This window comes from Yoonia sp. (assembly GCF_965660735.1).
Lineage (GTDB): Bacteria > Pseudomonadota > Alphaproteobacteria > Rhodobacterales > Rhodobacteraceae > Yoonia.
Map to the genome: position 1 here is coordinate 1 of NZ_CBFIBD010000023.1, position 48,503 is coordinate 48,503.

Sequence of the window (48,503 nt, forward strand, 5' to 3'; positions counted from 1 at the left end):
GCCGGAGGCACCCTAGGCATCCTGATCCCGCCCTCGATCATCATGGTTGTCTATGGAATTCTCACACAGACCAATATCGGAGACCTGTTCATCGCGGGCGTGATCCCCGGCTTGCTCGGGCTCGGGTTCTACATGCTGGTCATCCGGTTCGTCGCTGCGCGAAACCCCAGCCATGCGCCGCAGGGCGAAAGAACGCCCTGGCCCGAAAAACTGCAGGCCCTCTCGGGGATATGGCCTTTCCTGCTGCTATTTGGTCTGATTATCGGCGGACTTTATGCCAAACTGTTCACCCCGACCGAAGCCGCAGGCATGGGTGCGGGCCTTGCGATCCTGATCGCAACCTTTCACGGACGCCTGACGTGGAAAGTCCTGCGCAGGGTAATCATCGACACGGCCTATACGTCAGTCTCACTCTATACAGTTCTGTTCGGCGCGCTGATGCTGTCCAAGCTTCTGACCCTGTCAGGGCTGGCGGCGGGGGTCCTCGCTTTGGTGCAATCTACCGGACTTGAAGGCTACGCCTTGATATTCGTCATCTTGCTCGTGTTCCTCGTGCTGGGATGCGTGATGGATTCAATGGCAATTATCCTGATCTTCGTTCCGCTCTTTGCACCCATCGTGGTCGCGCAGGGGTTCGATCTGGTCTGGTTCGGTATCATTGTGATCGTCGTCACTGAAATTGCCTTGATTACACCGCCTGTCGGGATGAACGTCTTTGTTTTGAAAGCAGTGCTGCCGGATGTTCCGGTTGTACGGATATTCAAAGGGCTCATTCCCTTCATCACGGTAGATATCGTTCGCTTGGCGCTTTTGGTTGCTTTCCCGGCGATCACGCTTTGGCTTGGAACAACAGTTGGCTAGCGAAAACTGAATGTTCCGCGGTACGGATTCAATCAACGGGCGCAGGTGAATAGCGCCCGTCGATTTCATTTGTTGCACGCTTGGTCGAGCAGCCGGTCCGCGACGCGGTCAAGCACTTCCGGCACGATCACACTGGATTGAGAGCATACCTTGAATAGCAGCACTGTAGAATGTGGTTCACATCGACGGCCTCGCTTATATCGAGCACCTGCAAAAGCCTCGACACTGGGCGGGACGAGTGCTGATGCGAACTGATCGATCATCGGTTGGTGTTTAAAAGATCGTGTTCGATCGCATGGAATCTTAATATTTTGACAGACCGCCAGTTCTCCGTTTCAGGAGGACGGTGGTCCCAGACGAAATCGCCTGTGGTTAGATTCTCCAATTTATGAAACGGCGTAAAGATTCCGTTGAGCACTGCCACTGATTTTGCAAAATTTTCTCCTCTGATCTTGAGGCGAAGCGGTCGACAGGGCGACAAGAAACCTGAGAAATCAAGCGCCACGCAGTGAAACATATCACGGTGCGCAGCTATCGTGTTCACAAGTTGTCAAGGCATCTTTGTGCCTGCGTGACAGCATCAGACCAAACCTCAAAACAAGATGGTCGTGACAAGCAAGTTATCAGTGCTCTTTGATGGAGGCATCATTCCGACCATGTCTGCACGAGCGATAAACAGCCGCCGCATGTATAGGATTGCAGGAAAGAAAGCGCCCAGATAACTTGATTGACCCAGAATCGCGAGGCCATAGGATGGTTTACCTGCGCCGCGTCCCACGAGTTGCCAAACTGGGCGGCATCGCGTGCTGAAACGACCTGTGACTTTTGCCCCACGATATGTGCAGTCGAGAAGCGCTGATCCACAAGCTGATCAATGATGCGGATGCGCCGCCTGCCGGACGGCGCTGTCAAAGTCTACAAGCGCTGCAACCTAAATGCCGTTTTGCTTTGGTTGTGAGAAAACAAGTCGGGAAGTGGCGGGAAAATGGGACGTGGACGGATTGTGCCAACTTCACCAATCGTCTAAACGTCGGTGCGCGCCGCAGGCCCCTTAGCTCAACTGGATAGAGCAGTCGACTTCTAATCGACAGGTTGAGGGTTCGAGTCCTTCAGGGGTCGCGCCGTGAGCAAGAGACCAACGCTAAGGCGAAATCACGTGTTTCGTTTGCCTTGGTGTTCTGATTCTCTGGGTGGCGGAACCGGACAAATTTGTGACGGGCGTCTTGTTCCGCGCCTTCAGTAATCTGCATCTTGATCCGCATTCTGCGCTGCTACGGGTATCTATCGAAACGGATACATCCACAGCCGGTAATCATCGATCAGCACCTGCGCCTGCGCGCGTTCCTGGGCGGTGAGCTTGGGTGTGAGATCGGCCAGGCTTTGCGGTGCGTCCACATCGCCGCCTATTGCCGATAGGGCATACCACAGATAGGCTCTGACCAGATCGGGCGCTGGTAGGCCGCGACCGGTTTCATAATACCACCCGATACCGGACTGTGCCCCCGCATGCCCTTTCATCGACGCTCGCAGATACCACTCAAAGGCCCGTGCGTCATCACGCGGCACACCAAGTCCCATGGCATACATGACCCCGATCAGTTCTTCGGCATCGGCGTTGCCGGACCGCGCGTAGATCTCGAACGCGGCACGGGCCTGTTCGAATTTTCCCGCCTCCATCAGGTTGCGGGCCTGTTCCAAATCTGCGCGCGCCGGCGTGGCAAGCAGCAGGCACAGCCCACAAGCGGCGCAGATTGCCTGACGAAAGTCCGACATTTTGCTGCCCAGTGTCATACGGCGGTTTTCCTTGTTCTTGCGGGCGCAATCCCGGCCGCAGCACAGGCGATTTCACCTGATGATTACATCCCCGTTGACGCGGATCAAGCACGTATCGGGCAGCTTTTATTTTATGACAAGATACTGTCAGGCAACAGGAATATTTCCTGCGGGACCTGCCACCACCATGATTTCGCAGGTGGCGACGGCCTGTCACTGGGGATCGGCGAAGGCGGCACTGGCGTTGGCCCCGAACGCATCGCCGGCACCGGGCCTGACAGAATTCGCAAACGGATCCCCCGCAACGCGCCAGGTCTTTGGAATTTGGGCCATCAATCTATCCGGCTCTTGTTTCACGACGGGCGACTGTCACGGTCTGATCTTTACGGAAACGGCTTTGACAGCCCGGCCGAGGAATGGTTGCCGAAAGGGCTTGATAATCTGTTGGCCGCACAGGCGCTTTTCCCGATGGTCGCCCAGTTTGAAATGGCCGGAAACCCCCGTGAAAACGAAATAGCGGGGGCAATTCACGACCGGGTAGATGCTGCATGGCCGATTATCGCCAAACGGGTGCGCACGATCCCGGAATATGGCAATATGTTCGTGCAGGCCTTTGATCATATCGACGATCCCAGCGATGTGACCATTGTCGAGATCGGCAATGCGCTGGGGGCCTTCATCGCATCTGAATGGCAATCGTTTGACAGCCCTTATGACAGGTGGCTGACCGGCACGCCCCTTCCTGCGGATGCCGAACGGGGGCGTCAGCTTTTCCTGAACACGCGCTGCGCCTCTTGCCATGCAGGACCATTGTTTACCGATCAGGCATTTCACGCGCTTGGGCTGCCCGCCTTTGGCCCCGGGCGCACCCGGCGGTTTGATCCGATGCCGCGTGATGTGGGGCGAATGGGGGAAACCGACGTGGTGTCAGATGCTTACAGGTTCCGGACGCCGTCACTGCGCAATGTGGCCCTGACGGCGCCCTACGGGCATAACGGCGCCTTTCCCACACTGACGGCGATTATCCGCCACCACAGCGACCCTGCAGCATCACGCGCTGCATGGACCCCGGACCTGGCAGACCTGCCGGATGCCCCATGGCTTGCCGCAACGGATTTCGCCATTCAGGCAGACACCCGCGAAATGGCCCGCCAGCAACTGGTCATTGACCTGCGGCCACTGACGCTAAGCGATACTGATATCGGCGATCTGGTCGCGTTTCTGCATGCGCTGACGGGCGATACCGCGCTGACGCGTCCCTTGGGCCGCCCAGCGACAGTTCCCAGCGGCCTTCCCGTGGATTAGCCGTTGCGGATCAGCACACCCAGATCCGCCACATTGGTGCCCGTGGCGCCAGTGATCAACAAATCACCCGCCAGCGCCAGCGCCGCATAGCTGTCATTATTGGCCAACAGCGCGCCCAGATTTCCGCCCGCCGCCGCGATCCGGTCCAGAGTGCCCTGATCGACAAGACCGCCTGCCGCCTCTGTTGGCCCGTCACGCCCGTCAGTGCCGCCTTGCAGGCAGGTCCAGTTGGTCCAGCCGCGCGATGCGGCCTCTTGCGCGATCCACAGCGCCAATTCCTGATTGCGCCCGCCGCGCCCGGCACCGCGCAGTTGCACGGTCGTTTCCCCGCCCCAAAGGGTGATACCCGGACCCGCCGCGTCGCAGATCAGACGGGCCGCATCGCGCACGTCACCTTCGACCGGGGCACCGATCACATGGGCGCCAGATACCGCCGCCGCCATCGCCGCCACGCTCTGGCTGTTCGAGCCGATCAAGATATTGGTGGCCTTAGGCAAATCAACCGCCGGCCGGTGCGCCATCAAATGGTCGCGCACCGCCTGCGGCACCTGTTCCCACAGACCCCGCGCCTGCAATAGCGCCATCGCATCCTGTGCCGTGCCGATCGGGGCGACCGTTGGTCCGCTGGCAATCACCGAAAGATCATCGCCCACCACATCCGACAGGATCAGCGCCGTCACCGGATGTGGCGCGGCCTGCCGCAGAAAACCGCCGCCCTTGAGGTCGGACAACTGTTGCCGGATCAGGTTCATGCAGGTGATATCAAGGCCGGATGCCAGCAGCAGCGCATTGACCCGTTGTTTATCCGCCAGTGTCAGCGGCGCGGCGGGTGCAGGCAACAAGGCCGAACCGCCCCCCGATATCAGCGCCAGCACCGGGCCACCTGCGGCGCGCAAACCGGCAATCACCGCCTTTGCGGCCTGCGCGCCATTTTCATCGGGCACAGGGTGGCCAGCGGCAAATACCGTGGCCCCATCAATAGGTTCTGCATTTTCGTAGTTCGTCACGACGATACAGGGTGCGTCGGGAAACCGGGCCAACGCCGCCTGTGCCATCAGCCCTGCCGCCTTGCCTACTGCAACGATCAGCGCAGGTCGCGCGATTCCATCATCCAGTGCGGCGGACACCGCCGCAACCGGGTCTGCCGCCGCGACACCGGCTTGAAAAATTCGCAACGCCTGCCCACGGCTGTCGTTCATGATGTATTCCTGTCTTTTCGGTTCTTGGTTTTGCCGCGCAAGTCCCACTAGCGAAGTTGCGCTACGGGCAGACCGCTCGGCAGCGCGTCCGGCACACCCAGCCTGCCGGTCATGGCCGCAGGATCGGTCAGCGCATCGAGAAAGGCGACCAATGCGGTGATATCCTCCGCGCTCAGGTCTACGCGATATTGGGCCGCTGCGGCAATCGCATCGCTACCTTCCAACTCGCGTGCATCATCGACCGGCAGGTCTGGCAGGACAGCCGCCGCCAGATCATATCTTTTCAATGCAGGAACAGGGTCAGCGTGGGCTTGCACAAAGGCACGCAGATCGCGGTGCGCCCCCGCATGACCATAGGGCGCGGTCAGCGCAACATTGCGCAGCGACGGTGTGCGAAAAGCATAAAGATCATCCGCGTTGCCGGTGACGCGAAACCGGCCTTCGTCGCGGGTGTGGGTTTCAAACCGCGCGGCCTTGCCCGGACCGATCTGGGGGGCACCCATGGCGTGAAAATCATGGTCCGTCAAAAACGGGCCGCTGTGGCAAGACGCGCAGCCCGCATCGCCGTAAAACAGCATCATGCCTGTCGCGGCAGGTTCCGGCAGCCGCGCCTGTCCGCGCAAGACGGCATCGAACGGCGTCGTATCCGATCGCCATTCATACGCGACAAAAGCCGCAATCGCGTTGGAAATATCTGCGAAATCAATCTGATCGGGAATATCCAGATGATCGTAGACGGCGGTAAAAGCATCCGCATATGCGGGAATATCCGCAACGCGGCGCGCAATGATATCCCATGCGCCGCCCGGCCCGGTGATCACGCCGCGCCGCACGGCAGCGGCGACATCGTTTTCACTGTAATGTCCGGCCATTTCATCCGGGCTTAGCACGGGAAACATCGTCTGCGCCGATAAAAGCGAGGCGAATCCGCTGACCATATCGTCATCCAACGGGGTGCGCAGGCCGCCGGGGCGAGCGGGGTCCACTTCAATCCGGCCATCGTGGAACATCACAGTGAATTCATGCGCACCCAGATTAAACAAGGCTGGCGCGTTCCGCGGGATACGCTGTTCCGGCATGTTGGCGGGGTCGGCAATGCGATCAGGGCCAAGCCCAATACCCCCGTCACCGATGCCTAGCGACAGGCCATCGCCCGTGCCCAAATCGGGATGATGGCAGGTCGCGCAGGATACCTCGCGATTGCCCGACAGGATGGGATCGTAAAACAGTTTCTGGCCCAGCAATGCCTCTTCCAACCGGACAGGCGCGAAATCCGCATCGCTCAGCGGCGCGGGCAAATCCTCTGCGGCCGCAGCCCCGCCCCAGATTACCAGCACTGTCGTTTTGGTCCAGCCCGTCATCGTCTGCCTTGCATCCTGTTTGTTCGCCAAAGCCGTATCACAGCAGCAAGACATGACAAACTGCCAAAGGCTGGATGCACTATTTTTCAACCTTCTTGCGGATCCGCTCGACCATCAGCCAGACAAGCGCCAGCACGACGGGCGTGGCAATGGCAGCCATCCCCGTTTTGGAAATGTCGAAAGTCTTTTCCAGCGGACCGGTCATGTAAAGCACCAGGTTGACGGCATAGTAACTGATCGCCACAACAGATAGCCCTTCGACCGTGCGTTGCAGGCGCAATTGCAGGTCGGCGCGGCGGTCCATGCTGGTCAGTAGTTCCTGGTTCTGGGCGGATCGTTCAACATCGACCCTGGTGCGCAACAGATCACCCGCACGGATGGCACGGTCTGACATGGCTTGCAGGCGCGCCTCGGTCGATTTGACGGTGCGCATGGCGGGGTCAAAGCGGCGCATCATGAATTCGGCAAATGTCTGCCGCCCGCCGAAACGGGTTTCGCGCAGTACGCTGATACGCTGGTGTACGATTGTTTCATAGGCCCCTGTCGCACCGAACCGAAACGCCGACTGTGCCACGATGTTTTCCAGCTCTGCCGACACTTCCAGCAAGGATTGCAGGACAACGGCGGGTTCCGCGATGGGTCCGCACATGTCGCCCAAAAGCCGTGTCAGCGTAGTGTCGATCGCGGCCATCTGCGGGCCCAGCGCGCGGGCGCGTGACAGGCCCAGCATCGACATTGCCTTGTAGGTCTCGATCTCGCACAGGCGCTGGACCACGCGCCCCACCCTGCGGCGTCCCGTGCCCGGGCGGGCGAAAAGCGCAAAGCGCATGTGCCCCGTCGGATCGATACGAAAATCGCCCGCAATGACCAGGTCGTCTTCCAGCACGCGACTGATGGCCAGGCTTTCGGGCACGAACCAGTCGTTGACCTTGTCGTTGATGCCTTCGTCACCGTCTGCCACCTCGATCCGGATCAGGGCGGATGTTACGCGCGTGCCCGGGGCCGCAGCCAGCCAATCTTCGGGAAAAACGGCAAAGGTGGCAGCGTCAAAGGGCCGTTCTGCCAGCCCCTGGCCAAAGATCGTATAGGTCACGAATTCAGTGTGGCTTTCCCATTTCAGGGTGTGTTTGCCGATCTGACCGAAATAATGTGTCGCGTCGGGCTGCGGGTGCTGCGCACCGAACCTGTCCAGCAGGTCAATCAAATGGGCACGATCAGCGGCACGGTCACGGCCTGCGGCATTCTTGGCTGGCTTAATCGCGAGATAGGCCGCCCGGCTGGGTATTTCTACGATCGGAAAAGGCCGCGCGTGCAACTCGTTGGCCATCGCGTAACGCAGGGGATGATCGGCAATCGGGGGCATCTGGCCAGCCTTTGCAAAAGGGTCTGACGCATAAACTAGCGGTCTTTTTCAAAGTGTAAATAAAAAACTGCTAATTTACAAAAGGTTAGCAGCACACAGCTGTATACCATGTGCCGCTGACAAGTTCAGATTACCACCACGTCCAGTGGAGGGAAGCCATTGAAACATACCGACGAATAGGTCGAAGTATAGGCACCGGTGTTGCGGATCAGCACCCGGTCGCCGGATTTCAGGCTGTGCGGCAACTGCACCGGGCGCTTTTCATAAAGCACATCGGCGCTGTCGCAGCTTGGACCGGCGAGGATGCAAGGGCCCATGTCGTCGCCATCGCGGTCGGTTTCGAACTGATAGCGGATCGCCTCGCCCTCGGTTTCGGCCAGACCGGAAAAGCGCCCGATATCCAGATAGACCCAGCGGTGCATGTCTCGGTCGGATTTGCGGCTGACCAGCATCACCTCGGATACGATCACGCCAGCCTCGGCCACCATGCCGCGGCCGGGTTCGGCCATGATTTTTGCCACGCCGCAAAAACGGGCCTCGACCATGTCGATCACCTTGGCTGCATAGGCGGTGGGCGCATCGATCTCTTCACCGTAGAAGGCGGGAAAGCCACCGCCGATGTTGATCAGCGACAAGGCGTGACCGGCGGCAATCGCATCGTTCCAGATGATCGACATTGCGTCCAGCGTGGGTGCCCACATGGCCGCCTGACGGGTCTGGCTGCCAACGTGGAAAGAAAAGCCGACAGGGTTCAGGCCAAGTGATTTGGCATAGTCCAACAGGCGCAACGCCGTGTCGCGGTCGCACCCGAACTTGCGCGACAACGGCCAGTCGGCCTCGCTGACTTCGACGATCAGGCGGATGTAGACGGACACGCCGGGGGCGTTCGCCGCAATCTTTTCCAACTCTTCCTCGGCGTCGGCGGCGAAGAGAGTAATCCCTTCGGCGTAGGCCCACGCGATATCGGATGCGCGCTTGATGGTATTGCCAAAAGATACTTCGGAGGGGTCCGCACCTTCGTTCAGGCACAGAGCGATTTCGGCGCGCGACGCAGCGTCGAAATGCGATCCAAGATCCACCAGCCGCGCAATGATTTCGCGGGCCGGGTTCGCCTTGACGGCATAGTGGATGTCGGCACGACCCAACCCGGCGCGCAGCGCGCCGAACTGTTCGGACACGCGATCAAGGTCCATGACCAGCGTCGGCTTATCAAAGCTGCGCGACGCGACATAGCTGTCGAGGCGGGATTGTGTGGCAAAAGAAAAAGGTGCCGCGTGCGGCGCAAAGTGTACAGTCATGGGTCATCTCCTGTAGACCCGGCCATAACGGATTCATACCGCCTCAGACCGCTCAGTTCCAAAAGAGACGTTACCGTCGCTACGTAAACACGTGTGATGACTGTCACCGGCCAGAGGCGCGTGCGTTGGCGTCTATAAATGCGCATTTGGGGCAAGTCGGGATTCGATGCAAGGGGTTTTTTTCCACAAAATTCCACTGGCGGAAATCATGGCTGAGCGCGACCAAATATTAAGGGAAATACCGTTTATTTTCAACGCCCTGCATATACGTCATGTCTTGTATGAAATCGTTGCATATTCGCACGTATCCTAAGGGGCCAAAACCGCATCAGCGTGCCTGTTCGCGGTGGACCTTGGCGGCATGTATCGGATACTGCACTTCATATGGCCCGCACGATCCTGTTCAACAAACCTTTCGGCGTCCTGTCGCAATTCACCGATGCGCGCAGCCCGTCACCGCGCCCGACCTTGTCGGCCTATATTGACGTGCCCGGGGTTTACCCCGCAGGGCGGCTGGACCGCGACAGCGAAGGCCTTTTGGTGCTGACCGATGACGGGCGCCTGCAGGCACAGATCGCCGATCCGCGCCAAAAGATGGCCAAGACCTATCTGGTGCAGGTCGAGGGCACGCCGGCTGATGCCGATCTGCAACCGCTGCGTGACGGTGTGATGCTAAAGGACGGGTCGACCCGGCCTGCGCAAGTTCGCCTGATTGCCCCCCCAGACCTGTGGGAACGCGACCCACCGGTGCGGTTTCGCAAATCCGTCCCCGATACATGGCTGGAGATCACGATCCGCGAAGGCCGTAACAGGCAGGTTCGACGGATGACCGCGTACATCGGCTTTCCTACCCTGCGGCTGGTACGCTCGCAGGTCGGAGAGTGGTCGGTGAACAGTATCGCGCCCGGCCAATGGCGCGACGCCTGATTGCTGCTTTGTGATTTGCCAATACTCTTTGCCGCCATACCTTCGCTATAATGGGCCAGGAAAGTTGCCCGAACCAGCAGGAGAACGCGCTATGAACCGGATGACGGCCAAAGATTTCAATCAGGAACTTCTCGATCTTTACGACTACTACGCGCATGGCAATATCAGCAAACGCGAGTTTCTTGACAAGGCGGGCAAGTTCGCCGTTGGCGGGGTGACGGCGGCGGCGCTGCTGACCATGCTGAGCCCGAATTATGCGCTGGCCGAACAGGTGTCATTCAACGACCCCGATATCGTGCCCGAATATATCACTTATCCTTCCCCCAATGGGCATGGCGACGTGCGCGGTTATCTGGTCAAACCTGCGAATGCAACGGGCCCCCTGCCCGCCGTGTTGGTGGTGCATGAAAACCGCGGCCTGAATCCTTATATCGAGGATGTCGCGCGACGCGTGGCCAAGGCAGGGTTCATGGCGCTGGCGCCTGATGGTCTGACCTCGGTCGGGGGCTATCCGGGCAACGACGCTGAAGGGCGCGAACTGCAAAGCACCGTGGATGGTGAAAAGCTGATGAATGACTTTTTCGCGGGCTTTGAGCACCTGATGGGTCGCGCCGACAGCACCGGGCGCGTGGGCGCTGTGGGTTTTTGTTATGGCGGCGGTGTGTGCAACGCGCTGGCTGTGGCCTATCCTGAAATGGCAGCGTCGGTCCCATTCTATGGCCGTCAGGCCGCAGCCGAGGATGTTCCGAAAATTCAGGCACCGCTGCTGCTGCAATATGCCGAACTGGACGAACGGATCAACGCAGGCTGGCCCGCATACGAGGCCGCCTTGCGGGAACACGGCAAGACCTATGAGGCGCATATCTATGCGGGCGTGAACCACGGCTTCCATAACGACAGCACCCCGCGCTATGACGAAGCGGCGGCGGAACTGGCGTGGGATCGCACGATCGACTGGTTCAACCGCTATCTGACATAGGGCAAAGTAAGGTGGGTCTCGACCCACCTTACCCCTGAACAGCGTATTATTTTTCGATTTGCACTTTTCAAAGCGCTTTCAATCCCCCTTAGTCGTCACATGACATTACGACCAAGGACCGCCTGTTGATGCCGAAAGACACGTTACACCTGCCCAGCGCCGATGAATTTGGTGCGGCCATCCAGCACCACCTCAAATCTTCGCTGGGCAAAGACCCCGCCCACGCGTCCGCATATGACTGGCGCATCGCGCTGTCGCTGGCTGTCCGCGACCATGTGGTTGATCCGTGGTTCGAAAGCACCCGCGCCACCTATGCCGCCAAGGGCAAACGGGTTTATTATCTGTCGATGGAATTCCTGATCGGGCGACTGATCGAGGATGTAACCACCAATCTTGGGCTGGAAGGTATCGCCGCCGATGCCATGGCTGCACTTGGTCAGGATTACCACGCGCTGGTCGTCACTGAACCGGATGCGGCACTTGGCAACGGCGGTCTGGGTCGGTTGGCGGCCTGTTTTCTGGACAGCCTGTCCACCCTGGGCATTCCCGCTTATGGCTATGGCATCCGCTATGAACACGGCCTGTTCGAGCAGCATTTTCATGACGGGCGCCAGATTGAAACCGCCGAAGGCTGGCTAAAAGAACGGCATGTCTGGGAATTTGAACGCCCTGAAGTGCGCTATCACATCGGTTTTGGCGGCCATGTGGACGACCACGACGGCACGGCGATATGGCACCCCCATGAAACCGTGATCGCGCAAGCCTACGACACACCGGTTGTCGGCTGGCAGGCCAAATGGGTGAATACCCTGCGGCTGTGGGCCGCGCTGCCAACCGTGCATTTCGACCTCGCCGCCTTCAACAGGGGCGACTACATCGGAGCATCCGCCCCAGAGGCGCTGGCGCGGACGCTGTCACGGGTTCTGTACCCTGACGATACGACGGGTGAAGGCAAGGCGTTGCGGCTCAAACAGGAATATTTTTTTACCGCCGCGTCATTGCAAGACCTCCTGCGTCGCTTCAAGTCTGAAGGGTATACTATTGAAACCCTTGCAGATCACGTCGCGATCCAGTTGAACGACACGCACCCCGCGCTGGCCGGGCCGGAACTGATCCGCCTGCTGGTGGACGACCATGGGCTGGACATTGACGCGGCCATCCCCCTTGCCCGCGACTGCCTGGGCTACACCAACCACACCCTGCTGCCCGAGGCACTGGAACGCTGGCACGAGGATATGTTTCGCGACATCCTGCCGCGGCATCATCAGATCATCTGCCATATCCACGACCAGACCGTCGCGGCGAATGGCACGCATATCCTTGACCATGGCACAGTGAAAATGGGCGAACTGGCCTTTGTCATGGCGCATAAGGTCAACGGGGTGTCGGCGCTGCACAGTGAACTGGTCAAACAGACGGTCTTTGCCGACCTGCACCGCGCCTATCCCGACCGGATCATCAACCAGACCAACGGGATCACCCCGCGCCGCTGGCTGCATGGCGCCAATCCGGCGCTGTCGGGGCTAGTAAGTGACACCATCGGCACCGCCTGGATCAGCGATCTGGAACAACTGAAAGAGCTGGGGCCGCATATCAGCGACCCTGCGTTTCAGGCGGCCTTTGGTCAAGCCAAGCGTAACAACAAGGCGCGCCTGTCCGACTGGCTGCAAGACCGTGACGGCGCAATCCTGAACCCTGACGCGATGTTCGACATTCAGATCAAGCGCATCCATGAATACAAGCGCCAGCTTCTGAACATCCTCGAAACCATCGCGCTTTGGAACGACATGCATGATGCGCCCAACGCCGACTGGACCCCGCGGGTCAAGATATTCGGCGGCAAGGCGGCGCCGGGCTATGCGATGGCAAAATCCATCATCTACCTGATCAACTGCGTGGCGCGGACAGTGAACAACGATCCCGTCACCCGCGACTGGTTGCAGGTCGTCTATCCTGAAAACTACAACGTCTCGATGGCGGAAATGCTGATCCCGGCCTGCGATCTGTCGGAACAGATCTCGACGGCGGGCAAAGAGGCGTCAGGCACCGGCAACATGAAACTGTCACTGAACGGCGCGCTGACAATTGGCACGCTGGACGGGGCCAATGTGGAAATCCGCGACCATGTTGGGGCTGACAATTTCTATCTTTTCGGCCTGACCGCCGCTCAGGTCCGCGCCCGCCGCGAAGAACACGACCACGCCCGCCGCGCGATTGACGCCAGTCCCCGCCTGACCCGCGTGCTGGGGCAGATCGCCAACGGTGTCTTTTCAAACGGGGATGCGCCCTTTGGCGATATTCTGGGCATGCTTTATGATCACGATTATTTCCTCGTGACCGCTGATTTCGATGAATATTTTGACACGCAGCGGCAGATTGACCAAGATTACAAGGACCAGACGACATGGGTCCGCAAGGCCGCGCTGAACACCGCCCGCATGGGTTGGTTCAGTTCCGACCGTACGATTGCGGGCTATGCCAGCGATATCTGGCGCGCAAAGTCCTTGCTTTGAGCGAACGGGGGGAACAATGACCACGCTGACCAATGCAGAGATTGCGGCGATCACATCCGGCACATGCGATGACCCGTTTGCACGGCTGGGGTTGCATCAGGTCGCGGGTAAATGGGTGCTGCGCGCCCATATCCCCGGCGCTGACCGGATCGACGTGCTGGACGCAGGTACCGGTCGCAAGATCATGGTGCTTTCGCAAATTGCGGACGGGCTGTTCGAAGGCGTCGCTGCACGACGCAAGAACCGCTTTGCCTATCTTTTGCGGATCACCCGCGAGGGTCACACCTGGGATACCGAAGACCCCTATGCCTTTGGCCCCGTCATGGGTGATTTGGATGAATACCTGATCGGCGAAGGGTCGCACCACCAGTTATGGCGCGTGCTGGGTGCCCATGTGATGACCCACGAAGGCGTGGCGGGTGTGCATTTCGCTGTCTGGGCCCCAAATGCGGCCCGCGTGTCCGTCGTAGGCGGGTTCAACACATGGGACGGGCGGCGGCATGTCATGCGCAAGCGGGGCACAACCGGCGTCTGGGAAATCTTTGTCCCGCGCATCGGTGAAGGCGAACACTATAAATACGAATTGCTTGGCCCGGACGGTTCGCTGCTGCCGCAAAAGGCCGACCCGTTTGGGTTCGGGTCCGAACATCCGCCAGCGCAAGCATCTATCGTGCGCCGCCTTGACGGGTTTGATTGGGCCGATGCCGATTGGCAGGCACAGCGTGGGCGGGCGATTGCGGTCGATGCGCCCGTGTCAATCTACGAGGTACATCTGGGATCGTGGCGGCGTGTGCCCGAAGATGGCAACCGCCCCCTGTCTTATCTGGAACTTGCGCGCGACTTGGTGGGCTATGTCAAAGACCTTGGCTTTACCCATATCGAACTGATGCCGATCAGCGAATTTCCCTTTGACGGATCATGGGGCTATCAGCCCGTGGGCCTTTTCGCACCCACGATCCGGCACGGCCCCTTGCAGGAATTTCGCGCTCTGGTCGAAGCGTGTCATGCCGCCGGCATCGGTCTGATCCTGGACTGGGTGCCGGGGCATTTCCCCGAAGACGCACACGGGCTGGGCCAGTTCGATGGCACAGCACTTTATGAACATGCCGACCGACGCGAAGGCTTCCACCCCGACTGGAACACGCTGGTGTTCAACTATGGCCGGCGCGAGGTGGCGAATTACCTGACGGCCAATGCATTGTATTGGCTGGAAGAACACCACGTGGACGGGCTGCGCGTCGATGCGGTGGCGTCGATGCTTTATCGCGATTATTCCCGCAAGGATGGCGAATGGATCCCCAATCAACACGGCGGGCGCGAAAACCTTGAGGCGATCGCCTTTCTGCAATCCACAAACAGCACCGTCTATGATGAAGTGGACGGCGTGGTGATGATCGCTGAGGAATCCACCGCCTTTCCCGGTGTAAGTGGCATGGTCGATCAGGGGGGGCTGGGGTTCGGGTATAAATGGAACATGGGCTGGATGAACGACACCCTGCGCTACATGTCCGAAGACCCGATCAACCGCAAATACCACCATGACAAGATGACGTTCGGGCTGCATTACGCGTTCAGCGAAAACTTCGTGCTGCCGATCAGCCATGACGAGGTCGTGCACGGCAAAGGGTCACTACTGGACAAGATGCCGGGCAACGGGGCGGATAAGTTTGCCAACCTGCGCGCCTATCTGGGGTTCATGTGGGGGCATCCGGGCAAGAAACTGTTGTTCATGGGCTGCGAATTTGCCCAAGGGCGTGAATGGAACCACAACAGCAGCCTTGACTGGCATCTGCTGGACAATGACCTGCACCGTGGCGTGCAAACGCTGGTGCGCGACCTGAACGCCACCTACAAGGCGATCCCTGCGCTGCATGAACTGGACACAAAAGCACGGGGTTTCGACTGGGTCGAAGGCGGGGCAAACGAGGAATCGCTGTTCATCTGGCTGCGCCTTGGCAAGGAAGGCAGCAAGCCCGCGCTGGTGATCAGCAACATGACCCCCGTCACCCGCCACGGCCGCCGTGTGGGCGTCCCGGCGCCGGGGTTCTGGGCCGAGCGACTGAACACCGATGCGGCACAATACGGCGGCAGCGGCAGCGGCAATCTGGGTGGCGTGCAAAGCGAGGCGGTCGCCGCATCTGGCAGGCCCCATTCCATCGTTGTCACGGTGCCGCCGCTTTCCACGCTGATATTCACACTCGACTGAAACCGTTTGGGAGGAACGACCGACATGGACACAGAATCACAGCGCCTTGCCCAGCAATCCATGGCCTTTATTTTGGCGGGTGGACGCGGCAGCCGCCTGTATGAACTGACGGATATGCGCGCCAAACCGGCGATGTATTTTGGCGGCAAGACGCGGATCATTGACTTTCCACTGTCAAACGCCGTCAATTCCGGCATCCGGCGCATCGGCGTGGCCACACAATACAAGGCCCATTCCCTGATCCGGCACCTGCAACGCGGCTGGTCGTTCTTTCGGGCCGAACGCAACGAAAGCCTTGATATCCTGCCCGCCAGTCAGCAACTGGGCGAAGACAACTGGTATCGCGGCACCGCCGACGCGGTCACGCAAAACATTGATATCATTGCCGGATACGCGCCAAAATACATCGTCATTCTGGCGGGCGATCATATCTACAAGCAAGATTATTCGCTGATGATCAAGCACCACGTCGAAAGCGGTGCGGATGTCACCGTCGGTTGCATCGAAGTCCCCCGCATGGAAGCGCGCGCCTTTGGCGTGATGCATGTGGATGAAAACGACAACATTCTGGAATTCGTCGAAAAGCCCGCCGATCCGCCCGCCATGCCCGGCGATCCCGATCATGCGCTGGCCAGTATGGGCATTTATGTGTTCGAGACCGAATACCTGTTCGAGCGACTGCGCGAAGACGCCGAAAACCCCGGCAGCGAGAATGATTTCGGTAAGGATATCATCCCCAAGATCGTCGCCACGGGCAAGGCCATTGCACATCCCTTTAGCCGGTCCTGTGTGCGGACGGGGCTTGAGGAGAAAGCATACTGGCGCGATGTCGGCACAGTTGATGCCTTTTGGCAGGCCAATATCGACCTGACCGATTTCAAACCGGAACTGGATCTGTTCGACAATGAATGGCCGATCTGGACGTATTCGGAACTGACCCCACCCGCCAAATTCATCCACAACGAGGAAGGGCGCAAAGGCCACGCCGTGTCGTCGATGGTGTCGGGGGGCTGTATCATCTCAGGTTCTACGCTGGATCAATGCCTGTTGTTCACCGGCGTTCGAACCCATTCCTATGCAGAACTGAATGGCGTCGTGGCGATGCCTTATGTGGAAATCGGGCGCAAGGCGCGGTTGACCAATGTCGTGATCGACCGCGGGGTAAAGATCCCACCCGGCCTGATCGTGGGAGAGGATGCCGCCGTCGATGCAAAACGGTTCCGCCGCACCGAAAACGGGATCTGCCTGATTACGAAAAAGATGATCGATGCTTTGGAAACCTAGATGAATATCCTCTTTGTGGCGTCCGAATGTGCGCCCTTCATCAAGACCGGCGGTCTGGCCGATGTGATCGGCGCGGTGCCCAAGGCGCTGAAAACGCTGGGGACAAAGGTGCGTATATTGCTGCCCGCCTACCCTGCCCTGTCGGGTGAATTGGCCAGAGGCACAGAATTGATGGCCCTGCCCGATCTGCACGGCGGTCCGGCACGGGTCGTGGCGGTCACCGCGCGTGGGCTGGACCTGTTGTTGCTGGACGCGCCGCACCTGTTTGACCGTGCGGGCAACATATACCTTGGTCCTGATGGAACGGACTGGCCGGACAACGCCCTGCGCTTTGGTGCGCTGTCATACGTGGGCGCACAGATCGCCATGGGCGCGCTGGACGGATGGACACCCGATCTGGTCAACGCGCACGACTGGCAGGCCGCCCTTGTGCCTGCCTATCTGGCAGCGGCAGGCAGCACCGTGCCGACGGTGATGACGATCCATAACATCGCCTTTCAGGGGGTATTTGATGCCGGCGTGCTGGGCCCGTTGGGCCTGCCCGCGGATATGTTCAGCGTGGATAAGGGCGAATATTATGGGCGATTCAGTTTCCTGAAATGCGGGCTGATGCTGGCTGCCAAGATCACCACCGTCAGCCCCACCTATGCCCGCGAGTTGATGGACCCCGATTTCGGGATGGGGCTGGATGGCGTGATGCAGGCGCGGCGTGCGGACCTGACGGGGATCGTGAACGGCATTGATCTGGATGTCTGGAACCCCGAAACCGATCCCGGCATTCCGTCCCCTTATTCGGTGCGCAGCCTGAAGAAAAAAGCGCAGAACAAATCCGCATTGCAAGACCGGTTCGGCCTGACCCATGCCGATGGCCCGCTGTTCTGCGTGATCAGCCGCTTGACCACGCAAAAGGGTCTGGACCTGTTGCTGAAGGTTCTGCCGTCGCTGTTGGCCCACGGCGCGCAACTGGCACTTTTGGGAACCGGCGACAAGGAAATGGAACAGGCCTTTGCCAACGCCGCCCGCCGCTATAGCGGACAGGTGGGCGTGATCATCGGTTATGATGAAAACCTGTCGCATCTGATGCAGGCAGGATCAGATGCAATCCTGATCCCCTCGCGGTTCGAACCTTGCGGGCTGACCCAGCTTTACGGGCTGCGCTATGGCACGATCCCGGTGGTGGCACGCACCGGCGGGCTGGCCGATACGGTGATTGATGCAAATCTGGCCGCACTGGATGCCGGTTGCGCCACCGGTGTGCAATTCGCACCTGTCACGACGGTGGGTCTGGAGCAGGCCATTGCGCGCACATGCGATCTGTTTGGGCAGCCAAAAACCTGGGCAGGAATGCAAAGACGGGCCATGCGTCAGGCGGTCGGTTGGGATGCCTCTGCCCGCGCGTATCTATCCCTGTTCGAAACCTTGATATGAGCCGCTTTGCGATCAAAAGCGGAACGCCCAAGACAATGGGCGTCACACATGATGGCGAAGGCGCGAATTTCGCAGTGTTTTCCGAGCATGCGCGCCAGATCGATCTGTGCCTGTTTTCCCCCGATGGCAAAACCGAGATGCAGCGCCTGCCTTTGCCCGAACGCACCGGCCCGGTGTGGCACGGCTACGTATCCGGCCTGCCCCACGGCACGTTATACGGCTACCGCGCGCATGGGCTTTACGCGCCCGAACAGGGCCATCGGTTCAACCCGAACAAGCTGTTGATTGACCCCTACACCCACGAACTTCACGGGACATTTACCGATGCGCCCGAAATTTATGGCTATGACGTCAGCAGTGACGATCTCTCGTTCAGCACGAGCGACAGCGCGGCCTTCATGCCGAAATCCGTCATTTCCCACCCTGATCTGTTCCAGCCTGCATTATCGTCCCTGACCCAGCCACCCACGTCCGAACTGATCTACGAGGCGCACGCAAAGGGGCTGACCAAACTGCATCCCGGCGTCGCGGAACATTTGCGCGGCACGTATGAGGGGTTGGCGTCGGATGCGATCATCGACCATCTGCACAAGATCGGCGTCAGCACGATCGAGCTATTGCCGGTCCAAGCCTTTCCCGATGACGGTTTTTTGGTCAAAAAGGGGCTGCGCAATTACTGGGGCTATAACACCATCGGGTTCTTCGCGCCTGAACCGCGCTATTTCGGGCCCGAAGGCTTTACCGGCTTTCGCAAGATGGTGCAGAAATTCCATGACAATGGCATCAGGGTGATCCTTGATGTGGTTTATAACCACACCGCCGAGGGCGACCACCGTGGCCCGACCCTTTCGTTTCGCGGATTGGATAACGCCAGCTATTATCGGCTGATCGGCGGGCAACCCCGGTATTACGTCAATGACGCAGGCACCGGCAATACGCTGAACATGATCAACCCGCATGTATTGCGTATGGTCACCGACAGCCTGCGGTTTTGGGTGACCCAGATGGGGGTGGATGGGTTCCGGTTTGATCTGGCGACAACATTAGGGCGCGAAAGCTATGGTTTTGATCCCAATGGCGGATTTCTGGATGCATTGCGGCAAGACCCGGTGCTGTCACAGGTCCGGCTTATTGCGGAACCCTGGGATCTTGGGCCGGGGGGCTATCAGCTGGGCAATTTCCCTTACGAGTTTTCCGAATGGAACGACACGTTCCGCGACACCACCCGCCGGTTTTGGAAAGGCGACGATCACAGCACACAGGAACTGGGTTCAAAGCTGCTGGGGTCTGCGGATATGTTTGACCGGTCGGGGCGGCGCACATGGGCGTCGATCAATTTCGTGACCAGCCACGACGGCTTTACACTGGCCGACACCTGCGCCTACAACGACCGCCACAATGATCCGAACCTTGAAGACGGGCGCGACGGGCATTCGGCAAATTATTCCGACAATTGCGGGATCGAAGGGCCGACGGATGATGCAGTGATCCTTGCCCGCCGCGGACGGCGCGCGCGCAACATGCTTGCGACGATGTTCCTGTCTCAGGGCACGCCGATGCTGCTGGCCGGCGACGAGATCGGTAATTCTCAAAACGGCAACAACAACGCCTATTGTCAGGACAATGCATCAGGCTGGATCAACTGGGGGCGCCCCGACCGGGCGCTGACCGATTTCGTCGCGCGACTTGCAGCCTTTCGGCGCGATCACCCCGCAGTGCGGCAATCGCATTTCCTGCACAGCCGCACACGCGAAAGCGACGGCTTGCCTGATGTGATCTGGACGGATTTCAACGGTCAACCGCTTGAATGGCGCGATCCGGCCCTGTCACGACTGTGCCTGATCAAGCGGCCTTCGGCGGAAACAACGCTTACCGAAAACGACCGCGACGTTGTCGTGATCGGATTCAACCGTTCGGGCAAGCGCGCGCAGATGAAACTGCCCAAGGCCCCACCGGGTGCGCAATGGGTCCGCCAGATCGACACGGGTAACCCGACGGGGCACAAAAGAACGGAACATGACCAGCGCTCTGCGGTCATTCAGGCCGCCAGCGTTATCGCTATCACACTTGAATATCACGAGGGGGAGTAGAGAATGACACGCATCGCCACCGCACCCATCAGCGGTCAGAAACCCGGCACATCCGGCCTGCGCAAGAAAACCCGCATCTTCATGGAACCGGGCTTTCTGGAAAACTTCGTGCAGGCCATCTTTGACGGGATCGGTGGAGCCGGCGGAAAAACCTATGTTGTGGGCGGCGATGGGCGCTACTTTAACAAACGCGCGATCCAGACGATCCTGAAAATGGCCGCCGCCAATGGGGCGGCGCATATCATCGTGGGCCGTGACGGGCTGTTGTCCACCCCGGCGGCGTCGCATCTGATCCGACTGAACAAGACCGACGGCGGCATCATCCTGTCGGCCAGCCACAACCCCGGCGGCCCGGACGAAGATTTCGGGATCAAGTTCAACACCCCCAACGGCGGCCCCGCCCCCGAAAATGTAACCGACGCGATCTTTGCCCGGACAGAAACCATTGACGGCTATGATATTCTTGAAGCTGACGACGTGGACCTTGGCACCGAAGGCGCGCAAACCCTTGGCGACATGCAGATCACCGTGGTCAACCCGGTGACCGACTATCAGGCGCTGATGCAGTCAATCTTTGATTTCGACGCGATCCGCGCGCTGTTCGCAGGCGGCTTTACCATCAGTTTTGACGCGATGCATGCCGTCACAGGTCCCTATGCCACGGCCATCCTTGAGGGCACGTTGGGTGCCGCCCGTGGATCGGTCGTCAACGGCACGCCGTTGCCGGATTTCGGCGGCGGGCACCCCGACCCGAACCCGGTCTGGGCAAAAGATTTGATGGATCAAATGATGGGGCCGAATGCGCCCGATTTCGGGGCTGCATCGGATGGCGACGGCGACCGCAACATGATCGTGGGACGCGGGGCCTATGTCTCACCGTCAGACAGCCTTGCAGTGCTGGCAGCCAATGCGACGCTGGTGCCTGCCTACAAAAGTGGCTTGGCCGGTGTTGCCCGATCCATGCCAACCAGCGGTGCGGCCGACAGGGTGGCCAAAAGCCTTGGCATCGCGATCTATGAAACACCCACCGGCTGGAAATTCTTTGGCAACCTGCTGGACGCCGGCCGCGTCACGATCTGTGGCGAGGAGAGCGCCGGCACCGGTTCCGACCATATCCGCGAAAAGGACGGGCTTTGGGCGGTGCTTTTCTGGTTGAACATTCTGGCTGCGCGCAAGATGTCCGTCGCCGATCTGATGCAGGATCACTGGCAGACATTTGGACGCAACTATTACACCAGACTGGACTACGAGGCCGTCCAAACCGAGGCCGCGACAGCGTTGATTGATGGTGTGCGCGCCCGGCTTGGCACCCTGCCCGGTCAGACCTTCGGCGATCTGACGGTCAAGGCCTGCGATGAATTCAGCTATCACGATCCGGTTGATGGAACGGTCAGCGACCATCAGGGCCTGCGCATCTGGTACGAGGGCGGCGCGCGCGCCGTGCTGCGCACATCCGGCACCGGCACCCAAGGGGCGACAATCCGCTGTTATCTCGAAGCGTTCAGCGCGGATAATCTGAACGATCCGTCCCGACTGGAACCGGTGCGCGCCGCAACGATGGCGCTGGCGGATTTTCAGGGGCATATCGGACGGACGGAACCAGACGTAACGACCTGATCTGACAGCCCTTTATGCCCTTAACCAAAGGTTGGCATACGGTCCCAGGACCACATGTGCGCCAGCCCGTTCAGGCGGCTGCCCTGTTAGCAGATCAATCGCGCCTTCGGGCAGGTCCAATGCCACCTGCTGTATTTCTTCGGTGAAATTCGCCAAACAGGTCACCTGCCGGTCATCACCTAACCGTTGATAGCAGAATACAGCCGAATTGCCGCAATCGACGACCCGTGTGGGGATGTCAGACGCCAGCTGAAGCGCCCCCTTGCGCGTGGCCATGATATGCCGCACACCCTGATAAATCCGCCCATGCGGCGTGCTGACGTCATGGCGCGTGTCCGCCTTGGACCAGTCCATTGCGGGGCGCTGCATCCAGCGGCTGTCGTCGGCCAGTACCGGATCGTCAGCGTAGCTGTAATCATTCATCAACCCCAGTTCATCACCCATATAAATCAGCGGGATACCCCCGAACGACGCGATCAGCGCATGGCCCATCAGAATACGCCGAATGGCCAGATCGACGGCCTGCGGATCTTCCGCGTGGCCTGCGGCCTCTAACCCTGCAAGGCTTGCAAAACTGCCATTGGTGCGCCTGTCGCCTGTGGCCGGGTTCGACTGGAAATCGGCCCCGCGTGCGAAACTGCCCGGAAACCTGCCGGTATAGAACTCCGCAAGAAACCCGCGATGGCCGGGGCCGGTCATCGGTGGGATATGGGCCGCATCTTCCTCGGTTATGGCCCAGCCGATATCGTCGTGGCAGCGAATGTAGGTCGCGAAACAGGCGCGGCGGAAACTTTCGGGAAAATGCGTGCGCAAGACATGGGTCATCAGCCGCGTATCGCGGGCGGCCAGCGACGACCAGAACTGCACCATCAGATTGTTATGATAGGCCAACTGGCTTTCGCGCCCTGCATGGGAACCAGTGCCAAGGTAGGGCACCAGATCTGTGGGGCCGACGATCGCCTCTGCCTTGTGAATGACGGCGGGCGCGGCGACACGTGTGGCCTGCGTCAGCGCCTGCAAGATGTCATGCACCTCTGGCAGGTTCTGACACCCCGTTCCCATGCGTTTCCACATGAACGCGACAGCATCCAGCCGGAACACCTCGACCCCCTTGTTGGCAAGGAACAGGATCGTATCGAGCACCGCCAGAAACACCTCGGGGTTTTCCCAGTTCAGGTCCCATTGGTATTCGTTGAAGGTGGTCCAGACCCATTTGCCGATATCGTCATAATAGGTGAAATTTCCAGGCGCCTGCGTCGGAAAGATTTCGACCAGTGTTTGTTCATATTGCCTGGGCAGGCGATCGTCATCGAACATCCGATAGAACGCCTGATAGAACGGATCGCCCCCGCGGGCCTTGACCGCCCATTCATGTTCCTTGGCGGTGTGGTTCAGCACCATGTCGATGCAGGGGCTGATCCCCGACGCGCGCAGCATCAGGTTGGACTTCTGGAAATCCGCCATCGTGCCCAGCGCCGGATTGATCTGGCGATAATCCATAACGGCATAGCCGCCATCGGACGGACCGGGGCGCGGTTTCAGACATGGCATCATGTGCGCATAGGTCACGCCAAGATCTGCTAGATAATCAATATGGGATGGCAAATGATCCAATCTGCCGACAAATCGGTCAATGTAGAATACATAAGCAACCATATCCTGCCCCAAAAACCAGTCCGGGTTCAGGTCACGTTCCAGATCAAGACGACGCAGATCAGCGGGGCGCGCCGTCCAGTGTTTTGTCAACAAATCCCGCAGCCGGTCCAGAAGCTCTTCAGGGTCAATCTGCCCGCCATAAAGCCGGGTCAACGGACCGATCAGATCACGCCTGCCCCGCTGCCAACGCAAGGCAAAAAGATCCTGATTTGTGATACGCTTTGCTGCAGGCGCGCGCATGACTGTCTGTCCCTTATCCCTTTGACACAGCGATGGGCCGACCGGACGTTCGCCGGTCGGCCCATTGGCCATATGATCATCCCAGTGATCGGCAAGGTCAACTATCGTGGCGCAATCCGGTTGCCTTGTCAAACCGGTGAATACGGTCGACAGGGGCGGTAAAGCCGATCATGTCGCCTTTGGCTTGAACGGGCGCCTGTTCCATCTTGACGATGAAATCGTTGCCAGCTTCACCGATCAGATGGACCAATGCGTATTCACCCAGGTTTTCGATCAATTCAAGCCGTCCGGAAACGATCGCTGTATCCAGCGCGCATGGCTGCATATGTTCCGGCCGGATACCGATATAGGTATCTGCGTCAGGGGCATGCGCGGTGCCGTTCACAACCTCACCGACGTTGAAAAAGTTCATCTTGGGGCTGCCGATGAATTGCGCCACAAACCCGTTCGCCGGCCGTTCATAAAGGTCGATCGGCGTGCCGACCTGTTCGATCCGGCCATCGCGTAGAACGACAATCTTGTCAGCCAGCGTCATCGCCTCGACCTGATCATGTGTGACATAGATCATCGTCGCACCAAGCCGCTGATGCAGCCGCGCAATTTCCAGACGGGTTTGCACCCGCAACGCGGCATCAAGGTTTGACAGCGGTTCGTCGAACAAGAACACCTGTGGATCGCGCACGATGGCGCGGCCGATTGCGACACGCTGGCGTTGTCCGCCCGACAGGTTGCGCGGGCTGCGTTCCAGATAGTCGGTGATCTGTAAAACCTCTGCCGCTGCCTTGACCCTTCGGTCAATCTCGGCTTCGGGGGTTTTGGCCTGTTTCAGCCCGAACGACATGTTCTTGTAGACACTCATATGAGGGTAGAGCGCGTAGGTCTGGAACACCATGGCAACGCCACGCTTGGACGGCGCCACCTCGTTCACGACACTGTCGCCGATCGAAACTGTGCCACTTGTAATCTCCTCCAGCCCTGCGATCATCCGAAGCAATGTTGACTTACCGCACCCCGAAGGTCCGACAAAAACGGTAAATTCCCCGTCCTTTATATCAAGGTCAACGCCGTGCATGACCTCTGCCGAGCCATAGGATTTGCGAAGGTCGCGAATTGTTACACCGGCCATTTTGTTTCCTTTTCCTTGATCTGTGCACGCAGTGCATCCGCGAACGCGGGATAAATGACGGGCAAATCGCCCCATAACTGTCGCGAAGTCACGAAACTGTCCTTGCCGTCATCCGACAGCATCGGCATCAGCAGGTCCCAACCGGGTTCGAGATAGTCAAATCCGATCCGCCCCGCGGCTACATGTTTGGCAAAGACATACCAGCTTGCTGCGGCGGCGATGCCGCAATCGGGCATGATCCCCTGTTGCAAACATCCCTCAAGCGTGGGTCGGATGAAAATCGGGAATTTTGCCATGCCGTCGGCGCAGATCCGAGCGATGGTATCGGCGATAGCCCCGTTCTTGAAACGCGCACTGATGCTTTTGAGGTATTCCGCCTTGTCGAAGGGCAATTTGATGGTCAGCCCCGGTAGAACTTCTTGCGTTTCGTAGCGCCAGAAGTGGTCGAACAGATCGGGGTGATCCATCGCGGCATCGAAGGTTGCGACACCTTCCAGCGCAGCCATGTAAGTCAGGCTGGTGTGGCCGCCGTTCAAAATTCTGATCTTCGCTTCCTCGTAAGGGTCCACATCGGGGGTTACGGTGACACCGACCTTGGCCAGATCCGGCATCGGGCCTGCAAAGTTATCTTCCAGAACCCACTGCACGAACGCTTCTGCCATGATCGGTGTGGCGTCCTGCGGGCCAAGGGCGGCCTCGATCTCGGCCCGCATTTCGGGGGTGCTGCGCGGTGTGATGCGGTCGACCATGGAACAGGGAAAGGTCACGTTCGCATCCACCCATGCGGCCAGTACATCCTGACCGGTGCCTGCCAGATAGGCCGCCAGGTTGCGGCGCAGCATCTTGCCGTTGCTACGGATGTTGTCGCAGCACAAGATAGTCAGTGGCGTTCCGCCCGCCTGCATCCGCGCGGCCAAACCGTCACACAGACAGGCGTAGACGCTTCTGACAGCTCCGCCCGCAAACTCTGCGGCTATGACGGGTTCGGCCGGGTTCAGCGCGCCGGCCGGGTCGGTATAATAGCCACTTTCCGTGACGGTGATCGTGACAATACGCACATCAGGACCAGCCAAAAGTGCGGCAACGCCTTCGCGATCCTGCGACCAGTCGGCAAAGCCGAGATGGCTGCGCACCCGCCGCAGGGCGGTTTCGCCGTCCGGTGCTACGGATTTCAGAAGATAGCCGTTTGCCCCCTGATTGGCGACAAAACTGTCTTGTTCGGCCGCGCGCAGGTTCACAGCGATGATCCCCCACCGCAGATCGCCGGTTTCTTCCATGTAGTCATCAAGATAAGCCGCCTGATGCGCGCGGTGAAACGCCCCGTATCCCAGATGCACCACGCCCGCCGTGCAGGCGCTGCGGTCATAGTTGGTTTGCGTTATTGCTGGCCAGGCCTGATGCCGCATCATAACCGCTCCTGGGTTGTCATCAGCTCTTTGCGCGCGATGTCGCGGTAAGCGGATGGGGTCGTTCCCTTCATCTTGAGGAAATGACGGTTAAAATTTGCAAGGTTCTGAAAACCAACCTGATAGCAGATCGTCGTCACCTGTTCGTCGGTGGCATAAAGCAGGCTACAGGCCTGGCCGATCCGCACGCGGTTCACGAATTCGATAAAACGGTTGCCAGTGATTGCGTGGAAATTCCGGCTGAAGGTCGCCCCACTCATCCCCGCCATCGCAGCGGCAGCATCGACCGACAGTTCATCGGCAAAGTTCTGAACGATATGATCGACAACGGCACCGATCCGTGTGTGTTTGCCGCCATCCTTGGGCTGCACCAGCTTGGCCACGGAGAGTTCTTTTTTTTCGGCATGTTCGTTCAGCCGCACCAGAAACCGGATAAAGGCCAGAATACGTTCCGGTCCGACACTGTCGCGGATCGCCTCGAAATGACCGCGCGCAAAGGTGGCGTTGAACCCGGTGAATTCGATCCCCGACTGCGCGGCAAGCAAAGTGTGACGCACCTCGCCAAATTCGGGAAAGGCCCGTGCAAGGCGGTCGATGCTGTTTTGACTGAACTGCACCAGCATATCACGTACCGCGACAGGTTCCTTCCAGACCTCATCCGTGATCCAGTTATGCGGCAGGTTGGGCCCGGTCAGAAAAAGAGTGCCGGGCTGAAAATCACCAATATAATCTCCCACAAACGCCTTGCCCCTTGTCGCGGTGATCAGGTGTAATTCGTATTCTTCATGCGCGTGCCAGCGGCACAGGTCGCTGGGCCAGCCATGTTCCAGATAGCGGATGCTTTGGGTGCTGCGATCGACCAGTTCAATTTCGGGGTGAATGATCGACATCAGATCAACGCAGCACGTTGCCGCCATCGACGCATAGCGTCTGGGCGGTGATATAGGATGATTGTTCCGTGGCCAGAAAAACGGCAACCCGCGCGACATCGGCAGGATTGCCCATATAACCAAGGGGCACAGCCTCTCCGACTTCGCGTTTCTTCTGTCCCGGTGCCTTGCCTTCGAACTTCGCGAAAAGCGCGTCCACATGCCCCCACATCGGGGTGTCGATCACACCGGGAGAAATCGCATTGACGCGGATCTTGTGCGGTGCCAGCGCCAAGGCCGAGGATTGCGTATAGCTGATGACAGCGGCCTTGGTCGCGCAATAATGCGCAACAAGCGCTTCACCCCGGTGGCCGGCTTGGCTGGCCAGATTGATGATCGACCCAGGCTTTTCAGCAGCGACCATGGCGCGGGCGGCAGCCTGCATGACCGCATAGAACGCGCGGACATTCACCCCGAAAAGCCGGTCGTATTGCGCCAGATCAGCCTGTAACACGTCGCCCATGTCGAAAATGGCCGCGTTATTGAACAAGATGTCAGGCTGGATGCCGGCAATCCAGTCACAACACCCCGCAAGCCCTGCATCATCAAGCAGATTGAAGGGTCGGTAAGTTGCTGGTCCGTCATAGTCGGGCGCGACGTCAGTGGCGTAAATGCGCGCGCCAAGCGCCTCCAGATGGCGCACCGCCGCATCACCGATACCGCCCGCCGCGCCCGTGACGACCGCCACCTTGCCTGTCAGGTCTGTCGGTGCCGGGTTCATTTCACGGCTCCGAATGTCAGGCCCTGCACCAGCTGTTTCTGACACAGCCAGCCAAAGACCACGATAGGCGCGCAGGCCAGCGTGGATACCGCCGAAAGTTTGGCCCAGAACAGCCCCTCTGGCGATGAGAACGACGCAACAAGCGCCGGCAACGTGCCGGCATCCGCCGCCGTCAGGTTGATCGCCCAGAACGCCTCGTTCCAGCACAGCACGATGGACAAAAGCGCGGTTGAAGCGATCCCGCCCCATGCCAGCGGCATTACAATTTGCGTGATTTCGTTATACGTCGATGTGCCGTCCATGCGCGATGCTTCCAGAATTTCCTTGGGAATCTCGCGGAAATAGTTGAACAGGATCAGCATGATGATCGGCAGGTTGATCATGGCATAGATCACCACCAGCACAATCCGCGTGTCCAGCAGCCCCAGTTTCTGCGACAGCAGATAAATGGGCATCAACACGCCGACCGCAGGCAGCATTTTCGTGGACAGCATCCACATCAGAATATCTTTGGTCCAGCGTCCGGGGTTGAACGCCATCGCATAGGCCGACGGAATCGCGATCAGCATCGCAAGCAGCGTCCCACCAACCGATGTGACGATCGAGTTCAACGCGAATTTGGTGTAATCGGTCCGGTCCTGAATCAGGGTGAAGTTTTCAAGCGTCGGTTCAAAGAACAGTTTCGGTGGGACCGCAATGGCCTGCAATTCCGTCTTGAAGCTGGTCAGCACCATCCAGAAGATCGGGAAAAAGAACAGGCAGGCCACGATCCAGGCCGCCACGACGGCGATCCTGTCTTTGAGCTGGGCGATTTGCTTGTCAGTCATGGGTCACACCGTCAATGTCTTGCCGACCGCGCGGATCAGAAAGATCGCGACGATATTGGCAAGAATGATTGCAAAGACACCCCCGGCCGAGGCGACACCGATGTCGAACCCCTGAAGCGCCTGGGTGAAGATGAGGAAGGTCAGGTTGGTCGATTGCACGCCCGGACCGCCGCCCGTGGTCACATAGATTTCTGCAAAGATCGACAGATGAAAGATCATCTGGATCAGCAGGACGATGGAAATCGGGCGCGCCAGATGCGGCAGTGTGAGGTTCCAGAATTGTGCCCAAAAGCCCGCGCCGTCCAAAGTGGCCGCTTCTTTTTGTTCCTGATCCTGGCTTTGTAGCGAGGTCATGAAGATCAGGATTGCAAAAGGCGTCCATTGCCAACTGACGATAATGATGATCGACAACAGCGGAAACTGCGCCAGCCAGTCAATCGGTTCGGCGCCGACGGCCTGGGCCACAACGGCAAAAAGCCCATAAATCGGATTCATCATCATATTTTTCCAGACCAGCGCGCTGACCGTGGGCATGATGAAGAAGGGCGAAATCAGCATGACCCGGACAATGCCGCGCCCCCGAAATGGCCGGTCGATCAGCATGGCAATGGCCAGACCCAAAACGACCGAGATGGCCAGGACCGACCCCACCAGCACCAATGTGTTGAACAGTGCCGGAAAGAAAGAAGGGTCGGTCCAGAAGAATTCATAGTTGGACAAGCCGACGAACCCGGACCGCTCTGGATAGAGCAGGTTATAGCGAATGGTCGAAAAATAGACCGTCATGCTCAGCGGCACGATCATCCACAAAAACAGGACGATGATGCTGGGGGCTTGAAGCCATCTGACAAGTGTCGGGTTCATGGGGTTGTCCCTCGTTCAAGAGAATTGGCGCGTTGACGCCCCGCGCGCGGCAGTTGACGGGGCGACAATCGGGGGCCGCGCGAACGCCGCCCCCGACCGGGAAGGTCAGTAATAACCTGCCTTGCGCATTTCGCGATCGGCTGCTTCCTGCGCGTTCGCAAGTGCTTCCTCGACCGTGATGTCACCGGCAAGTGCGGCTGTCATCTGTTGACCGACAGCCGTGCCAATCGCCTGAAACTCAGGGATCGCCGCAAACTGCACACCAACATAAGGTGATGGGTTCTGCGTCGAATTTTCAGGATCAGCCGACAGGATCGCCTTCAGCTCTGCCTCTGCGAACACGGCAGCGTCAGTAAAGTTGGGGTTGTCGTAGGTGGACTGACGTGTGCCTGTCGGGACAGCGCCCCAGCCATTCGTTGCGGCAACCAGCTCGATATACTCTTTCGAGGTGGCCCATTCGATGAATGTCTTGGCTTCTTCGGCGTTGTTGGTGCCTGCGGGAATGGCGAGCGACCAGGCCCAGAGCCAGTTCGAACCGCGCGTCGTGACGGCCTGTGGCGACTGCGCGAATGCGATGACATCTGCAACCTGTGACTGTTCGGGGTTGGACACGAAGGATGCCGCGATTGTCGCGTCGATCCACATGCCGCATTTACCCTCGTTGATCAGCGCAAGGATTTCGTTGAACGAATTGCCGCTGGACCCCGGAGGACCATAGTTGTTCAGCAGATCGACATAGAATGTCACCGCGTGGTTCCATGCGGGGCTATCCAGCGCAGGCGTCCAGTCTTCGTTGAACCACTGCGCGCCAAAGCTGTTGGCCATGGTGGACAGAAACGCCATGTTGTCGCCCCACCCCGGCTTGCCGCGCAGACAGATCCCGTAAACGCCGTTGTCCTTGTCGGTCATCGCGGCGGCGGCATCGGCCACATGACCCCAGCTTGGGTTGTCGGGCATTTCCATGCCGGCAGCATCAAGCAGATCCTTGCGATACATGATCATGCTGCTTTCACCATAAAACGGCGCGGCATAAAGCGTGCCGTCGTGGCTCAGACCGTTGCGCATGGCAGGCAGGATGTCTGCCACGTCATAGGCATCGCTGAATTCCAGCGCCTCGAGCCAGCCACGCTGCCCCCAGATCGGCGCCTCGTACATGCCGATTGTCATGATGTCGAACTGGCCGCCCTTGGTGGTAACGTCGGTTGTCACGCGGCTCCGCAGCGTGCCTTCGTCCAGTGTGACCCAATTTACGGTAATGCCGGGGTTTGCGGCCTCGAATGCAGGGGTCAGTTTCTGCATTTCGATCATATGGCCGTTGTTGACGGTGGCGATCGTCAGCTCACCGGCGAAAGCCATGGATGCACCGGCGACCCCAAGGGTCAGCCCCAGCGCAGTATTGCGAAGAGATGTCATGTTTTCCTCCCAGAAATCGCGAATGAAGTTGCAACGCGTGCCTTACCCTGCCGGTTTCCCTCCGGCACGGCCTATATCATTCCGTCAACCGCAAATACATTTATGACAGCAAACCAGCGATTATGCCGATTTACTGTCATAATAGTATGTTTTTGACAAACCAAATTGCAGACCGGGACACGTCGCTGCCGCAGCGAGGCACCTTTTCGATCTTGTTTACGTCAAATTAAGTCACCGTGCCCCATACAGAAGGCTCACGTTCTGCCTGATGAAATGGATTGCCCGAAATGACTTTGGACACCGCGCGTTTTGACCTTCCGCCAATTTTGAAAGTGGAAGAGTGTCAGACTCTCCATGTCTTCCTCCAACACGCTGAAGGCAGGCCGGTCACGCTCGACTGCGCCCGTGTCACGCGGTTGGGTGGGCTTGCCGCACAACTGATACAGATGGCGGCGACAACATGGGCTGCGAAAAACCTGCCCTTCACACTTGAAGCGCCCTCTGACGATTTTCGCAACTGTCTGGCAATCCTCGGCCTGGACAGTCTTTTGTCCGAAGGTGAGGGCGTGGCATGACGGCACATATCCTTGCAATCGACGATTCACGGACAATCCGGAACTTGCTGACAATGACGCTGGAAAAGGCGGGCTATCGTGTCACAACGGCGGTTGACGGTGTGGATGGCGTGAACAAGTTTCACGCAGAATCCGCCGATCTTGTGATCACTGACGTCAACATGCCGAACAAGGATGGCTTCGGCGTGATCTCGGACATCAGGGGGGGCGACAGGAACCGTGCTGTCCCCGTGCTGGTTCTGACCACCGAAAGCGGGGATGCGTTGAAGGAACGCGCTCGCAAGGCTGGTGCGACAGGCTGGATCGTAAAGCCGTTTGATGATGAATCGCTGGTCGCCGTGATCAAGCGGCTAACGGGGGTATAGGCATGGCGCATGACCCTTCAATCCTGGATACGTTCTTTGAAGAATGCGAAGATCTTGTTGTCGCCCTGTCCGAAGGGTTGGTCGACATGCGCGACGGGCGGGCCGATGATGAGACGCTCAATGCCGTTTTTCGGGCTGTCCATTCGATCAAGGGCGCGGCTGGTGCCTTTGCGTTGGATGAACTTGTTGGTTTTGCGCATAAATTCGAAACAGTGCTTGATGAAGTGCGCGCGCACCGCTTGCGAACCGATGATAGCTTGTTGCGCACCTTACAGCGAGCAGGCGACATCCTTGCCGATCTGGTCGACGATGCGCGCAACCAGACCCCGGCCAATCGCGACGTTGTCGATCCTGTCCTTGCGGAACTGCAATCCGTCCTTGGCCCCGAGGCTGAAAACGCCGCTGATGATTTTGTTTTCGAGGCCATGCCCCTTGATTTCGATGACCCAGACACCCCGTCGCAAGATTACAAGATCACCTTTCGGCCCGGACAGGAATTTTACGCCTGCGGACATGATCCTCTGCTCTTGGTCATTGCGCTTCGGGAATTGGGTCTGACAACGGTTTCGGTCGATACCGCCGGACTGCCCGACAGCCTTGACGACTTTGAATGCAACGACGGCTATTTGATCTGGACGGTAACGCTCTCGGGTCCCACCACAGATCTGCCGATCCTTGAGGTATTCCAGTTCGTCGATGATCTTTGTGATTTTCAGATAGAAAGCAGTCATGTTGACGCAGGCACTATTGACCCCATCAATGTCGCAGTGCCGCCCCAAGTAGATGTGCCCACGCCGACACCGGATAATGCCAGCCAGCAAGATACCACAGATCGTCCCGCCAAAAAGACGGCCACGACATTACGTGTCGATCCCGAACGTGTTGACCGGTTGATCAATGCCGTTGGTGAATTGATCATCAACCAATCGGTCATCTCTCAACGACTTCAAGAAGCCAACCTTCCCAATTCGGCAGAACTTTTCGCGGATCTTGACGACTATAAACTGCTTGCCCGGGAAATTCAGGAAGGCGTGATGGCCATCCGGGCACAGCCCGTCAAACCGCTCTTCCAGCGCATGTTGCGCATCGCACGGGAAGCCTGTGACGTGACACGCAAAGACATAGAAGTGATCACCGAAGGCGAAAATACCGAGGTTGACAAGACTGTCGTCGAACGCTTGGCCGATCCGTTAACCCACATGATCCGCAATGCAATCGACCATGGCATCGAATCCCCGCAAGCGCGAATCACAGCGGGTAAGCCTCCACAGGGTATTTTGCGTCTTTCCGCCAGTCAGCGCTCAGGCAGTATCGTAATCGAAATAGCCGATGACGGGGCCGGGCTGAACCGTCCGAGGATCCGGGATATTGCCATCAAGAAGGGTCTGGTCGCAGATGACGCGCTGCTGACAGATCAGGAGATCGATCACCTGTTATTTGCGCCTGGTTTTTCTACCGCGGCCGAAATCACCAACCTATCAGGGCGCGGTGTCGGGATGGATGTGGTCAAGACCGCAATCACGGCCTTGGGGGGCCGTGTCTCCATCACCACGGTTCCCGGGCATGGAACAACTTTTTCAATCACCCTGCCCCTGACCCTGGCCGTGATGGACGGCATGATCATCAATATTAGCGGACAAACTATGGTCGTCCCGATTACCGCCATACTTGAAACGGTGCGACCGTCAGCAAGTGACCTTTCCAAGATCGGCCTGAACAGCGAACTTCTCAGGATCAGGGGCGACTACGTCCCGATCATTGATCTGGCCGCACGGCTTGGCCAGCCGCCGTCCGGCAAACCAATGACAGAGAGGGTTCTCCTGCTGATCGAAACTGAAAACATTCCGCAATGTGCCTTGGCTGTCGATGATATTTTTGACCAGCGCCAAGTCGTCGTCAAAAGCATGCAGGGCAACTATGGCGAAATTTTCGGTGTCTCCGGTGCAACAATTCTGGGCGATGGAAAAATCGCACTGATTATCGACCCAGATGCAATCACCTCTGATACCGGCACCCAATCGCACATCAATCTGAAAAATGAGAGAGGTCGGTCAAATGTCGCCGCCTGACAAAAAAAGCCAAGCCAGACAGATGGAATTCGTGACCCTTGTCGCAGGTGGCCAGAACTTCTGCATCGAAATTACACAGATCAGGGAAATTCGGCGATGGACACCGGTGACGATCCTGCCACATTCACCACAATATGTACTGGGTGTCATCAATCTACGCGGGGCAGTGATTCCGATCATCGATCTCGCCGCGAAACTCGGTTTTGAGCGGATATCACCATCTGAACGTCATGTTATCATCATTACAGCCATCGAAGATCGTATTGTCGGCTTACTGGTTGAATCGGTTTCCGAAATCCTTGGTATCGGCTCCGACATGGTCCGTGAAACGCCACGCAGCCCAGAAGATGCCACGATACGCGCGATACTTGGCGTAATTGCTGTGGGTGACGACATGACTAAGGTCATCAACCTATCAGCACTACAGCCCGGCGCTGAGCAGGTGCCTGCATGACCCTTCATAACGCCGCATTGCGCAAAAAGGACCACCTGCAGGAATATGCGTTCTCGGATGCTGATTTCAAAATGATCGCAGATCTGGCCAGCCGCAAATACGGTCTTTTTCTTCAATCCTCGAAAAAGGCGCTGGTTTATTCACGCCTGGCCCGACGGCTGCGCGCGCTCGGTCTCGGTAGTTTTCGGGAATACTGTGCTTTGCTGGACACCCCCGGCGACACACAGGAACATATGCAGCTGCTATCTGCACTGACCACGAATGTCACACATTTCTTCCGCGAGGAACATCACTTCAAACAGTTGCGTGATGATATTCTGCCACATTTGTTGGAAAAGGCTGGCAGTGGTGACTGCCTGCGGATTTGGTCATCTGCCTGTTCCGCTGGACAAGAGGCCTATTGCCTCGCAGCAATGATTATCGATCTGTGCCCCGATGCCAATAATCGCGACATCAAGGTGCTGGGCACAGATGTGGATCCTGTCATGATCCAGAAGGCACAGGCGGGCATATACCCGAAAGATCAGCTCGGCGCGATACCGGCGGCCTATCGTGACCTGATGGTTGGCACTATCCAAGATCCTTCCGGCACCTTCAGTATGCGCTCGGAATTGCGGAACCTGATTTCATTTGGTCCACTGAACCTTATCGACCAATGGCCAATGAAGCGTGGATTCGATGTCATCTTCTGCCGTAATGCCGCGATCTATTTCGACAAAGAAACACAGGTGCGTTTGTGGCGTCGGTTCGCACAGATACTCAAGCCCGACGGGTATCTGATGATTGGACATTCGGAACGATTATCAGGCGACGCCGTGAATTATTTCAGGAATGTCGGCATCACGACCTACCAGAAATTGAACACGACAGACTGACGAGTAAATCGGACACAACAGAAAGATTTGAAATGAGCCTGAAAGACTCTTTACGCGTGATGATCGTCGATGACATGGGCGTCAGCCGCGGATTGCTGGTCCAAGCCATCGAAGAGATGGGGATCTGGAAAAACCAGGCTGAAAACGACGGGCGTGCCGCCTTGACGAAACTGGTCGCAGATCCAGTCCACCTGGTCCTGTCCGATTACAACATGCCCGGGATGGACGGACTGGAACTGCTCGCGGCACTGCGTCAAAACAAATCGACCGCGCGTATGGGCTTCATACTTGTGACCGGCAATCCAACGCCAGACATCGTTACAAAGGGCAAGTCACTTGGGTTGAACAACATCATAAAGAAACCGTTCACCACCGCCAGCTTGAAACAATGTATTGAAAGCGTGGTTGGCCGGCTATGACCGCACCGCGAGATACCGCACCACAGTTGCACGTCTCGACCTTGTTGGCGCGTTTGACATCGGCCATGCACAACCTGCACCACATGGTTTGCGAGGTCGAAACCAGTATTCTGGACGGTGTAGAAGCGAATGGACCTCAGGCGACAGTTCCTGCGTCAATCCAGCAGCTTGATCACGTTCTGCAGATAATCGAGGAGCTTGCGCAACTGATGCATCGGCTCTCGGAACACCGGATGCATGAAAATCAACTTTCTATCGCTGACGTGATCGCACCTGTGCGCCTTGAAACGTTGCGGAACCTTCTTGCGCACGAACAGACAGGGAAGGAGAATAATAAATCACAGCCGCATGATGCAGGACATGTCTCGCTTTTCTGATGGTCTTGCCGCGGACAGTCTTGTTTTGTCCTTTGAAGTTCGGCGGGCCGCGATGCCAGCCGAAACCAGACATTGCGAGCCAATTCACCCAAGACAACCGATGATGCGCGGAAAGGACCGGTCGTCATCAATGTTCATTTTACACAATAGTGACGCTGGCAGGTTGCCACCGTCACGCCTAACGGAAAGCCGCCCTGATGCAAGTCGTCATTGCCCATCGATCCTCTATACAAAAGGCCCGACTGCGTGCAAGAATACAGCGCTTTGAGGGCATCAATGTCGTCCGCATCGTCAGTGAATTGCACGACACTTACGACTATGCCGAACATCATCGCCCCGATTGCATTCTGATCTGTGCCCAACTGGCGAACCGTCCGGAATTCGAACTGCTCCATGCCCTGCTACGCATTCTCGGCATTGGATGTGTCATATTGGAGGATGCCGCCGAAATCGGCAACGTGACCATCGCGCCCATAATGGCAGGGCACGTCGCCAGGATCACCGCAGACGCCCCCGACAGTGTGCTCATCGCGGCACTGAAACAGGCCCCGGCTACAGGCAATTGGCCGCCAGCAACCAGCGGGCAAAGTCAGGCCAGACACATCATAGACCCTTATCGGATCATTCTGATCGGATCATCAACAGGCGGGGTCGATGCACTGTTGCAAATCATTTCAGAGTTTCCGGCCGATTGCCCACCAACCATGATCGTTCAGCATACGGGCAGTAGCTATGCGCGTAGCCTGATCCGGCTTCTTGACGGGGCCACTGCAGCCAGGGTTTTGCCCGCACGCAATGGGCTGCCCCTTTCCAGAGGCGAAATCTACTTGCCACCCGGCGATACGGCCCACCTGCAGTTGCGCGCGGGAAGCACCCGGGAAATGTCGCTGAAATCGGCCCCCCCAATATCGGGGCACCGGCCCTCGGTAGATGCGCTGTTTCGCTCCGCGGTGGGCCATGCCGAACATGTGACAGCGGCCCTTCTGACAGGAATGGGCCGCGACGGTGCCGCAGGAATAACGGAACTGCGCAATGCGGGTGCGCGGACCGTCGGACAGGATGCTGCCACATCCGTGGTCTACGGCATGCCGCGCGTCGCAAAGGCCATGGGCGGTATTGAAACCGAACTGCCACTGCCAAAAATTGGCGCTGCAATCCTGATGATGTCACAAGCCATGGCTGCGTCATGACGGATTGTTTTCAGACCGCCCCGGCTGAAAAGACGATCACGGTCATACAAGGCAACTATGCTGTTTCTGCAGATCCAGAAGTTGTGCTTTCGACTGTGTTGGGCTCATGCGTCGCTGTGTGCCTGTTCGATGCCACCGCAGGGGTCGGCGGGATGAACCATTTCCTGTTGGCAGACTACGGTTATACGCAAAGCGCTGATTTGAAATACGGGGTCAATGCCATGGAGTTGTTGATCAACAAGGTTCTGCAAGCCGGCGGCGAACGGCGGCAATTACAGGCCAAACTGTTTGGCGGTGCGCGCATGACGCAACATTCGCGCGATATTGGCGAAACCAACGCGACCTTTGCAATCGATTTTCTGGATCGTGAAGGGATTGCCTGCACCTCGAAAAGTCTGGGCGGAGACAAGGCCCGCAGGGTGCAGTTCAACCCACATTCCGGTGCGGCCCGACAGATGCAGATCACCGGGCCCGCACCGATCGCCGAAACCGTAAGGCGGGCGTCGCCGCCCGCCGCTGATATCACATTGTTCTAAGACCGCAGCCGGTCAACCGATGATAAGGCGGCTAGCCCATCGCCTGCAATCGTTTCAGCAATGACGACGTATCCCACCGACCGCCGCCCATTTTCTGGACATCCTTGTAGAACTGATCAACAAGCGCCGTGACCGGCAGACTGGCCCCGTTTTCATTGGCGGTATCAAGGCAAATCCCCAGATCCTTGCGCATCCAGTCTACTGCAAAGCCATGTTCAAAGTGATCATCCAGCATGGTTTCATAGCGATTCGACATTTGCCAGCTACCCGCCGCGCCCTGGCTGATCACCTCGACGACGGACCGCCCGTCAAGCCCGGCCTTCTGCGCGAAATGCAGCGCCTCGGACAGACCTTGAACCAAACCCGCGATAGCGATCTGGTTGCACATCTTGGTCATCTGCCCTGCGCCGCTGTCACCAATCCGGCGGCAAAGTTTGGCATAGCAATTCATGACAGGTTCGGCGCGGTCGTATTCGGCCTGATCACCCCCACACATGATCGACAGCTGCCCGTTCTCAGCCCCCGCCTGACCGCCCGACACAGGCGCATCGACAAAGGCGATCCCTTTTTCGGCGGCCGCAGCATAGAGTTCGCGGGTCACAGCGGCGGAAACGGTGGTGTGATCGACAAACACGCTCCCCTTGTCCATGCCGGCAAAGGCCCCGTCATCGCCCAGACAGACCGACCGCAGGTCATCGTCGTTACCGACGCAGGCCATGACCATCGCGGCACCCTGCGCGGCAGCTGCGGGCGTCGCGGCGAAATTGCCGCCGTATTGTTTCGCCCAAGCCTCGGCCTTGGCGGTGGTGCGGTTGTAGACCGTCACATCATGGCCCGCGGCCTGCAGGTGCCCCGCCATGGGGTAACCCATTACACCAAGACCCAAAAATGCCAGTTTCGTCATTAGGTTCTCCTCCCGTTTGTTCAAGTGGCGTCAGGGTTTCATACGGCCCATTCCCATGGGATGGTATAGGCCCCCAGCGCCTTGCTGACATCTTCATCCGCTACTGCGCCGGTTTTGGCAATATGCGCGACCAAACCGCGTTTTTTATCTTCGGTCACGCTGGCGACTTTCGCGTCCAGTCCGGCCTTGGTCAGGGTTGCGTCAAAAACCCGTGTGATCGCCCGTTTGCGCAGGTCGGGTTTGAAAATCTTGCCGACGGCCGTTTTCGGTAATTCGTCAAGAATTTCAAGCACTTTCGGATGTGCAGCCCGTTCGTGGATATGGTCCTTGGCATACGCCAACAGGTCATCCGACGTCACATCGGCCCCCGCGACAAGTTCCACATAGACGCAGGGGATTTCACCTGAATGGGCATCAGGTTGTCCGATGGCCCCTGCAAAGGCGACGGCCTCATGCCCGGCCAGCGCCTCTTCTATTTCGGCGGGGTCGATGTTGTGGCCGCCGCGGATGATCAGGTCTTTGGCGCGGCCCGTGATCCACAGATAGCCGTCTTCATCCTTGCGCCCCAGATCGCCGGTGCGCAGATACTGCGTATCGGACGCGGTTCCCGGGTAAAACAGCCCGTCGTTTTTTTCCGGCTCTGTGTAGGTCTTGCCGCCGTAAACGCCGGGGTTGGACACGCAGATTTCGCCGATTTCATCGACAGCACAGTCCTTGCCCGACGTGACAGAGACGATCCGGACATCTGTATACGGAAAAGGTATGCCAATAGAGCCAACCCTTTTTTCACCGTCAGGGGGGTTGATCGACACAAGGCACGTCGCTTCGGTCAGCCCGTAACCTTCGCAGATGGTGACACCGGCTGCGGCCTCGAACCGTTTGTAAAGTTCAAGCGGCAATGGTGCGGACCCGCAAAAAGCCAGCCGCAAGGTGGAAATATCGGCATCCACCTTGCGTTGCATCAGTGCCGACATGGCCGTTGGCACGGTGATCATGAAAGTCACCTTGTGCTTTTCAATCAGTTTCCAGAAATTATCGAACACCCCTTCGCCACGATACCCCTGCGGCGTGGGAAAGACGATTTCCGCGCCCGAGCCAAGCGAAGCGCCCAGCGATACGATGGTCGCAAAAACATGGAACAGCGGCAGCGGGCACATCTGCACATCTTTTTCCGTGAACAACAGCCGCGCGCCAAGCCATGCATTGTAAACGATACCGGAATATCGGTGCTGCACCACCTTGGGCATCCCCGTCGTGCCACCGGTGTGGAAATAGGCGGCAACCCGGTCTGATTCACTGTCGGCGAATGTCAGCGTGGTTGCGTGTTTGGCCAGTTCTGCGTTGAAATCCAGCACCCGGGCGTCATGGTTGACCGGGTTTTTGGGCCGGATCAGCGGCACGATCAGCCGTTTCACGCCAGTCAGATAACGGTGCAGGTCCACCTCAAGCACGGTTTTCACATTGGGGGCAAAGCGCACGGCTTCGGCCGCCTTTTGCGCCACATCAGTCTTGGGAAACGCCTTGAGTGTGACCAGAACCTTGGCGTTGGTTTCCCGTAGGATCGCGGCAATCTGCTCGGCGTCCAGCAGCGGGTTGATCGGGTTCACAATGCCCGCCACCTGCCCGCCCAGATACGTCAGCACGGTTTCGGTCGCGTTGGGCAGCAGATAGGCCACCACATCGTCTTCGCCCACACCTAGCGACCGGAAAAGGTTCGCTGCCTGCCCCGTCTTGTCGCGTAAATCATTCCAGCTCAGGGTTTCGCACTTTGACGCGGGATCCGACATCAAGCGATAACTTACCGCATTGCGTGTGCCGAATTTTTCCGCCGTCCCGCACAGCAAGCCATAGGTCGTTGCGGGCAGATCCCGCGCCTCCCACGGGGTTTCATTCTCGATCGCGTTGCGGTCGGCGAAATTCGCGTAGACCATGCCTGTCCCTCCCTGTTTTTCGCCCAGCCATATGATCGTGGCCGGGGTTCCCCTTGGGGACAGAGGTTGCGCAAACAGGCAATGCGACGCAAGTCTGACGCTACGAAACGACCGATTATTCCGCCGCCAGACCTTCAGTGAACTGCAACCGTGCCAACCGCGCATAAAGCCCGCCTTGGGCGACAAGGCTGTCATGCGTGCCCTGCGCCACGATTTGTCCGGCATCGAATACGACGATCCGGTCCGCCTTTTTCACTGTGGCCAGCCGGTGTGCCACGATCAGCGTGGTGCGGTTCTGCGCCAGAGCATCGACTGCGTGCTGCACCGCACGCTCGCTTTCGGCGTCCAGCGCGCTGGTCGCTTCGTCCAAAAGCAGGATCGGCGCATCACGCAGAATCGCGCGGGCAATGGCGATACGCTGTTTCTGCCCCCCCGAGAGCATCACACCGCGTTCACCCACATAGCTGTCATAGCCATTGGGTAATGCCGTGAGAAAATCATGCGCAGCCGCAGCCTGGGCGGCGGCCTCGACCTCGGCGTTTGTCGCGTCCGGGCGGCCAAAGCGGATATTTTCGCGGGCCGTATCGGCAAAGATCACCGGGTCTTGGGGCACCAGCGCAATATGAGCGCGGAAATCGCTGCGTTTCATATCGCGCAGATCCACCCCATCCAGCCGGATCGCACCCGATTGGGGATCATAGAACCGCAGCACCATCTGTATGATCGTCGTCTTGCCCGCACCGGATGGCCCGACCAGCGCCACCGTCTCGCCCGGTTTGATATCAAGGGTCACATGGTCCAATGCTGCGATACCAGGGCGCGATGGATAGCTGAAGCTGACGTCATCAAAACTGATTTGCCCTCGCAGCGCAGATGGCACCGGCAGCGCCTGCTGCGGATCATCGACCGTATCGACGGCCGTCAGCAGTTCAACCAACCGTTCGGTTGCCCCTGCGGCACGCTGCAATTCGCCCCAGATTTCGGTAAGTGCTGCCATCGCACCAGCGACCATGATTGTGTAAATCAGGAATTGCACCAGTTCGCCTTCGGTCAGCACGCCCGACCGCACGTCATTTGCCCCCATCCAAAGGAAACCCACGATACTGGAAAAGGCGATAAAGATCACGATCGCGGTCAATATCGCGCGGGTCGCAATTCGCTTGCGGGCGGCATCGAAACTTTTTTCGGTCACGTTGCCAAACCGATTTTGGCTGATTGCCTCGTGTGAAAAGGCCTGCACCGTCTGTGCGGCCAGCAGTTGTTCGGACGCATCGCCGCTTGATTCCGCGATCAGATCCTGATTGGCCTTGGACAAAAGCCGCACCTTGCGCCCCAATAATATGATCGGCAAAACAATCACGGGGATCGGCCACAGCACCAAAGCGGTCATCTTGACCGAGGTGAACAACATCAGGGCAATCCCGCCGATAAAAATCAGCGCGTTGCGCAAGGCAATGGACACCGAACTGCCAATCACCGAAAGAATCAAGGTTGTGTCCGTCGTGATCCGGCTCAGGACTTCGCCGGTCATGATCTTTTCGTAAAACGCCGGGCTCATCCCGATCATGCGGTTGAACACCGCCTTGCGGATATCTGCGACCACGCGTTCGCCCAGCCGCGTCACAAGGTAATAGCGCAGCGCCGTCCCAATGGCCAAAAGCCCGACAATACCAATGGCCGCCAGAAAATAAGTCTGCAGGATCTGCCCGTTTTCGACATCGAAATTATCGATGACCCGGCGCACGGCCAAAGGCATCACAAGCGAAACACAAGCCGTCAGCACCAAAGCGGCGAGAGCCGCCAGAACCATCGCCCGATATGGCGTCATGAACGGCCAAAGCGCTGCGAGCGCCCCGATTTTTTTAGAAGAGGCACGGTCGTCCAATTTTGTTTTCGGGGCTCTGGCCATAGGCGTCTCGCTCACTGTTCCACAGTGTCTTAAAACCCGGACGCAGGATTAACAAGCCGACCAGCTTGTCCTGCGCCACGCAATCCTGTCTGATAGCGTGGAGCGGGCGACGGGAATCGAACCCGTATCATCAGCTTGGAAGGCTGAGGTCTTACCATTACACAACGCCCGCGCAACGCGAACGGCTTATGGCAACGACAGCGTGCCGTCAAGGAACCCCGCAGCATCGCCGTTCAAATTTCTGGAAATTTGATCCGCGACAAGAAAAAACGCGCCGCGGTTGCCCGCAGCGCGCTTCACAACGTGCAATCTGCCTTACTTGATCGTGATGCGCCCGTCCGTATAGGGCTGATAAGGCGCGTTTTCGGCCAGATACTCTGCCGTGACATCGGCAAGGTCGGGGCCGAAGTCATAGGCGTTTTCGGCATCGCGGAACATCGCATAGCCGTCGCCGCCATTACGGACATAGTTGTTGGACACCAGACCATAAGTCGCGGCCAGATCGATGGGTGCACCGCCAACCATCACGTCCGACACCCGGCTGCCGGCCTCAGCCGCAGGATCGACGGAGAAGGTGAGCCCCGCAACCTGCGGAAAGCGGCCTGCGCCCTCTTCCATCTGGCTCACGCCATTTTCCAGCGCCGCGACGACCGTTTCACCGCTGACCTGGAACGTAGACAGCGTGTTCTGGAACGGCAGCACGGTTAGCACTTCGCCCATCGTCACATCGCCCGCATCGATGCTGGCGCGGATACCGCCAGAGTTGGCGATGGCGATCTGGATGCCCTGACTGGCCACACGCGCGAGCATGGCATCGGCGATCAGGTTCCCGCCCGAACATTCCATCGCACGGCAGATGTCGCGGTTGCCTTCGATGGCTTCTGCGGCTTCGGCGACCACCATGTTGCGTATCTCGTCCAGCGGCAGCGCCAGCTCGGAAATCCGTTCGACTGTCTCGCTGTCTTCGTCAACGGCACCGTCCATGATGATCGGTGCGCCGGATGCTTCCGTAATCACACCGGCATCGTCAAACGTCACGTTCAGTTCGCCCAGGAACTTGCCATAGGCATAGGCCTGCACAATCGCTGTGTCGCCAACCATCGTCGGATAGGAACCGGCCGCACCATCCATATCGCCCAGCAATGTGTTCGAATGGCCACCTACGATCACGTCAACACCTGTGGTATTGGCCGCAACGCGCTGGTCCACGCCATAGCCAGAGTGGGACAGCACGATGATCTTGTTCACGCCCATTTCCGTCAGCTTGTCGACCTCGCCCTGCACCGCGTCGGACGGGTCGGTAAAGATGATGTTTTCGCCAGGACTGGCCAGCTCGTCCGTGTCTTGCGGTGTCAGGCCGATCAGGCCGATCTGTTCGCCGCCCTGTTCGATGACGGTGGATTTCATCAGGACATCGGCCAGCAGCGGCTCGCCCGACACGTCGGCGTTGGACATCAGCACAGGGAATTCCACCGCATCCATGAACCCGCGCAGCACTTCGGGGCCGTCGTCGAATTCGTGGTTGCCCACTGTCATCGCGTCATAGCCCAGCTTGTTCATGAATTCGGCCGCCATTGCGCCCTTGTAATAGGTATAGAACAGCGTGCCCTGAAACTGGTCGCCACCATCCACAAGGATCGAATTGTTTGAGCGCGCGCGCGCATCGGCAATCGCCGTCACAAGGCGTGCGGTGCCGCCAAAACATTCGCCTGCGGCGTTGTCGTCAGCGGAACAGCCACTGTCAAACCGGCTGATTGGCTCGAACCGGGCGTGAAAATCATTGGTATGCAGGATCGTCAGCGAATAGTCGGCCGCCGCCGCCCCCGCTGTCAGTGCCAGCGCACAGGTTGTTGTCAGGATACGAAAATTCATTGGATTGTCCCCCAAGGTTGGAATAGCGCCAGATTGGCGGTGGGTTATGGCAGAGTCAAACCTGCATGGCATTGGCAGGCCTTATTCACCCTACGTCAGCTCGACACTGCACAGTCCTTGACCAATCAGTACGAAACATTCATGACGCAGCCATGCTGATTTACAAGATTTTCCGTGCATCCGAATGGGATGACCTTCAGGCAACGGGCGCAACCGCTGGCGCCCCCATCGACGTCATCGATGGATATGTGCATTTTTCGACCGCCGAAACGGTGGCCGAGACTGCGGCAAAGTATTTCGCAGGCGAAGAAGGGCTGGTGCTGCTGGCAGTGAAGGCCGACAGCCTTGATGCGCTAAAGTGGGAACCGGCGCGCGCCGGCGTGTTGTTTCCGCATCTTTACCGCCATCTACGGATGGACGATGTGCTGTGGCACAAACCCCTGCCGCTGGTGGGCGGGGCGCATGTGTTTCCCACGCTGACATGAAGGCACTGGAAAAGATCGGGCTGGTCGCCCTGCGCCGGATTGACCCTGAACACGCCCACGGGCTGGCATTGGCGGCACTTAACGCGGGCCTTGGTCCGCGCGGCGGGCCGGTGAAGAGCGACCGTTTGCGCACGCAGATTGCCGGGCTCGATCTGCCCAATCCGGTGGGTCTTGCCGCCGGGTTTGACAAGAACGCCACTGCACTGCACGCGTTGGCGAAAACCGGCTTCGGATTTATCGAGGTCGGCGCGGCCACGCCACGGCCACAAGCGGGCAACCCCAAACCGCGCCTGTTCCGGCTGGCGCAGGATCGCGCCGCTATCAACCGGTTCGGCTTCAACAACGATGGCATGGATACGATTGCGGGGCGACTTGCCAAACGCCCCGCAGACCGCATCATCGGGTTGAACCTTGGCGCCAACAAAGACAGTACCGATAAATCCGCCGACTTCGCCACCGTGCTGGCCCGTTGCGGGCCGCATGTGGATTTCGCAACGGTCAATGTGTCCTCGCCCAATACTGAAAAACTGCGCGATTTGCAGGGCAAGGCCGCACTTTCGGCCCTGCTGTCCGGTGTGATGGATACCCGTGCGGGGTTGGCCAGACCAATCCCCATTTTTTTGAAAATTGCACCCGATCTGACCGAGAACGAGATTGCAGAGGTCGCGGAAGTCGCCAATGCATCCGGCATCGCCGCCATCATAGCCACGAATACGACATTGGGCCGGATCGGCCTGCACGGGCCGCACAAGGATCAGGCGGGCGGGCTCTCGGGCCAGCCGCTGTTTGAAAAATCCACCCGCGTGCTGGCGCGGCTTTCCACCATGACCGACCTGCCGCTGATCGGTGTGGGCGGCGTGGCCAGCGCCGAGCAGGCCTACCAGAAAATCTGCGCCGGTGCGTCTGCGGTGCAGCTTTACACCGCGCTGGTTTATGGCGGGCTGTCACTGGTGGACGACATCGCGCGGGGCCTTGATGCGCTGCTGGCGCGCGATGGTTTTGCATCGGTCGCCGATGCCGTGGGTTCAGGCCGCGCGGACTGGCTTTGACGCCTGACGTTCGAGCGCGGGGTATTTCCAGCCCAGCGTCGCCCCCCGCACGACGAAGCTAAAGAGCAGCCCCAGCCACAGCCCATGGTTGCCAAATGCCGCCATCAGCGGGATGACGGCGGCGAAATAGGCGATGGCGGACACGATCATCATGTTGCGCATGTCCCTGGTGCGGGTCGCCCCGATGAAAATACCATCCAGCATCCATGCCGCCACGCCGACAACGGGGGCCGCGACCATATAAGGCAGGTAGATGCGGGCCGCATCGCGCACCGCGTCGGATTTGGCCATGATGTCGACGATCATGCCGCCAAAGGCCGCGAAACACACCGCCAGACCGATGCAAATGCCAACCGCCCAACCGGAACTGAGGATCGCGCTGCGCCGCAGGCTGTCGCGGGCGCGTGCGCCCAGCGCGCGGCCGACGAGCGCTTCGGCGGCAAAGGCGAAACCGTCCAGCGCATAGGCGGTGACATGCAGAAATTGCAGCAGGATCTGGTTGGCAGCCAGTTGCACATCACCGAAATCTGCCCCGAAGAACAGAAAACTGACAAAGATCGCCTGCAACAGGACCGACCGGATCAGGATATCTGTGTTCACCACAGCCATGCGCGCCAGTCGCACCTTGTCAAACACCCGGTCAACCGACCGCCACGCCGTTCCGGCAAATGCATCGCGACACAGCCACAGCCCCAGCGCCAGTCCGGCCCATTCGGCCAGGAACGTGGCCCAGGCCACACCGGCAACGCCCCAGTCAAAGCCAAGCACGAACAGCAGATCCAAACCGATATTTGCGCCGTTCATCAGCACTTGAATGGCCAGCACCGCCCGCGTGCGTTCCTGCCCGATCAGCCAGCCGGTGACGCCATAAAGCGCGATGGTTGCGGGGGCCGACCAGACCCGGATCGCCATGTATTCCCGCGCAAGGCTTTCGACCTCTGTGCTGGCAGGCGACACGATGAATGCACCGGCGAACAGCCAGACCTGTGCGGCAATCATGACCGCCCCTGCCCCCAGCCCGATCAGCAACGCCCGCGACAACAGCGCCTGCACCTCGTCCGTGTTCAGCGCGCCTGCCGCCTGTGCCGTCAGGCCTGTGGTGCCCATGCGCAGGAAACCGAATATCCAATAAACCGCCGACAGGATGACCGCGCCGATGCCCACCGCGCCAATCGGGGCCGCCTGCCCCAACTGACCCACCACGCCGGTATCGACGATCCCAAGGATCGGCACCGTGGCGTTCGACAGAACGATGGGCAATGCAATGGTCAGAACCCGCCTGTGGGTCAGCGGGCCGGCGTCAGCCATCGCGGCCCGGCATCAGAAAATGGCCCGTCGCCTGCGCGAATAGGCGGGTACGATTGTCCTGCCAAGCCTCGACATGGACGCTCGCATAGCGCCGCCCGGACCGGTTCACTCTTGCGCGCGCATAGGCATCGCGCGGCAGGCCGGACCGCAGGTAATCGACGGTGAAATCAATCGTCTTGGGCAGATGGATGCGCGGGGCGTCGTCACTGACGCGCCCTGCCTCCATATCTTCCCAGATCATCGCCCAGCTGAGTTCCATGATCGCAGTGACCTCTAGAAAGGCGGCGGTGACACCGCCATGCAGGGCGGGCAGCATCGGGTTGCCGATCAGTTTTTCATCGAACGGCAAGATCGCCGTCAGCTCGTCCCCGCGCCGGTCGATCTGGATGCCCAGAAACTGGATATAAGGCACGCCTGCGACAAGTTTTTGCAGGGTCGCATCACGGCGTTGCTTGATCACCTGAACGGGTTCGGGGCGTTTCATGGCTTCCCTCCTTCGATGGTGAATGCCCCGGTTGCCGTGGCCACGGGGCGGCTGGGGTCGCCATCGACCGCCGTGGCGCGCACGAATGCGACCGAACGGGTCATGTGATAGCATTCGGCGGTGGCGGTAATCCGGTCGCCGGGCTTGGCCGGGCGCATATAGTCGATCCGCAGGTCCAGCGTCGCCGTGCCGCCGGGTGCCGAGGGATGCGACATCACAGCCGCACCGCCGCAGGTATCCATCAGCGCAGACACTGCGCCCCCGTGAATCACACCGGTTTCAGGATCACCGACCAGACGGGTCGCATAGTTCATC

At 58.8% G+C, this 48,503-nt stretch carries 41 protein-coding genes and 2 tRNA genes; 22 read left to right on the plus strand and 21 right to left on the minus strand.

Annotated features, from left to right (window positions below):
• Both ACTG4B_RS09775 and ACTG4B_RS09780 read left to right on the plus strand, forming a co-directional pair.
• Positions 1–861: TRAP transporter large permease (locus ACTG4B_RS09775; RefSeq protein WP_439155513.1), on the plus strand; the 861-nt coding region annotated here is incomplete at its 5' end.
• A gap of 1,045 nt (positions 862–1,906) precedes the next feature.
• Positions 1,907–1,980, plus strand: a tRNA-Arg gene (locus tag ACTG4B_RS09780).
• A gap of 162 nt (positions 1,981–2,142) precedes the next feature.
• Here the strand turns inward: ACTG4B_RS09780 and ACTG4B_RS09785 are convergent.
• Positions 2,143–2,538, minus strand: coding sequence for a tetratricopeptide repeat protein (locus tag ACTG4B_RS09785; RefSeq protein WP_439155514.1), 396 nt, complete (start codon positions 2,536–2,538; stop codon positions 2,143–2,145).
• 144 nt (positions 2,539–2,682) lie between these two features.
• Between ACTG4B_RS09785 and ACTG4B_RS09790 the strand changes: the two genes are divergently transcribed.
• Complete coding sequence (locus ACTG4B_RS09790; protein WP_439155552.1) at positions 2,683–3,939, plus strand: cytochrome-c peroxidase; 1,257 nt, start codon at positions 2,683–2,685, stop codon at positions 3,937–3,939.
• Here the strand turns inward: ACTG4B_RS09790 and ACTG4B_RS09795 are convergent.
• From ACTG4B_RS09795 to ACTG4B_RS09810, 4 genes are all read right to left on the minus strand, one after another.
• Positions 3,936–5,138 (minus strand): glycerate kinase type-2 family protein, encoded by a 1,203-nt coding sequence (locus ACTG4B_RS09795; protein WP_439155515.1) that lies wholly within the window; start codon positions 5,136–5,138, stop codon positions 3,936–3,938. The two genes, ACTG4B_RS09790 and ACTG4B_RS09795, sit on opposite strands and share 4 nt — an antisense overlap.
• 47 nt (positions 5,139–5,185) lie before the next feature.
• The gene (locus ACTG4B_RS09800) at positions 5,186–6,499 is read right to left on the minus strand and encodes a cytochrome-c peroxidase (RefSeq protein WP_439155516.1); all 1,314 of its coding nucleotides are present in this window, start codon (positions 6,497–6,499) and stop codon (positions 5,186–5,188) included.
• Between the two features lie 79 nt (positions 6,500–6,578).
• Complete coding sequence (locus ACTG4B_RS09805; RefSeq protein ID WP_439155517.1) at positions 6,579–7,862, minus strand: DUF3422 family protein; 1,284 nt, start codon at positions 7,860–7,862, stop codon at positions 6,579–6,581.
• 125 nt (positions 7,863–7,987) lie between these two features.
• Positions 7,988–9,160: a type III PLP-dependent enzyme gene (locus ACTG4B_RS09810; protein WP_439155518.1), complete on the minus strand. Its 1,173-nt coding sequence runs from the start codon at positions 9,158–9,160 to the stop codon at positions 7,988–7,990.
• Between the two features lie 384 nt (positions 9,161–9,544).
• Between ACTG4B_RS09810 and ACTG4B_RS09815 the strand changes: the two genes are divergently transcribed.
• From ACTG4B_RS09815 to ACTG4B_RS09850, 8 genes are all read left to right on the plus strand, one after another.
• On the plus strand, positions 9,545–10,087 hold the full coding sequence (locus tag ACTG4B_RS09815) for a pseudouridine synthase (RefSeq protein ID WP_439155519.1): 543 nt from the start codon (positions 9,545–9,547) through the stop codon (positions 10,085–10,087).
• Positions 10,088–10,178: 91 nt separating this feature from the next.
• On the plus strand, positions 10,179–11,066 hold the full coding sequence (yghX, locus tag ACTG4B_RS09820) for a YghX family hydrolase (RefSeq protein ID WP_439155520.1): 888 nt from the start codon (positions 10,179–10,181) through the stop codon (positions 11,064–11,066).
• Between the two features lie 128 nt (positions 11,067–11,194).
• Complete coding sequence (locus ACTG4B_RS09825; RefSeq protein WP_439155521.1) at positions 11,195–13,579, plus strand: glycogen/starch/alpha-glucan phosphorylase; 2,385 nt, start codon at positions 11,195–11,197, stop codon at positions 13,577–13,579.
• A gap of 16 nt (positions 13,580–13,595) precedes the next feature.
• Positions 13,596–15,785 carry a 1,4-alpha-glucan branching protein GlgB gene (gene glgB / locus ACTG4B_RS09830; protein ID WP_439155522.1) on the plus strand — a complete coding sequence of 730 codons (2,190 nt, stop codon included), beginning with the start codon at positions 13,596–13,598 and terminating at the stop codon, positions 15,783–15,785.
• A gap of 24 nt (positions 15,786–15,809) precedes the next feature.
• Positions 15,810–17,069 carry a glucose-1-phosphate adenylyltransferase gene (gene glgC / locus ACTG4B_RS09835; protein WP_439155523.1) on the plus strand — a complete coding sequence of 420 codons (1,260 nt, stop codon included), beginning with the start codon at positions 15,810–15,812 and terminating at the stop codon, positions 17,067–17,069.
• Positions 17,070–18,497, plus strand: coding sequence for a glycogen synthase GlgA (glgA, locus tag ACTG4B_RS09840; RefSeq protein WP_439155524.1), 1,428 nt, complete (start codon positions 17,070–17,072; stop codon positions 18,495–18,497).
• Positions 18,494–20,587 (plus strand): glycogen debranching protein GlgX, encoded by a 2,094-nt coding sequence (gene glgX, locus ACTG4B_RS09845; protein ID WP_439155525.1) that lies wholly within the window; start codon positions 18,494–18,496, stop codon positions 20,585–20,587. Before glgA ends, glgX begins: the two co-directional genes overlap by 4 nt.
• A 3-nt stretch (positions 20,588–20,590) precedes the next feature.
• On the plus strand, positions 20,591–22,204 hold the full coding sequence (locus ACTG4B_RS09850) for an alpha-D-glucose phosphate-specific phosphoglucomutase (protein ID WP_439155526.1): 1,614 nt from the start codon (positions 20,591–20,593) through the stop codon (positions 22,202–22,204).
• A 12-nt stretch (positions 22,205–22,216) separates the two neighbouring features.
• On the opposite strand, the gene ACTG4B_RS09855 is transcribed toward ACTG4B_RS09850, so the two are convergent.
• The 8 genes from ACTG4B_RS09855 to ACTG4B_RS09890 form a co-directional block, all read right to left on the minus strand.
• The gene (locus ACTG4B_RS09855; protein WP_439155527.1) at positions 22,217–24,100 is read right to left on the minus strand and encodes an alpha-amylase family glycosyl hydrolase; all 1,884 of its coding nucleotides are present in this window, start codon (positions 24,098–24,100) and stop codon (positions 22,217–22,219) included.
• Between the two features lie 97 nt (positions 24,101–24,197).
• Positions 24,198–25,226, minus strand: coding sequence for an ABC transporter ATP-binding protein (locus ACTG4B_RS09860; protein WP_439155528.1), 1,029 nt, complete (start codon positions 25,224–25,226; stop codon positions 24,198–24,200).
• Positions 25,214–26,635, minus strand: a complete 1,422-nt coding sequence (locus tag ACTG4B_RS09865; RefSeq protein ID WP_439155529.1) for a mannitol dehydrogenase family protein — start codon at positions 26,633–26,635, stop codon at positions 25,214–25,216. Before ACTG4B_RS09865 ends, ACTG4B_RS09860 begins: the two co-directional genes overlap by 13 nt.
• On the minus strand, positions 26,632–27,522 hold the full coding sequence (locus ACTG4B_RS09870) for a helix-turn-helix domain-containing protein (RefSeq protein WP_439155530.1): 891 nt from the start codon (positions 27,520–27,522) through the stop codon (positions 26,632–26,634). The genes ACTG4B_RS09865 and ACTG4B_RS09870 overlap by 4 nt, the downstream gene beginning before the upstream one ends.
• A 4-nt stretch (positions 27,523–27,526) precedes the next feature.
• The gene (locus ACTG4B_RS09875; protein ID WP_439155531.1) at positions 27,527–28,282 is read right to left on the minus strand and encodes an SDR family oxidoreductase; all 756 of its coding nucleotides are present in this window, start codon (positions 28,280–28,282) and stop codon (positions 27,527–27,529) included.
• A complete protein-coding gene (locus ACTG4B_RS09880) occupies positions 28,279–29,109 on the minus strand; it encodes a carbohydrate ABC transporter permease (RefSeq protein WP_439155532.1) in 831 nt (276 codons plus the stop codon). Before ACTG4B_RS09880 ends, ACTG4B_RS09875 begins: the two co-directional genes overlap by 4 nt.
• 3 nt (positions 29,110–29,112) lie before the next feature.
• Positions 29,113–29,973 (minus strand): carbohydrate ABC transporter permease, encoded by an 861-nt coding sequence (locus tag ACTG4B_RS09885; protein WP_439155533.1) that lies wholly within the window; start codon positions 29,971–29,973, stop codon positions 29,113–29,115.
• Between the two features lie 105 nt (positions 29,974–30,078).
• A complete protein-coding gene (locus ACTG4B_RS09890; protein WP_439155534.1) occupies positions 30,079–31,386 on the minus strand; it encodes an ABC transporter substrate-binding protein in 1,308 nt (435 codons plus the stop codon).
• Between the two features lie 287 nt (positions 31,387–31,673).
• Here ACTG4B_RS09890 and ACTG4B_RS09895 point away from each other — a divergent pair, with 287 nt between their 5' ends.
• From ACTG4B_RS09895 to ACTG4B_RS09935, 9 genes are all read left to right on the plus strand, one after another.
• Positions 31,674–31,961 carry an STAS domain-containing protein gene (locus ACTG4B_RS09895; RefSeq protein ID WP_439155535.1) on the plus strand — a complete coding sequence of 96 codons (288 nt, stop codon included), beginning with the start codon at positions 31,674–31,676 and terminating at the stop codon, positions 31,959–31,961.
• A complete protein-coding gene (locus ACTG4B_RS09900; protein WP_439155536.1) occupies positions 31,958–32,326 on the plus strand; it encodes a response regulator in 369 nt (122 codons plus the stop codon). Before ACTG4B_RS09895 ends, ACTG4B_RS09900 begins: the two co-directional genes overlap by 4 nt.
• Before the next feature lie 2 nt (positions 32,327–32,328).
• A complete protein-coding gene (locus ACTG4B_RS09905) occupies positions 32,329–34,395 on the plus strand; it encodes a chemotaxis protein CheA (RefSeq protein WP_439155537.1) in 2,067 nt (688 codons plus the stop codon).
• The gene (locus ACTG4B_RS09910) at positions 34,382–34,849 is read left to right on the plus strand and encodes a chemotaxis protein CheW (protein WP_439155538.1); all 468 of its coding nucleotides are present in this window, start codon (positions 34,382–34,384) and stop codon (positions 34,847–34,849) included. The genes ACTG4B_RS09905 and ACTG4B_RS09910 overlap by 14 nt, the downstream gene beginning before the upstream one ends.
• Entirely contained in the window at positions 34,846–35,724 is an 879-nt protein-coding gene (locus ACTG4B_RS09915) for a CheR family methyltransferase (RefSeq protein WP_439155539.1), read from the plus strand. Before ACTG4B_RS09910 ends, ACTG4B_RS09915 begins: the two co-directional genes overlap by 4 nt.
• Positions 35,725–35,756: 32 nt before the next feature.
• Complete coding sequence (locus ACTG4B_RS09920) at positions 35,757–36,143, plus strand: response regulator (RefSeq protein WP_439155540.1); 387 nt, start codon at positions 35,757–35,759, stop codon at positions 36,141–36,143.
• On the plus strand, positions 36,140–36,520 hold the full coding sequence (locus tag ACTG4B_RS09925; protein ID WP_439155541.1) for a hypothetical protein: 381 nt from the start codon (positions 36,140–36,142) through the stop codon (positions 36,518–36,520). The genes ACTG4B_RS09920 and ACTG4B_RS09925 overlap by 4 nt, the downstream gene beginning before the upstream one ends.
• 197 nt (positions 36,521–36,717) lie before the next feature.
• Positions 36,718–37,710, plus strand: a complete 993-nt coding sequence (locus tag ACTG4B_RS09930) for a CheB methylesterase domain-containing protein (RefSeq protein WP_439155542.1) — start codon at positions 36,718–36,720, stop codon at positions 37,708–37,710.
• The gene (locus ACTG4B_RS09935) at positions 37,707–38,246 is read left to right on the plus strand and encodes a chemotaxis protein CheD (RefSeq protein ID WP_439155543.1); all 540 of its coding nucleotides are present in this window, start codon (positions 37,707–37,709) and stop codon (positions 38,244–38,246) included. Before ACTG4B_RS09930 ends, ACTG4B_RS09935 begins: the two co-directional genes overlap by 4 nt.
• Before the next feature lie 31 nt (positions 38,247–38,277).
• Here ACTG4B_RS09935 and ACTG4B_RS09940 read toward each other — a convergent pair whose 3' ends face one another.
• The 5 genes from ACTG4B_RS09940 to ACTG4B_RS09960 all read right to left on the minus strand — a co-directional run bounded on the left by ACTG4B_RS09940 (position 38,278) and on the right by ACTG4B_RS09960 (position 44,862).
• Complete coding sequence (locus ACTG4B_RS09940; protein WP_439155544.1) at positions 38,278–39,150, minus strand: NAD(P)-dependent oxidoreductase; 873 nt, start codon at positions 39,148–39,150, stop codon at positions 38,278–38,280.
• A 38-nt stretch (positions 39,151–39,188) separates the two neighbouring features.
• Positions 39,189–41,081, minus strand: a complete 1,893-nt coding sequence (locus ACTG4B_RS09945) for an acyl-CoA synthetase (RefSeq protein WP_439155545.1) — start codon at positions 41,079–41,081, stop codon at positions 39,189–39,191.
• 115 nt (positions 41,082–41,196) lie between these two features.
• A complete protein-coding gene (locus tag ACTG4B_RS09950; protein WP_439155546.1) occupies positions 41,197–42,990 on the minus strand; it encodes an ABC transporter transmembrane domain-containing protein in 1,794 nt (597 codons plus the stop codon).
• 98 nt (positions 42,991–43,088) lie between these two features.
• A tRNA-Gly gene (locus tag ACTG4B_RS09955) sits at positions 43,089–43,162 on the minus strand.
• Between the two features lie 143 nt (positions 43,163–43,305).
• The gene (locus tag ACTG4B_RS09960) at positions 43,306–44,862 is read right to left on the minus strand and encodes a bifunctional metallophosphatase/5'-nucleotidase (RefSeq protein WP_439155547.1); all 1,557 of its coding nucleotides are present in this window, start codon (positions 44,860–44,862) and stop codon (positions 43,306–43,308) included.
• A gap of 152 nt (positions 44,863–45,014) precedes the next feature.
• On the opposite strand from ACTG4B_RS09960, the gene ACTG4B_RS09965 reads away from it, so the two are divergent.
• Positions 45,015–45,347, plus strand: coding sequence for a DUF952 domain-containing protein (locus tag ACTG4B_RS09965; protein WP_439155548.1), 333 nt, complete (start codon positions 45,015–45,017; stop codon positions 45,345–45,347).
• Positions 45,344–46,396 carry a quinone-dependent dihydroorotate dehydrogenase gene (locus tag ACTG4B_RS09970; protein WP_439155553.1) on the plus strand — a complete coding sequence of 351 codons (1,053 nt, stop codon included), beginning with the start codon at positions 45,344–45,346 and terminating at the stop codon, positions 46,394–46,396. Before ACTG4B_RS09965 ends, ACTG4B_RS09970 begins: the two co-directional genes overlap by 4 nt.
• Here the strand turns inward: ACTG4B_RS09970 and ACTG4B_RS09975 are convergent.
• The 3 genes from ACTG4B_RS09975 to ACTG4B_RS09985 all read right to left on the minus strand — a co-directional run.
• Entirely contained in the window at positions 46,373–47,704 is a 1,332-nt protein-coding gene (locus ACTG4B_RS09975; protein WP_439155549.1) for an MATE family efflux transporter, read from the minus strand. The two genes, ACTG4B_RS09970 and ACTG4B_RS09975, sit on opposite strands and share 24 nt — an antisense overlap.
• The gene (locus ACTG4B_RS09980) at positions 47,697–48,188 is read right to left on the minus strand and encodes a PaaI family thioesterase (RefSeq protein ID WP_439155550.1); all 492 of its coding nucleotides are present in this window, start codon (positions 48,186–48,188) and stop codon (positions 47,697–47,699) included. Before ACTG4B_RS09980 ends, ACTG4B_RS09975 begins: the two co-directional genes overlap by 8 nt.
• Positions 48,185–48,503: PaaI family thioesterase (locus ACTG4B_RS09985; protein ID WP_439155551.1), on the minus strand; the 319-nt coding region annotated here is incomplete at its 5' end. The genes ACTG4B_RS09985 and ACTG4B_RS09980, both read right to left, overlap by 4 nt.

Excerpts from the sequence above, each read along its gene's own strand:
- ACTG4B_RS09975 (WP_439155549.1), bottom strand. The coding sequence starts at position 47,704 with ATGGCTGACGCCGGCCCGCTGACCCACAGGCGGGTTCTGACCATTGCA.
- ACTG4B_RS09865 (WP_439155529.1), bottom strand. The coding sequence starts at position 26,635 with ATGATGCGGCATCAGGCCTGGCCAGCAATAACGCAAACCAACTATGAC.
- ACTG4B_RS09915 (WP_439155539.1), top strand. The coding sequence starts at position 34,846 with ATGACCCTTCATAACGCCGCATTGCGCAAAAAGGACCACCTGCAGGAA.
- ACTG4B_RS09960 (WP_439155547.1), bottom strand. The coding sequence starts at position 44,862 with ATGAATTTTCGTATCCTGACAACAACCTGTGCGCTGGCACTGACAGCG.
- ACTG4B_RS09870 (WP_439155530.1), bottom strand. The coding sequence starts at position 27,522 with ATGTCGATCATTCACCCCGAAATTGAACTGGTCGATCGCAGCACCCAA.
- ACTG4B_RS09815 (WP_439155519.1), top strand. The coding sequence starts at position 9,545 with ATGGCCCGCACGATCCTGTTCAACAAACCTTTCGGCGTCCTGTCGCAA.
- glgX (WP_439155525.1), top strand. The coding sequence starts at position 18,494 with ATGAGCCGCTTTGCGATCAAAAGCGGAACGCCCAAGACAATGGGCGTC.
- ACTG4B_RS09980 (WP_439155550.1), bottom strand. The coding sequence starts at position 48,188 with ATGAAACGCCCCGAACCCGTTCAGGTGATCAAGCAACGCCGTGATGCG.
- glgB (WP_439155522.1), top strand. The coding sequence starts at position 13,596 with ATGACCACGCTGACCAATGCAGAGATTGCGGCGATCACATCCGGCACA.
- ACTG4B_RS09810 (WP_439155518.1), bottom strand. The coding sequence starts at position 9,160 with ATGACTGTACACTTTGCGCCGCACGCGGCACCTTTTTCTTTTGCCACA.
- ACTG4B_RS09805 (WP_439155517.1), bottom strand. The coding sequence starts at position 7,862 with ATGCCCCCGATTGCCGATCATCCCCTGCGTTACGCGATGGCCAACGAG.
- ACTG4B_RS09925 (WP_439155541.1), top strand. The coding sequence starts at position 36,140 with ATGACCGCACCGCGAGATACCGCACCACAGTTGCACGTCTCGACCTTG.
- ACTG4B_RS09860 (WP_439155528.1), bottom strand. The coding sequence starts at position 25,226 with ATGGCCGGTGTAACAATTCGCGACCTTCGCAAATCCTATGGCTCGGCA.
- ACTG4B_RS09930 (WP_439155542.1), top strand. The coding sequence starts at position 36,718 with ATGCAAGTCGTCATTGCCCATCGATCCTCTATACAAAAGGCCCGACTG.
- ACTG4B_RS09875 (WP_439155531.1), bottom strand. The coding sequence starts at position 28,282 with ATGAACCCGGCACCGACAGACCTGACAGGCAAGGTGGCGGTCGTCACG.
- ACTG4B_RS09970 (WP_439155553.1), top strand. The coding sequence starts at position 45,344 with ATGAAGGCACTGGAAAAGATCGGGCTGGTCGCCCTGCGCCGGATTGAC.
- ACTG4B_RS09795 (WP_439155515.1), bottom strand. The coding sequence starts at position 5,138 with ATGAACGACAGCCGTGGGCAGGCGTTGCGAATTTTTCAAGCCGGTGTC.
- ACTG4B_RS09785 (WP_439155514.1), bottom strand. The coding sequence starts at position 2,538 with ATGGAGGCGGGAAAATTCGAACAGGCCCGTGCCGCGTTCGAGATCTAC.
- glgC (WP_439155523.1), top strand. The coding sequence starts at position 15,810 with ATGGACACAGAATCACAGCGCCTTGCCCAGCAATCCATGGCCTTTATT.
- ACTG4B_RS09950 (WP_439155546.1), bottom strand. The coding sequence starts at position 42,990 with ATGGCCAGAGCCCCGAAAACAAAATTGGACGACCGTGCCTCTTCTAAA.
- ACTG4B_RS09945 (WP_439155545.1), bottom strand. The coding sequence starts at position 41,081 with ATGGTCTACGCGAATTTCGCCGACCGCAACGCGATCGAGAATGAAACC.
- ACTG4B_RS09900 (WP_439155536.1), top strand. The coding sequence starts at position 31,958 with ATGACGGCACATATCCTTGCAATCGACGATTCACGGACAATCCGGAAC.
- ACTG4B_RS09850 (WP_439155526.1), top strand. The coding sequence starts at position 20,591 with ATGACACGCATCGCCACCGCACCCATCAGCGGTCAGAAACCCGGCACA.
- ACTG4B_RS09885 (WP_439155533.1), bottom strand. The coding sequence starts at position 29,973 with ATGAACCCGACACTTGTCAGATGGCTTCAAGCCCCCAGCATCATCGTC.
- ACTG4B_RS09800 (WP_439155516.1), bottom strand. The coding sequence starts at position 6,499 with ATGACGGGCTGGACCAAAACGACAGTGCTGGTAATCTGGGGCGGGGCT.
- ACTG4B_RS09825 (WP_439155521.1), top strand. The coding sequence starts at position 11,195 with ATGCCGAAAGACACGTTACACCTGCCCAGCGCCGATGAATTTGGTGCG.
- ACTG4B_RS09890 (WP_439155534.1), bottom strand. The coding sequence starts at position 31,386 with ATGACATCTCTTCGCAATACTGCGCTGGGGCTGACCCTTGGGGTCGCC.
- ACTG4B_RS09905 (WP_439155537.1), top strand. The coding sequence starts at position 32,329 with ATGGCGCATGACCCTTCAATCCTGGATACGTTCTTTGAAGAATGCGAA.
- ACTG4B_RS09935 (WP_439155543.1), top strand. The coding sequence starts at position 37,707 with ATGACGGATTGTTTTCAGACCGCCCCGGCTGAAAAGACGATCACGGTC.
- ACTG4B_RS09910 (WP_439155538.1), top strand. The coding sequence starts at position 34,382 with ATGTCGCCGCCTGACAAAAAAAGCCAAGCCAGACAGATGGAATTCGTG.
- ACTG4B_RS09855 (WP_439155527.1), bottom strand. The coding sequence starts at position 24,100 with ATGCGCGCGCCTGCAGCAAAGCGTATCACAAATCAGGATCTTTTTGCC.
- yghX (WP_439155520.1), top strand. The coding sequence starts at position 10,179 with ATGAACCGGATGACGGCCAAAGATTTCAATCAGGAACTTCTCGATCTT.
- ACTG4B_RS09965 (WP_439155548.1), top strand. The coding sequence starts at position 45,015 with ATGCTGATTTACAAGATTTTCCGTGCATCCGAATGGGATGACCTTCAG.
- ACTG4B_RS09920 (WP_439155540.1), top strand. The coding sequence starts at position 35,757 with ATGAGCCTGAAAGACTCTTTACGCGTGATGATCGTCGATGACATGGGC.
- ACTG4B_RS09895 (WP_439155535.1), top strand. The coding sequence starts at position 31,674 with ATGACTTTGGACACCGCGCGTTTTGACCTTCCGCCAATTTTGAAAGTG.
- ACTG4B_RS09940 (WP_439155544.1), bottom strand. The coding sequence starts at position 39,150 with ATGACGAAACTGGCATTTTTGGGTCTTGGTGTAATGGGTTACCCCATG.
- ACTG4B_RS09880 (WP_439155532.1), bottom strand. The coding sequence starts at position 29,109 with ATGACTGACAAGCAAATCGCCCAGCTCAAAGACAGGATCGCCGTCGTG.
- glgA (WP_439155524.1), top strand. The coding sequence starts at position 17,070 with ATGAATATCCTCTTTGTGGCGTCCGAATGTGCGCCCTTCATCAAGACC.